This is a genomic window from Martinezella lusitana (genome assembly GCF_010668395.1).
Classification (GTDB): domain Bacteria; phylum Pseudomonadota; class Alphaproteobacteria; order Rhizobiales; family Rhizobiaceae; genus Rhizobium; species Rhizobium lusitanum_A.
Map to the genome: position 1 here is coordinate 1 of NZ_WUEY01000012.1, position 57390 is coordinate 57390.

At 59.1% G+C, this 57390-nt stretch carries 50 protein-coding genes and 11 pseudogenes (1 of these 61 only partly in view); 37 read left to right on the plus strand and 24 right to left on the minus strand.

The window, feature by feature from the left end:
* Positions 1-241 precede the first annotated feature (241 nt).
* From GR212_RS22655 to fhuB (GR212_RS22685), 7 genes and pseudogenes are all read left to right on the plus strand, one after another.
* Positions 242-498 (plus strand): annotated as a pseudogene (locus tag GR212_RS22655) (type II toxin-antitoxin system Phd/YefM family antitoxin).
* Positions 495-883, plus strand: a pseudogene (locus GR212_RS22660) (type II toxin-antitoxin system VapC family toxin). Before GR212_RS22655 ends, GR212_RS22660 begins: the two co-directional pseudogenes overlap by 4 nt.
* A 349-nt stretch (positions 884-1232) precedes the next feature.
* Positions 1233-1742, plus strand: a complete 510-nt coding sequence (locus GR212_RS22665; protein ID WP_163989708.1) for an RNA polymerase sigma factor — start codon at positions 1233-1235, stop codon at positions 1740-1742.
* 100 nt (positions 1743-1842) lie between these two features.
* Positions 1843-2775, plus strand: coding sequence for a FecR family protein (locus tag GR212_RS22670; RefSeq protein WP_246725880.1), 933 nt, complete (start codon positions 1843-1845; stop codon positions 2773-2775).
* Between the two features lie 119 nt (positions 2776-2894).
* Positions 2895-5366 carry a TonB-dependent siderophore receptor gene (locus tag GR212_RS22675; RefSeq protein ID WP_163989714.1) on the plus strand — a complete coding sequence of 824 codons (2472 nt, stop codon included), beginning with the start codon at positions 2895-2897 and terminating at the stop codon, positions 5364-5366.
* Between the two features lie 66 nt (positions 5367-5432).
* Complete coding sequence (locus GR212_RS22680; RefSeq protein WP_163989717.1) at positions 5433-6302, plus strand: ABC transporter substrate-binding protein; 870 nt, start codon at positions 5433-5435, stop codon at positions 6300-6302.
* A 4-nt stretch (positions 6303-6306) separates the two neighbouring features.
* Positions 6307-8292, plus strand: a complete 1986-nt coding sequence (fhuB, locus tag GR212_RS22685) for a Fe(3+)-hydroxamate ABC transporter permease FhuB (protein WP_163989719.1) — start codon at positions 6307-6309, stop codon at positions 8290-8292.
* Between the two features lie 201 nt (positions 8293-8493).
* Here fhuB (GR212_RS22685) and GR212_RS22690 read toward each other — a convergent pair.
* Positions 8494-8674: pseudogene (locus GR212_RS22690) on the minus strand (integrase core domain-containing protein); the annotation flags it as partial.
* Positions 8675-8786: 112 nt separating this feature from the next.
* Between GR212_RS22690 and GR212_RS22695 the strand changes: the two are divergent.
* The 10 genes and pseudogenes from GR212_RS22695 to GR212_RS37190 form a co-directional block, all read left to right on the plus strand.
* The gene (locus GR212_RS22695) at positions 8787-9794 is read left to right on the plus strand and encodes a LacI family DNA-binding transcriptional regulator (protein WP_163989721.1); all 1008 of its coding nucleotides are present in this window, start codon (positions 8787-8789) and stop codon (positions 9792-9794) included.
* A gap of 68 nt (positions 9795-9862) precedes the next feature.
* Positions 9863-11104 carry an ABC transporter substrate-binding protein gene (locus tag GR212_RS22700; protein ID WP_163989724.1) on the plus strand — a complete coding sequence of 414 codons (1242 nt, stop codon included), beginning with the start codon at positions 9863-9865 and terminating at the stop codon, positions 11102-11104.
* Between the two features lie 104 nt (positions 11105-11208).
* Complete coding sequence (locus GR212_RS22705; protein WP_163989727.1) at positions 11209-12132, plus strand: carbohydrate ABC transporter permease; 924 nt, start codon at positions 11209-11211, stop codon at positions 12130-12132.
* On the plus strand, positions 12132-12992 hold the full coding sequence (locus GR212_RS22710) for a carbohydrate ABC transporter permease (RefSeq protein ID WP_163989730.1): 861 nt from the start codon (positions 12132-12134) through the stop codon (positions 12990-12992). Before GR212_RS22705 ends, GR212_RS22710 begins: the two co-directional genes overlap by 1 nt.
* A gap of 32 nt (positions 12993-13024) precedes the next feature.
* Positions 13025-14965: a glycoside hydrolase family 127 protein gene (locus GR212_RS22715; protein WP_163989733.1), complete on the plus strand. Its 1941-nt coding sequence runs from the start codon at positions 13025-13027 to the stop codon at positions 14963-14965.
* Positions 14962-16101: an ABC transporter ATP-binding protein gene (locus tag GR212_RS22720; RefSeq protein ID WP_163989736.1), complete on the plus strand. Its 1140-nt coding sequence runs from the start codon at positions 14962-14964 to the stop codon at positions 16099-16101. The genes GR212_RS22715 and GR212_RS22720 overlap by 4 nt, the downstream gene beginning before the upstream one ends.
* Before the next feature lie 50 nt (positions 16102-16151).
* A complete protein-coding gene (locus GR212_RS22725; protein WP_163989738.1) occupies positions 16152-16538 on the plus strand; it encodes a hypothetical protein in 387 nt (128 codons plus the stop codon).
* Positions 16539-16747: 209 nt separating this feature from the next.
* Positions 16748-16948: a type II toxin-antitoxin system VapB family antitoxin gene (locus GR212_RS22730; RefSeq protein ID WP_163989741.1), complete on the plus strand. Its 201-nt coding sequence runs from the start codon at positions 16748-16750 to the stop codon at positions 16946-16948.
* A pseudogene (locus GR212_RS37765) lies at positions 16945-17025 on the plus strand (type II toxin-antitoxin system VapC family toxin); the annotation flags it as partial. The gene GR212_RS22730 and the pseudogene GR212_RS37765, both read left to right, overlap by 4 nt.
* A 68-nt stretch (positions 17026-17093) precedes the next feature.
* Positions 17094-17210: pseudogene (locus GR212_RS37190) on the plus strand (alpha/beta fold hydrolase); the annotation flags it as partial.
* A gap of 156 nt (positions 17211-17366) precedes the next feature.
* Here GR212_RS37190 and GR212_RS22740 read toward each other — a convergent pair.
* From GR212_RS22740 to GR212_RS22755, 4 genes are all read right to left on the minus strand, one after another.
* A complete protein-coding gene (locus GR212_RS22740) occupies positions 17367-17753 on the minus strand; it encodes a DoxX family membrane protein (protein ID WP_163989744.1) in 387 nt (128 codons plus the stop codon).
* A complete protein-coding gene (locus GR212_RS22745; protein WP_163989747.1) occupies positions 17750-18226 on the minus strand; it encodes a carboxymuconolactone decarboxylase family protein in 477 nt (158 codons plus the stop codon). The genes GR212_RS22740 and GR212_RS22745 overlap by 4 nt, the downstream gene beginning before the upstream one ends.
* Positions 18227-18730: 504 nt before the next feature.
* Positions 18731-19579, minus strand: coding sequence for an EamA family transporter (locus GR212_RS22750; RefSeq protein ID WP_163989750.1), 849 nt, complete (start codon positions 19577-19579; stop codon positions 18731-18733).
* Positions 19576-20193, minus strand: a complete 618-nt coding sequence (locus tag GR212_RS22755; RefSeq protein WP_163989753.1) for a nitroreductase family protein — start codon at positions 20191-20193, stop codon at positions 19576-19578. The genes GR212_RS22750 and GR212_RS22755 overlap by 4 nt, the downstream gene beginning before the upstream one ends.
* A gap of 100 nt (positions 20194-20293) precedes the next feature.
* Here GR212_RS22755 and GR212_RS22760 point away from each other — a divergent pair, with 100 nt between their 5' ends.
* Together GR212_RS22760 and GR212_RS22765 are read left to right on the plus strand one after the other, a co-directional pair.
* Entirely contained in the window at positions 20294-21199 is a 906-nt protein-coding gene (locus GR212_RS22760) for a LysR family transcriptional regulator (protein ID WP_163989755.1), read from the plus strand.
* A 2073-nt stretch (positions 21200-23272) separates the two neighbouring features.
* Positions 23273-23617, plus strand: coding sequence for a hypothetical protein (locus GR212_RS22765; RefSeq protein ID WP_204326715.1), 345 nt, complete (start codon positions 23273-23275; stop codon positions 23615-23617).
* A 30-nt stretch (positions 23618-23647) separates the two neighbouring features.
* On the opposite strand, the pseudogene GR212_RS37195 reads toward GR212_RS22765, so the two are convergent.
* The 10 genes and pseudogenes from GR212_RS37195 to GR212_RS22815 form a co-directional block, all read right to left on the minus strand.
* Positions 23648-24132, minus strand: a pseudogene (locus GR212_RS37195) (Mu transposase domain-containing protein); the annotation flags it as partial.
* Positions 24133-24477: 345 nt separating this feature from the next.
* Complete coding sequence (locus tag GR212_RS22775) at positions 24478-25461, minus strand: amidohydrolase family protein (protein WP_163989758.1); 984 nt, start codon at positions 25459-25461, stop codon at positions 24478-24480.
* Between the two features lie 17 nt (positions 25462-25478).
* On the minus strand, positions 25479-26222 hold the full coding sequence (locus GR212_RS22780; RefSeq protein ID WP_163989761.1) for an alpha/beta fold hydrolase: 744 nt from the start codon (positions 26220-26222) through the stop codon (positions 25479-25481).
* Positions 26219-27133: a dihydrodipicolinate synthase family protein gene (locus GR212_RS22785; protein WP_163989764.1), complete on the minus strand. Its 915-nt coding sequence runs from the start codon at positions 27131-27133 to the stop codon at positions 26219-26221. Before GR212_RS22785 ends, GR212_RS22780 begins: the two co-directional genes overlap by 4 nt.
* Before the next feature lie 85 nt (positions 27134-27218).
* Positions 27219-28199 (minus strand): ABC transporter substrate-binding protein, encoded by a 981-nt coding sequence (locus GR212_RS22790; RefSeq protein ID WP_163989767.1) that lies wholly within the window; start codon positions 28197-28199, stop codon positions 27219-27221.
* 42 nt (positions 28200-28241) lie between these two features.
* Positions 28242-29036, minus strand: a complete 795-nt coding sequence (locus GR212_RS22795; protein ID WP_163989769.1) for an ABC transporter ATP-binding protein — start codon at positions 29034-29036, stop codon at positions 28242-28244.
* Complete coding sequence (locus tag GR212_RS22800; protein WP_163989772.1) at positions 29029-29871, minus strand: ABC transporter permease subunit; 843 nt, start codon at positions 29869-29871, stop codon at positions 29029-29031. The genes GR212_RS22795 and GR212_RS22800 overlap by 8 nt, the downstream gene beginning before the upstream one ends.
* Before the next feature lie 73 nt (positions 29872-29944).
* Positions 29945-30505: a type II 3-dehydroquinate dehydratase gene (locus GR212_RS22805; RefSeq protein ID WP_163989778.1), complete on the minus strand. Its 561-nt coding sequence runs from the start codon at positions 30503-30505 to the stop codon at positions 29945-29947.
* A gap of 2 nt (positions 30506-30507) precedes the next feature.
* Positions 30508-30903: a carboxymuconolactone decarboxylase family protein gene (locus GR212_RS22810; protein WP_163989780.1), complete on the minus strand. Its 396-nt coding sequence runs from the start codon at positions 30901-30903 to the stop codon at positions 30508-30510.
* Between the two features lies 1 nt (position 30904).
* Positions 30905-32371, minus strand: a complete 1467-nt coding sequence (locus GR212_RS22815; protein WP_163989783.1) for an FAD-dependent oxidoreductase — start codon at positions 32369-32371, stop codon at positions 30905-30907.
* A gap of 283 nt (positions 32372-32654) precedes the next feature.
* On the opposite strand from GR212_RS22815, the gene GR212_RS22820 reads away from it, so the two are divergent.
* The 3 genes from GR212_RS22820 to GR212_RS22830 are packed head-to-tail and all read left to right on the plus strand — an operon-like array spanning position 32655 to position 35454.
* Positions 32655-33080 (plus strand): Zn-ribbon domain-containing OB-fold protein, encoded by a 426-nt coding sequence (locus tag GR212_RS22820; protein WP_163989786.1) that lies wholly within the window; start codon positions 32655-32657, stop codon positions 33078-33080.
* On the plus strand, positions 33077-34216 hold the full coding sequence (locus GR212_RS22825; protein WP_163989789.1) for a thiolase family protein: 1140 nt from the start codon (positions 33077-33079) through the stop codon (positions 34214-34216). Before GR212_RS22820 ends, GR212_RS22825 begins: the two co-directional genes overlap by 4 nt.
* 14 nt (positions 34217-34230) lie before the next feature.
* Positions 34231-35454: a CaiB/BaiF CoA transferase family protein gene (locus GR212_RS22830; protein ID WP_163989792.1), complete on the plus strand. Its 1224-nt coding sequence runs from the start codon at positions 34231-34233 to the stop codon at positions 35452-35454.
* Between the two features lie 45 nt (positions 35455-35499).
* Here GR212_RS22830 and GR212_RS22835 read toward each other — a convergent pair whose 3' ends face one another.
* On the minus strand, positions 35500-36282 hold the full coding sequence (locus GR212_RS22835; RefSeq protein WP_163989796.1) for an IclR family transcriptional regulator: 783 nt from the start codon (positions 36280-36282) through the stop codon (positions 35500-35502).
* Between the two features lie 814 nt (positions 36283-37096).
* Here GR212_RS22835 and GR212_RS22840 point away from each other — a divergent pair.
* Positions 37097-37270 (plus strand): annotated as a pseudogene (locus GR212_RS22840) (LysR family transcriptional regulator); the annotation flags it as partial.
* A gap of 25 nt (positions 37271-37295) precedes the next feature.
* Here GR212_RS22840 and GR212_RS37200 read toward each other — a convergent pair.
* Positions 37296-37490: pseudogene (locus tag GR212_RS37200) on the minus strand (hypothetical protein); the annotation flags it as partial.
* Between the two features lie 66 nt (positions 37491-37556).
* Positions 37557-38453 (minus strand): LysR family transcriptional regulator, encoded by an 897-nt coding sequence (locus GR212_RS22845; protein WP_163989799.1) that lies wholly within the window; start codon positions 38451-38453, stop codon positions 37557-37559.
* 307 nt (positions 38454-38760) lie between these two features.
* On the opposite strand from GR212_RS22845, the gene GR212_RS22850 reads away from it, so the two are divergent.
* The 11 genes and pseudogenes from GR212_RS22850 (at position 38761) to GR212_RS22900 (ending at position 50095) form a co-directional block, all read left to right on the plus strand.
* Positions 38761-39345: an SDR family NAD(P)-dependent oxidoreductase gene (locus tag GR212_RS22850; RefSeq protein ID WP_348643511.1), complete on the plus strand. Its 585-nt coding sequence runs from the start codon at positions 38761-38763 to the stop codon at positions 39343-39345.
* Between the two features lie 59 nt (positions 39346-39404).
* The gene (locus tag GR212_RS22855; protein WP_246725883.1) at positions 39405-40130 is read left to right on the plus strand and encodes an SDR family oxidoreductase; all 726 of its coding nucleotides are present in this window, start codon (positions 39405-39407) and stop codon (positions 40128-40130) included.
* 572 nt (positions 40131-40702) lie between these two features.
* Positions 40703-41353 carry an aldehyde dehydrogenase iron-sulfur subunit PaoA gene (gene paoA / locus GR212_RS22860; RefSeq protein WP_163990129.1) on the plus strand — a complete coding sequence of 217 codons (651 nt, stop codon included), beginning with the start codon at positions 40703-40705 and terminating at the stop codon, positions 41351-41353.
* Complete coding sequence (locus GR212_RS22865; protein WP_163989803.1) at positions 41350-42300, plus strand: FAD binding domain-containing protein; 951 nt, start codon at positions 41350-41352, stop codon at positions 42298-42300. The genes paoA and GR212_RS22865 overlap by 4 nt, the downstream gene beginning before the upstream one ends.
* A 4-nt stretch (positions 42301-42304) precedes the next feature.
* A complete protein-coding gene (locus tag GR212_RS22870) occupies positions 42305-43456 on the plus strand; it encodes a molybdopterin cofactor-binding domain-containing protein (RefSeq protein WP_163989804.1) in 1152 nt (383 codons plus the stop codon).
* A 70-nt stretch (positions 43457-43526) separates the two neighbouring features.
* A pseudogene (locus GR212_RS22875) lies at positions 43527-44306 on the plus strand (XdhC family protein); the annotation flags it as partial.
* A 372-nt stretch (positions 44307-44678) separates the two neighbouring features.
* Positions 44679-45239: pseudogene (locus GR212_RS22880) on the plus strand (DUF4142 domain-containing protein).
* 31 nt (positions 45240-45270) lie between these two features.
* Positions 45271-45810, plus strand: a complete 540-nt coding sequence (locus GR212_RS22885; RefSeq protein WP_163989807.1) for a type 1 glutamine amidotransferase domain-containing protein — start codon at positions 45271-45273, stop codon at positions 45808-45810.
* Between the two features lie 419 nt (positions 45811-46229).
* Positions 46230-46934 carry a gluconate 2-dehydrogenase subunit 3 family protein gene (locus GR212_RS22890; RefSeq protein ID WP_163989808.1) on the plus strand — a complete coding sequence of 235 codons (705 nt, stop codon included), beginning with the start codon at positions 46230-46232 and terminating at the stop codon, positions 46932-46934.
* A 16-nt stretch (positions 46935-46950) separates the two neighbouring features.
* Positions 46951-48717 carry a GMC family oxidoreductase gene (locus tag GR212_RS22895; RefSeq protein ID WP_246725884.1) on the plus strand — a complete coding sequence of 589 codons (1767 nt, stop codon included), beginning with the start codon at positions 46951-46953 and terminating at the stop codon, positions 48715-48717.
* Between the two features lie 10 nt (positions 48718-48727).
* On the plus strand, positions 48728-50095 hold the full coding sequence (locus tag GR212_RS22900; protein ID WP_163989814.1) for a cytochrome c: 1368 nt from the start codon (positions 48728-48730) through the stop codon (positions 50093-50095).
* Positions 50096-50098: 3 nt separating this feature from the next.
* Here GR212_RS22900 and GR212_RS22905 read toward each other — a convergent pair whose 3' ends face one another.
* The gene (locus tag GR212_RS22905; RefSeq protein ID WP_246725885.1) at positions 50099-51028 is read right to left on the minus strand and encodes a LysR family transcriptional regulator; all 930 of its coding nucleotides are present in this window, start codon (positions 51026-51028) and stop codon (positions 50099-50101) included.
* 129 nt (positions 51029-51157) lie between these two features.
* Between GR212_RS22905 and GR212_RS22910 the strand changes: the two genes are divergently transcribed.
* Genes GR212_RS22910 through GR212_RS22920 form a run of 3 tightly spaced genes read left to right on the plus strand, consistent with a single transcriptional unit; the run spans position 51158 to position 53304 of the window.
* Positions 51158-52162 carry an NAD(P)-dependent oxidoreductase gene (locus GR212_RS22910; RefSeq protein ID WP_163989819.1) on the plus strand — a complete coding sequence of 335 codons (1005 nt, stop codon included), beginning with the start codon at positions 51158-51160 and terminating at the stop codon, positions 52160-52162.
* A gap of 11 nt (positions 52163-52173) precedes the next feature.
* Positions 52174-52575, plus strand: a complete 402-nt coding sequence (locus tag GR212_RS22915; RefSeq protein ID WP_163989822.1) for a CidA/LrgA family protein — start codon at positions 52174-52176, stop codon at positions 52573-52575.
* A 9-nt stretch (positions 52576-52584) separates the two neighbouring features.
* Positions 52585-53304 (plus strand): LrgB family protein, encoded by a 720-nt coding sequence (locus tag GR212_RS22920; protein ID WP_163989825.1) that lies wholly within the window; start codon positions 52585-52587, stop codon positions 53302-53304.
* 31 nt (positions 53305-53335) lie between these two features.
* On the opposite strand, the pseudogene GR212_RS22925 reads toward GR212_RS22920, so the two are convergent.
* The 5 genes and pseudogenes from GR212_RS22925 to GR212_RS22940 form a co-directional block, all read right to left on the minus strand.
* A pseudogene (locus GR212_RS22925) lies at positions 53336-53704 on the minus strand (diguanylate cyclase domain-containing protein); the annotation flags it as partial.
* Positions 53644-53943: a GGDEF domain-containing protein gene (locus tag GR212_RS37205; RefSeq protein WP_246725886.1), complete on the minus strand. Its 300-nt coding sequence runs from the start codon at positions 53941-53943 to the stop codon at positions 53644-53646. The pseudogene GR212_RS22925 and the gene GR212_RS37205, both read right to left, overlap by 61 nt.
* Before the next feature lie 36 nt (positions 53944-53979).
* The gene (gene fhuB, locus GR212_RS22930; protein ID WP_163989828.1) at positions 53980-55926 is read right to left on the minus strand and encodes a Fe(3+)-hydroxamate ABC transporter permease FhuB; all 1947 of its coding nucleotides are present in this window, start codon (positions 55924-55926) and stop codon (positions 53980-53982) included.
* 50 nt (positions 55927-55976) lie between these two features.
* Positions 55977-56831 carry an ABC transporter substrate-binding protein gene (locus GR212_RS22935; protein WP_163989831.1) on the minus strand — a complete coding sequence of 285 codons (855 nt, stop codon included), beginning with the start codon at positions 56829-56831 and terminating at the stop codon, positions 55977-55979.
* A 54-nt stretch (positions 56832-56885) separates the two neighbouring features.
* A protein-coding gene (locus tag GR212_RS22940) for a TonB-dependent siderophore receptor (RefSeq protein WP_163989833.1) crosses the window boundary here: on the minus strand, positions 56886-57390 show its final stretch. Its footprint extends 1964 nt past the window's final position; the window shows 505 of its 2469 coding nt (coding positions 1965-2469); its start codon lies off the right edge, out of view; its stop codon occupies positions 56886-56888.

The following is a 57390-nucleotide window of genomic DNA, read 5'->3' on the forward strand; positions in this document are numbered from 1 at the left end:
CGTGTCGGACATCGTCGAGGCTGGCGTTCCTGAACAGGTTGGAACCGTCGCGCAACGTAGCGGCATCGATGCGCTGGCCGCGTTCGAGATGCGTAAGGAGGAGTTGCGCAACACTCTCTCGACCCGCACAAGCTCGCCTCTTTCCCGGCCGTACTCTGTCGCTCTCACTCCATCGTTGACTTGGACCATGTCACGGACCATTTTGGGGGGTAAGATATCAGGATTCGAAGGAGTCCGCGCGATGCGCGTATCTGTCAGTGATGCCAAGGGGCACCTCACCGGACTGGTGAAGCGGACCGAAGCCTGAGATGAGGTTATCCTAACCGTCACGGCCATGAGATTGTGGGTCTCGTCGCCGTGGCTGCAGCACCCGGCTCGAAGGGTCGGCGAACGTTGATGGAGAGAGTTCGCGCCGCCGCAGTCGGCAAGGCGCTGCCGGGACCGGACGCGGCACATAGTCAGGACTTTCTCTATGGCGATGACGGTATGCCGGCATGATCGCGGTTGATATGTCGGCGCTTATGGCGATCGTGCTGGGCGAGCTTCAGGGCGAAGCGTGCATGACCGCTATCGAGGAGGCCAAGCAACTGCTGATTTCGGCAGGCACCGTCGCCGAGGCGCTGATTGTCTCCGGTCGGCGCAATGTCGGTGAGGAGGTCGGGGCGTTGATTTCCGGCCTGGGCTTCGAGATCGTGTCGGTAACGGCGGCTTCGGCCCGCCGGATTGCCGATGCTTATGGCAGATGGGGCAAAGGTATTCATCCGGCGTCTCCGAATTATGGCGATTGCTTCGCTTATGCCATTGCCACTGAGCACGATTGCCCATTGCTCTATGTGGGCGCAGATTTGTGCAAACTGACGTCCGCTCTGCATTACAGAGATAGTTCAGCCGAAGCGGCGGTGTGAAACCGCATGAGGTGTCGTAGCCGATCGACACATTAAGTCATTGCTTCGCAGAGACGACCAGCGGTCATTACAGGATGCTTATTCCATGCTCTATGTGGAAGTAATACTGTTACCAGTTCCTCGCTTCCTGATCCGACGAACGGGGATTAGCAGCATCGGCAATGTTCTGGATATTGTAGCCCGCGCCAGCGCTGACCAACCCGATCACCCTCTCAGGCCATGACGGCGCCGCTCGAAACTGGATTATAATAATCCACTATTGCCAGAGGAACTTCTGCGTACTATTGGTGTCGCGACGCGGACGAGGGCGCCGCTCGGGACCCCTTCATGACAGACTACAACGATGAACTGTTGGCGATCTTTTCTAGTCATGAGACCCAACTGCGCCGCTATCTGCGCTCGAAAGCGGAATCCCGCGAAGATGTCGACGATTTGTTTCAGGAAGCGTGGATCAAACTCGCCAGGAACGGCGCGGCAGCCATTGCGGCTCCTATCCCCTATCTCATGCGCATTGCCCGCACCCTTGCGCTCGATCACGGCAGAGCGGAGCGCCGCCGGCTCGGGAAACGCGAAGTAGCCGATCTGCTGGCCGTTGCCGACCAGCAAGCGGGGCCCGAAAAGATCACCCAGGACCGCGATCAGCTTCGTTGCCTGATGGAAATCATCAACGAACTTCCGGCGCGCCAAAGGCGGATGTTGACCGCCAGCCGGCTGCAGCAGCGTCCCCATGCCGAAATCGCCAAGGAATTCGACCTTTCGGTCCGTACCGTCGAGCTGGAAATCCGCAAGGCTTGCGACTATTGCCGTCGGCGGCTGGACGACAAGAACAGAATTTGACCGACCGGGCCGGCGCGGCCTTTCGACTTTTCAATTTTCAAGCGTTAATAGCACGGGATGTGCGCGCATCCATGAATTCATTTTGGCAAGGGATCGGGATTTGGACCAGGATATCGACGCTCTGAAAAAAGAAGCGACGACCTGGATCGTCCGGCTGACATCCGGCGACGCGACGGTTGCGGATGCGAATGCTCTTAAGCGCTGGCGCGCGGAAAGCCCGGCACATGAAAGCGCGTTCCAGGACGCGGCGCAGACCTGGAACAGGCTTGGACCGGCGCTGGAAACGCAGTTAGCCAGGCCTCACACCGCCGTCACGAGACGGCGGTTTCTGGCTGCCGGTAGCCTTGCGGCTGGTTCCGCCGGAGCTGTATTCTGCCTGACGGAGCTTGGCTTCATTCCTTCGATGGGCATGCTGCTCGCCGACTATACGACCGCGATCGGCGAACAACGCACCATCCGCATGCCCGACGGGTCGACCGCGGCGCTCGATGGCGGCACGGCATTGTCTTTGCGCTTCTCGCAAACAGAGCGACAGGCAAGCCTTGTCGCGGGCGCTGCGGTCTTTGACGTCACGCATGATTCTGCGCGGCCGTTCGCCGTCTCGGCGGCAAACGGACGGACGATGGGTACGGATGCATCCTTTGCCGTCAGCCTCGCAACGGACGAGGTCTCCGTGGAGTGTTTGCGCGGCCATGTCGGTGTCGAATGTCGTGGACGTGACGACCTGATCCAGGGAGAAGCCGTTAACTATTCGGTAGACGGCCTGAGTGAAAAGACCAAGGCGGACATCGCAACCTCTGCGGCATGGCGCAATGGATTGCTGGTGTTCAAGAACCGTACGGTTGCGGACGTCGTCTCCGATCTCAACCGGCATCGCCGTGGCAAGATCATTATCGCCAACAGCTCGTTGCAGGCGAGACGCATCTCGGGTGTCTTCCACCTCGATCGGCCGGAAGAGGTCTTGTCGCACCTTGAGGCCACGCTGCGTGCACGGCGCGTCAGCCTGCCCGGCAGTGTTGTCGTGCTCCTTTAACATTATCCGCAAAAAATCCGCGAAAAAACCGAATTGAATTTCGGGTTCGCGATTTGTGATCGTTTTCTTCAATGGGTGCCGCGGGAGATTTGCGCGGCTGATCGCATTGAGGGCGTTACATGTTGCAGTTTACCTATTGGCTCGGTCGGGCGCGACTTTTCAATTGTTTTCATAGCCTTCCGGGCGGCACCGCCCTCGTAGCCGTTCTTGCGTCGACAACCATCGCCTGCGCGCAGACGACGACAAGCTACTCCATCGCCGCAGGCAGCCTCGACAGCGCATTGACCAGTTTCGGCGCCTCCAGCGGTATCCAGGTCCTCTACAATGCGTCGATCACAAGCGGGCTGCGCACGGCCGGTGTCAAAGGCAAGCTCTCACCTCAAGCTGCGCTCACAAGGCTGCTGGCCGGTACGGGGCTGAGCTTCCGATTTACCGGCGCGACTAAAGTGACCATCAGCGCAGGTGCCGCCCCAGATGCGACTGGCACGACCGACGGAGCAACGGCGCTGGCGCCGATCACCGTCCATGGAAGCGGCGACAGCACCGTTGGTTATGTGGCGACGCAGAGCGCCGCAGGAACAAAGACGAATACACCGATCATCGAGACGCCGCAGGCCATTTCCGTCGTCACGCGCAAGCAGATGGATGCCCAGGGCGCTCAAAGTGTTGCTCAGGCGCTCAGCTACAGTTCCGGCGTCGTCGCCGAGCAGCGCGGCGTCAATATGTCCGGTTTCGAATATTTGACCGGCCGGGGCTTCCAGATGGAAAAATATCTCGACGGCCTGCGCCTGCCCAACGTTGCCTACAACCTGCCATCCTATGAGCCCTATGATCTCGACCGCATCGAGATACTGCACGGGCCCGCCTCAGTGCTCTATGGACAGACCTATCCCGGCGGTCTCGTCAATCTCGTCAGCAAGAAGCCGACACAGGATGCTTTCGGCGAGGTGCAGGCGACTGTCGGCAGCCACAAATATGCCGGAACGGCCTTCGATTTCGGCGGCCCCGCGCCATCCACAGATGCATTCCTCTATCGTCTGACCGGCACCTTCCGGAACAGCGACACCCAGGTCGACGACACCAAGGAACGCCGATTTTCCATTGCCCCGGCATTTACCTGGCAACCCGATGCGGACACTACGCTGACAATGCTGTCCAGCTATCAGGATGATCCAGAGGCAGGCTATTATAATTTCGTGCCGGCGCTCGGCACCGTGCTTGCCAATCCAAACGGCAGGATTTCCTCCTCACTCAACCCTGGAGAACCCGGATTTGATCGTCACTCACGCGAGGAATATAATGTCGGTTATCAGTTCGAGCACCGGTTCGATGATACATGGACGATACGCTCCAATCTTCGCTACACTCACCTCAAGGACGATCTTAAGAACGTCTTTGCCAACGGGTTTGCGGCCGATGGCCGGACGCTTAACCGCTACTCCTTCTTCAATGACGAAAGTCTCGGCCAGCTTACGACTGACAATCAGGTCGAAGCCGATTTCGATACAGGAGCACTTTCGCACAAGGCGATCGTCGGCCTTGACTACCAGCGCGTCAATTACCGGGAACTCTACGGTTCGAACTTCTTCACCACTCCGGGCCTGGATGCCTATGACCCGAACTATGGTGCTGATATCGCCAAGCCGGCTGCCACGGGAAGCGACGATGCCGTCATGAACCAGCTCGGCGCCTATGGCCAGGATCAGATCAGTTTCGAGAACTGGCGCTTCATGGTGTCAGGACGCCAGGACTGGACGAACTCCCGTGATTACGACCGGATCAACGATACGGACACCAGGCAATCCGATCGTGCCTTCACCTGGCGGGCGGGTCTCGTCTACCTCTTCGACAACGGCCTGGCGCCTTATGCCAGCTATGCGACCTCCTTCCAGCCGCAGATCGGCCAGAGCTATTCCGGGGCTGCGTTTAAACCGACCAAAGGCGAGCAATACGAAGTCGGCCTGAAATATCAGCCGACGGGCTTCAACAGCTTTGCGACCGTCTCCCTCTTCAACCTGACGCAACAGAACGTCCTGACGGCCGATCCCATCCATGCCAACTTCAGCGTCCAGAGCGGCGAAATCCGCTCGCGCGGAGCCGAAATGGAACTGCATGCGAGCCTCACCGACAATCTCGATCTCGTCGCCGCCTATACCTATCTGGACAATGTCGTGACGAAAGCCAACGAGACGGATTCGGCTTACAACATCGACGTCGGCAAGCATCCGTCCGGAATCCCCAGCAATGCCGCGTCGCTATGGGGGAACTACACCTTCGACAACGGACCTCTCGCCGGCCTCAGCCTCGGCGGCGGCATACGCTATGTCGGTTGGACCTATGGCACCAACAACAACGTCTGGAGATTGAGCGGCTACGAAAACACGCCGTCCAAGGTGCCGAGCTACACCTTGTTCGACGCGTCGGTGAAGTATGATTTCGGCACCAGAAATCCGAAACTGCAGGGGCTTCAGCTGGCGGTGACGGGGCGCAATCTCTTCAACCGAAACTATGTCGCCTATTGCCAGAGCGCCGCCGCCTGCCAATACGGCACCGGCCGGACTGTACTGGCGACCTTGAGTTATCGCTGGTAAGCCGCGTTGCACGCGGCCCCAGACCTGGAATGTGCACAAGCCGGAAAAGAGACCGGGCGTCGCGTCGTGGTAACCAGCCGGCGCAGCGTGCTGAAGCTTGCCGGTGCCGGAGCGCTCGCCTGCCTTTTCAACGGCGCTGGTCTCGCCGCAAGCCAGCGCGTCGTCGCACTCGACTGGGGCGCGGCGGAAACGATGATCGCCATGGCCAGTCCGCCAACGGGTCTGGCCGAGCGCGACGCCTACAACAAGGTTGTTGGCGATGCGCAATGCGCGCGGCCCGAAACAGTCGATGTCGGGCTGCGGCTGGCACCTAATGCCGAGGCGCTATACGCGCTCAAGCCAAGCCTGATCGTGATCAACTCGGCCCAAGCCTATATGCGCTCGTCACTCGAGCGCTTTGCCCCCGTACACACATTTACGATCTACGGGACCGAGGACGAGCCCCTTGCCATGGCGGAAGAGGCGACGTCGCTGCTGGGTAAGGCGATAGCCGCGCAGGAGCAGGCGGCCGAGCTCCGCAGAGCGACCGCAACCGTTCTCCAGCAGCTGCGCCTGTCCCTGGTAGGCAAGACAAAGCGGCCGGTCTTCGTCGTTCAACTGCAGGACGAACACCATGCGGCGGTCTTCGGCAAGGGTAGTCTTGTCCAGGGAGTTCTGGATCGGATCGGCATCAGCAACGCCTGGACGGGCAAGGCTGATTTCTGGGGACTGTCGGTCGTAGGGCTGGAAGCCTTCGCCGCCGTCCCCGAGGCAATCCTGGTTTATTTCGCCCTCCCCCAAGTCGATGTGGCCTCCATCAGATCTGGATTCTTCTGGCAAAACCTGCCGCAAGTCCGCGGCAAGCGAGCCATGTCGCTGCCGTCGCTATGGGCTTATGGCGGCCTACCCTCGGCAACGAGAATTGCCGCGGCGATCGCCGCGGCCGTCGACAGGTAAACGGATGAAACAAACCCTTGCTCTGAAACGTCATATTCCAGCCCTTGGCCTCATCATGCTGGCGGCGGCGCTGTCGCTACGCGGGCTCGAACGGGAGCTGCCGCTTCCGCTGTGGCAGCGCGCGCTCACGCATCCCGACTTCACCGATCCTCGACAGCTCGTTGCCCTTTACAGCCAATTGCCGCGCGCGATCACGGCCATTCTTGCCGGCATGGCCCTCGCTCTTGCGGGCGCCGTATTTCAGCAGATCGCACGCAATCCATTGGCCGAACCAGCAACGCTCGGCACATCGGCGGGCGCTTATCTGGCGCTTGCGACCGGCACGGTCCTGTTTCCGGGCCTTTTCGGCGGCAGCCGTGAACTAACCGCTTTTGCCGGAGGCGCGGTTGCGACTTTGCTGGTCTTTGCCCTATCCTGGCGGCGCGCCCTCGCACCAGGGGCGTTGATCCTTGCCGGTCTCATCGTCAGCTTCATCTGCGGGTCTGTGAGCTCCGTGCTGCTGCTTTATGCCAATCCCTATGACCTTTCCCTTTATCTGTGGGGAGGCGGCTCGCTCAGCCAGAACGACTGGAGCACGGTCGTAACGCTTCTACCGCGTCTCGCCTGCTGCGCTGCAGCCCTAGGCGTGCTCGCTCGCCCGTTGACCCTGCTCGGGCTCGATGACGCGGCGGCACGCAGCATCGGCCTGCCCGTGGTCTGGACTCGGCTGGCGGGACTCGTGATCGCGGTCTATCTCTCCGTTTCCGTGGTCTGCACGGTCGGCGTCATAGGCTTCATCGGCCTGATCGCCCCTGCGATGGCACGTTTCGCCGGCGCGAGGACACTGCGCCAACAGATCGTTTATGCACCCATGATCGGCGCCGGTCTGCTATGGTCGACGGATCAATGTCTTCTACTCGGTGCCGGCGGCGGACGCGAATGGCTCCCGACCGGAGCCGCGACCGCGCTGATCGGCGCGCCGGTTCTGCTTGCCATGCTTTTGCGCGGCTCGCTTCCGGCCGATCCACCAAGTTCAGGCATCAACATGACGGCGCGCAACAGGCGCCCTTGGGTAATCGTCCTCGGCGCGGTGGGCCTGCTGACGATAATGGCGATGATCACGCTGAACCTGGGGAAAGGCATCGGCGGCTGGTACTGGGCAAGTCCAGAGCAGTTGGATGGCCTTGTTGCCTGGCGCGGTCCCCGTGCAACCGGCGCGGCGGCGGCGGGTGCGATGCTCGCACTTTCAGGCGCCATCCTCCAGCGCATCACGGGTAACGACCTAGCCAGTCCGGAAATCCTCGGTCTTGGCGGAGGGGCGACCTTGGCGCTTGTCATCCTTGCGCTTCTTGTTCCAGCTGCCGGAGCCGGCTGGCAGTTTGCCGCGATGTGCGGCGGCGCCGTCACGGTCACCGTGGCCCTTCTGGCGCTTGGACGCAGCACAAGCTTCAACTCGGATCGGTTTCTTATCAGCGGTGTCGCGATCGCGGCGCTAACAAACGCCATCGTGGTGGCCGCGCTTGCCACGGGGGCGCCGCCGTTACAGAACCTGAAACTATGGATGGCCGGTTCGACTGATCAGGTCAATGCCGGCCAGGCGCTGACAGGCCTTGCTCTGGCGCTTGCCTTCTTCGCCGTCGTGCCGCTGTTGCGGCGTTGGCTGGACCTCCTGCCGCTAGGGCATATGGCGGCACGGGCTGCGGGACTTCATGCGCAGCGGGCGCTGTTCACGCTGGTTCTCCTCGCTGCCGCACTGGCCGCAGCAGCCACGCTCATCGTCGGGCCGTTTGCTTTCGTCGGCCTCATGGCACCCCGGCTCGTCGTGCATTGGGGCATTCGGCAACCGACGGCGCAGCTCTTCGGCGCAGCAGCCATCGGTGCCGTCATCATGCTCGCCGCAGATTGGCTGAGCCGAACGTTGCTCTTCCCTTACGAGATGCCTGCCGGATTGACGGCTTCCCTGATCGGTGCGCCGTTTTTCATCTGGATATTGTGGGCACGAAAAAGCTGACGCTTCGAGTTAGATACTTCATGGAATATCGTTGCCGGCAGTGCATCAGTTCCCCTGCCAATATGGAAATAAAGTCGTGCGCGCCAATAAACGCGATGTGAACACTATCAGAGTGTCGCAATACTGATAGCTTCAAGAACAGATTTTTAAGGCGACTGACGCCTTAATCCTCCCCGTTTTAACCGGGTTTGGCTGGAGAAATCACGCAGCCATTTTCAGTTTCTGGGCGAATGTGACGCCGCCAATGCCCTTGTTGGGACGCTCATGGTTGCATGTCCAAAGCCACGCTGTGGCGATCTCCTGCACCTTCGTTATGCTGTCAAAAATATAAAGATGAAGCCGTTCATGCAACGTTTGGATTGGAGCGTTCGACATAGGCGTTGGGTGCTATCTAGCCAAATGTAACTTAGCGCAAAAATTCTTTGAGAAACCCTTTTCTCATTCGGAAAACCTGCTATAAAAGCATGAGAAACCGTTTTCCCAATGGGCGATTGATGTCGAGCACAAACGTTGGACGTATTACCATTCATGATGTTGCGGCGGCGGCTAGCGTCAGCATCGCGACCGCGTCCAAGGCGTTGAACGATACCGGCCGCATGTCGGTTGAGACCCGGGCGAGAATTCGGAGAGTTGCCCAAGAGCTCGGCTTTCGTCCGAATGCCCTTGCTCGAAGCCTTTTGAGCAAGCGTAGCTTCACGGTTGGGCTGCTGACAAATGACACTTATGGTCGTTTCACCTTGCCGGTCATGGCAGGCATTTCCGAGGGTCTCATCGATCACGGCGTCTCGGTGTTCCTCTGTGCGATAGAAGACAACCCCGATCTAGCAAAACTCCATGTCGATGCGATGCTCGATAAACAGGTTGACGGCATTATTGCGACCGGACGGCGCATTGATAAGCCGCTGCCCGTGGATCTGTCACATCTTCCCATCCCCATCGTTTACGCCTTGATGACAGGTCCCGCGGATGCCGTGGCCTTGGTTCCGGATGACCGGCAAGGTGCCCGTGACGCGGTCAATCATCTGTTTGACAAGGGTCGCCGGAGGCTCGTCCATGTAACGGGGCCGGCCAGTTTCAAGGTCGTCGAGGAGCGAACCCACGCATTCAGGGATGCGCTTGCAACTGCGGGCATGACGCCTTCCGAGGCGCAGATATTGACGGGCGCCTGGTCGGAGCAATGGGGCCGTGAGGCGGTGGAAAAGCTCTGGTCTCAAGAGAACCCGCCGGATGGTATCTTCTGCGGCAATGATCAGATCGCGCGCGGCGTCATCGATGCGCTTCGCGAAAAGGATGTGGGAGTGCCCAACGACGTCTCAGTTGTCGGGTTCGACAACTGGGAAATAGTCGCCGAGCAGACGCGCCCTCCTCTTACAACGGTCGACATGAACCTCAAGGAGCTCGGCCGACAGGCTGGTCGAGCCCTTGTCCGCCTCGTCAATGGGGAGATCGTCGAACCAGGAGTTTCGAAGTTGCCCTGCACACTGGTTATCCGTGGCTCGTGAGGATTTAGCGGAGACCTGGCAGACGAAGATCATGCGTTAAAACAAGCTTTCAAGGGAGGAGACCCATTATGAAGCTGCTTAAGATCGCGGCGCTCGCCGCAACGGCGCTGAGCATTCTGTCGACAACGGTTTCTGCACAGGAGAAACTGACCATGTGGGCGCGCAATACGAGCGAAGCCTTCATGCCGGCACTGATCAAGGCGTTCAACGACTCGCATAAGACGCAGATCGAGCTGCAGATCGTCCCATCTGAGCAGATGGTCCAGAAATACGCCACAGCTGCAGCCGGCGGCTCCGCGCCGGATTTCGTTTCCCTTGATCTCGTCTATTCGCCGTCCTTTGCCAAGGCGGGCGTACTCGAAGACCTGACGGATCTGGCCAAGAGCCTACCGTATTTCGACCAACTCTCAAAGGCACATGTTGGCGCCGGTACCTATGACGGCCGCATCTATGCACTGCCGATGTCGGCAGATGCCTCCGTGCTTTTGTGGAATAAGAATCTCTTCAAACAGGCAGGACTCAATCCTGACAAAGGACCGGCCAACTGGGCCGAAATCGAAGATGCAGCCGGGAAGGTCAACGCACTCGGTGGCGACATCCACGGCTTCTACTTTTCCGGCGCCTGCGGTGGATGCAATGCCTTCACTTTCATGCCACTGATCTGGGCATCCGGGGGAGACATCCTCGTTGACGATGGCAAGAAGGCCACCCTGGATTCCCCGCAGATGCACGACGCCATCAATTTCTACCGCGACATGGTGGCCAAGGGATACGTTCCCGAAAGCGCCAAGACGGATTCCGGAAAGAACTTCTTTGGCGGCTTTGCGACGGACAAGATCGGCATATCGCCGATTGGCGCCTTTGCCATCGGCAACCTGGTGAAGAACTATCCATCCGTCGACTTCGGTGTCACCTTCATTCCCGGCAAGACCGGCGGCAAGGCATCCTTTGGCGGCGGCGACAACTTTGTCGTCACGGCCGGGCGCGACAACCTGAAGGCCGCCAAGGAATTCCTGGAGTTCGTCTATTCGATCGACGGCCAGACGCTACTCGCCAAGGGCGGCAGCCTGCCGACCCGTGCGGATGTTGCCGCCGAAGCGGTCAAGTCGCTCGATCAGCGCTACCAGGTCGCGACCGAAGCCATGAAAATCGGCCGAACCCCGTCGTCGCCGGTCTACAACGACATCATCAATAGCAACACTGGCCCCTGGAAGCAGATGTTGAACGAGGCCTTCTTCGGGCCCGACGCCAATGCTCCGATTGCGAAGGCGCAGGAGAACATGCAGTCGATCCTGGACTCGGCGAACTAGCACTCTGAAGCATCTGAGTTCCCTCCTGACTCTGATGCTCGCCCGGGCGGGTAGTTGCGCGCCCGGGCTTCCCCCGATGTCGGCTCTCCACATGGAATATCCCAATGACATATCCCAAGCCGCTTCCTTCAAGCACAGCGCGACGCAAAAGCACCAGACTGCGGCGACAGCAGCTGGCCGGGCTTCTGTTCATCGTTCCCGCCCTCATTTTGGTTGCGATATTCTTCGTCATCCCGCTTGGAATGTCCTTCTGGATGTCACTGCATAACTGGCCATTGCTCGGGAAACCGAAGTTCATCTGGTTCGACAACTACGCGCATCTTCTCAAGGACGCACAGTTCTGGGCGTCGCTGCGGTTCACAGTCTATTATACCGTGATCGTCACAATCGCGATTTTTGCGGTCGCCTTTCCGCTGGCGATCTACGCTGAGAAACCGCGCCCGCTTATCAAGCTTTATCGAACCGCCTTCTTTCTGCCCGTCGTTGTCGGGTTCGGCTCGGCGAGCTTGCTCTGGGCCTGGCTTCTCGATGTCGACGCAGGACTGTTTTCGCCAGCCGCACAGTATCTCGGGTTAACCGCCAAGCGAGTCAATCTGCTAGCCGATTTCGACACCACCTTCTGGTCGATCCTGATCATGGTCGTCTGGAAGACTGCCGGCTTCAATATGATTATCCTGCTGACCGGGCTTCAGGGCATCTCCAGCGAGGTGCAGGAGGCAGCCCGCATGGACGGTGCATCGACCTGGCAGCGGTTCCGCCGCATCACGCTGCCGCTGATGCGGCGCACAATCGCACTCGCGCTGATCCTCTCGGTCTCCGGATCGATGCTGGCCTTCGACCAATTCTATATCATCGCCGATGGCGGCCCACAGACCAGCACCGTGACAGCGGTCTACTGGATATTCAGCCAATCCTTCGTGTCCTTCCATCTCGGGTATGGCGCGGCTCTGTCGATGGTGTTGCTCGCCATACTCGTCGTCATCAGCGTCGTTCAGCTCAGACTACTGCGAAACCCGGAGGGCATGTGATGGCCGCAAGCTACGCGTCTTCCAAACGCCACCTGGTTAGCAAGATTCGCTATCATGCCTTCGGTGCGATCACTGCCTTGCTGTTCCTGGCACCGCTCGCGTGGAGCATCCTGGTCAGTTTCAAGCCGTCGATCGAGGCCAGGCAGCCGCCTTTGCCGCCGTGGCCAGTCGCAGGCCCGAGCCTGCAGAACTATGAGAACCTCGCTCAATATGGCTCGGGTATATGGACCTATGCCGGAAACAGCCTCATCGTCTCGGCGGCCACTGTCGTGGTCTCGGTCATCGTCAGTCTGCTTGCCGGCTATGGTTTCTCGCGCTTCAGGTTCCCGTTCAAGAACGCATTGTTCGTGCTGATCATCTCGACAGTCATGATCCCGTTTCAGTCGATCCTGACCCCGCTCTTCCTGATCCTGACCAAGCTCGGGCTGCAAAATACGCTGACCGGCATCGTCCTCGTCTATGTAACGCTGCAGCTGCCGTTTTCGATCTTCATGATGCGCAACGCCTTCGATGCCGTTCCAAAGGAAATCGAGGATGCCGCCCGCGTCGATGGAGCTTCGATCTTCTCGGTTCTGCGCCGCATCATGCTGCCGCTGGTGCTGCCGGGCGTGGCGACCGTCGCGATCTTCGCGTTTCTCGCATCATGGAACGAATTCCTCGCCGCATTGATCCTGCTGACGGATCAGAAAAAATACACGCTTCCGGTCCTGATGGCCGCTGTCCGCTCCGGGCAGTTCGGCACCATCGACTGGGGTGCCGTACAATCGGGCGTGACGCTGATGATGGCGCCGTGTCTCGCGCTGTTTCTCCTTCTTCAACGCTACTACATCCGCGGCCTGACCGCCGGCGCCGTGAAATAACTCAACTCGCAAGCTGAATGGACAAGTTAATCATGACATCTCTCGCCAACCACGCCGCAAGCGGCTTTCGCCCACCAGCAGTTCCTGACGTCGACGTGCACGGCTTCTGGGGTGAACGGATCGATGCCGTCGCCGACAAGACCGTGATGATCCTTTACGATCGCTGCGTTGCTGCCGGCATGTTCGACCAGATCGATCCCGAAAGGCCGGTGCCGGAAGTCCGGATGCCCTTCCACACCAGGCCCGATGGCTCGCCCGACACGACGAATGTGCAGATGTTCTGGGATTCCGACGTCGCCAAGGTGATCGAGGCCGCTGCCTATGCCCTTTACCGGAAGTCCAATCCGGATCTTGAGGCGAAGATGGATTCCGTCATCGCCATGTTTGAGAAACTGCAGCAAGCGGATGGGTACATGAATTCATGGTTCATCCGCATACAGCCCGGCGAGCGCTGGAAGAACCTTCGCGATTGTCACGAGCTTTATTGCGCCGGTCATCTGATGGAGGCTGCTGTCGCCTACTTCCATGCAACAGGAAAGCGCACACTCCTCGACGTCATGTGCCGCTATGCCGACCATATCGACAGCGTCTTTGGTCCCCGCCCAGGACAGAAACCTGGCTATTGCGGCCATGAGGAAATCGAGCTTGCGCTGATCAAGCTTGGCCGCACGACCGGCGAGCAGCGCTACCTCGATCTTGCCCGCTATTTCGTGGAGCAGCGTGGAAAGCAACCACACTATTTCGACATCGAGGCCGTGGAGAGGGACGACCGCAAGCAGTTCCGGCATAAGAACTACGAATACAACCAGTCGCATCTGCCAGTCCGCGAACAGACCAAGGTCATCGGTCATGCCGTGCGGGCAATGTACCTGTATTCTGGCATGGCTGATGTTGCGACGGAATTCGGCGACGACAGCCTGACGGATGCGCTGAAAATCCTCTGGAAGGATCTCACCGCCAAGCAAATGTACGTCACCGGCGGCATCGGGCCCGCGGCGAGCAACGAAGGCTTCACGGACTATTACGACTTGCCGAATGAGACCGCCTATGCCGAGACCTGCGCCTCCGTCGGCCTTGCCATGTGGGCCAGCCGCATGCTCGGGCGCGGGCCGAACCGGCTTTACGCAGACATCATGGAGCAGGCACTTTATAACGGCGCGCTCTCCGGGCTTGCGACCGATGGGACCACCTTCTTCTACGATAATCCGCTTGAAAGCCGCGGCGCGCACCATCGCTGGACATGGCATCGTTGCCCCTGCTGCCCACCGAATATCGCCCGCACCGTCGCTTCGATCGGCACCTATATGTACGCCGTCTCAGCCGATGGGGTCGCCATCCACCTTTACGGTAAAAGCACGGCACGGCTGACGGTCGGTTCGGGCATCGTTACATTGGCGCAGAAGACCGAATATCCCTGGGACGGCAAGGTCGAGATTACCGTCTCCGTCGATGCTCCGGCATTTTTCAAGCTCGCGTTGCGTGTTCCGTCATGGTGCGACGGCGCAAAGCTCACCGTCGATGGCGAGGTGATCGATGCAGCCTCCATAGAGAGCGAAGGCTATCTGCAGCTCAGCCGTCGGTGGCGCGGCGGGGAGACGATCGTCCTGGACCTGCCGATGGCGGTTCGCGCCTTGCGCGCCAATCCGGCGGTCAAGGCCGATCTCGGTCGTGCGGCGCTCGCCCGTGGACCACTGATCTATTGCGTCGAGGAAACCGACAACGCCGCAGGCCTCAATGGCCTTGTACTGCCCGCCGATATCGCGGATGCCGGCGTCGCGCCGGCAAAGGATCTTGGCAAGGCCGTGGGGATCGAGATCCCGGTCAAGCGGGAACGCTGGCCGGATATGGACGGCAGCCTCTACGACACGGCAAAGCCGGTGCTGGAAGACGCAAAGGCGCGCTTTATACCCTATCACCTCTGGGACAACAGAGAACCCGGTGAGATGCTCGTCTGGGTCAGGACACAGCCATGACAGTCACATCGCCCGAAAAAGCCCAGATCGAGCTTCGCCGCGTCCGCAAGGATTTCGGCTCGCTCACCGTGATCCACGACATCGACCTTCACATCGAAGGCGGCGAGTTCGTCGTTTTCGTCGGCCCCTCCGGCTGCGGCAAGTCAACCCTGCTGCGCATGATCGCCGGCCTCGAAGAGGTGTCCGCCGGCGATATCCTGATCGCCGACAAGGACGTGACCGACCTCGATCCGTCCAAACGCGGGATTGCCATGGTCTTCCAGTCTTACGCGCTCTATCCGCACATGAGCGTGCGCGAGAACCTCGCATTCGGCTTGGAGATGGCGAAGACACCGAAGGACGAGATCGACCGTCAGATCAAGTCGGCGACGCAAATTCTCAAGATCGACGCATTGCTTGACCGCCGCCCCGGCCAACTGTCCGGTGGCCAGCGGCAGCGCGTGGCGATCGGACGGGCGATCGTGCGCAAGCCGCTCGCCTTCCTGTTCGACGAACCGCTGAGCAACCTCGACGCGGAGCTGCGCGTCTCGATGCGCATCGAGATCGCCCGGCTGCATCGCGAGCTCGGCAACACGATGATCTACGTGACGCACGACCAGACCGAGGCGATGACGCTCGCCGACCGCATCGTCGTGCTGCGGGATGGCCGCATCGAGCAGGTCGGGACGCCGAGGGAGGTTTACGAGGATCCGAACAACCTCTTCGTCGCCGGCTTCATCGGTTCGCCACGGATGAACATCGTGGAGGCCAGATATCTCGCCGGGGATCGCGTCGCTGTGGCGGAAGCGATCATTCCTCTGGCTGCTCCGCTGGCCGGCGTGGCGGAGGGAGATCCCATCAAATTCGGCATCCGCCCGGAGCATTTGGAGACTGGCAATGCCACACCGACATCGCTGCGCGCCACGGTCGATTTCGCCGAATATCTTGGCAGCACGCGCTATCTTTACTGCTATCTGCCGAACGGCGAGAACATAACGGTCGAACAACGCGGCGGTCGCGATCTCGCAGCAGGCGAGGAAATCTGGCTTAACTGCGATCCGCAGCGTATCCGGCTGTTTTCTGCAAACGGCGACCGGCTGCGCGCGGCGACCGAGCTCGCGTCCCGGATTAGCGCCTTTGAGACAAAATTGACGTAATTGAGAAGAGAGGATTTTCGGCTCATCGTGGCTCATTCAAGGAAGCAAAGATGAGACAGCAATCCGGCCCGCAGACATCTGCGGCCAAGAAGACGATCGAGCACATCCGCCGCGCCGCGCGCAAGCATCATTCAGCCGAGGGCAAAATTCGTATGGTGCTTGAGGGGCTGCGCGGCAAGGACGGCATTACTGCGATCTGCCGCCGTGAGGTATTGCCGGGAGCCTGTACTATAGCTAGCCGAAGGAATTCCTCGAAGCGGCTTGCAGGCGACACCGCCCGTTCGGCGACCAGCGATAAGGTGAAGGCGCCTTGCCTTGAAAGCCGCGACCTGAAGAAGGCTCTGGCCGACCTCACCCTGGAAAACCGCCTGACCAAAAACGTATACCCCGCCCCGCTTGCAAGACGATTTTGCGATTTTCTGATCAGTCTGCGTTAACGTATACGGTCTCATGAGCATACTCATGGCCGAGTTGGACATCCGCGCATTTGGAGCCCCAATAAAGCACTTCGGCACCCAATGCCATTGTTTAACCGGGCTTTCCAAACGCCGTTCGACTGTAAGGCCATCTTCACGATCCTTCCTGCGGCCCCCTGATCTCATCACCAACCGGTCCTGTTTTATCCGATGCGTAAGGGATTCGACTAATGCGATCGACTATCGATCTCGACGACACACTCATGGATAGGGCGAAATCATTGACAGGGACTAAGGAAACCGCGGCGCTCGTTCGCCAGGCATTGGAGACGCTTGTTCATGTAGAGTCCGGGAAACGCCTCATCGCGCTCGGAGGAACTATGCTGGAGGCCGAGGCACCTCCCCGGCGCCAGAGCGCACCAGTCAAGTGATATTAGCAGACACTTCGATCTGTATTGATCATTTTCGATCAGCCGACGCGAAACTGCGCAGGATTACCAATGCTGATGTTATAGGTCTGATGCTTCAGATAGGTTTTACGACCTCCGCTCTTGAAGGGATCAGAACCGGCGCGCCCCATCAAAGCTGCTGAAGAATAGCAGGCTGAAGACTTATAAAGGTTTCCCGCACGGCACGCTCACGACCCACGTTGACGTGCTCAATCAGGACATTCTCGCTTTCATAAAGAGCTGATATCGCGGGAATCGTCGCGTGTTTCGATTGCATTGAAGGCTTTGAATGCTGCCCGGCCCAGCCTTTCATGACTTACGAGTTCGATAGGCCTGGATTTCGGCTTTTCTGCACAAAGCCGAAATCATCAACAGACCATCGCGATCCGGCTTAAGCCCGCTAAGGTCTTTCCATCGCCCCAGCAATCAGGACGATGAGCCCACCGGTGATTGCGACATTGCCAACCAAGCTGTTGATCCGTGACGCGCGATCCTGCCCCTGATAGTCCCAGAAATTATGGAACATCACCGTTGCCGCGATGACGAACAAAAGCAGGACGGCGGCCATTTCCGCAGTGCGAATGCCGGCGGCAAGCGACAGGCCTGCCGCAGCTTGCACGCCGACGCCCAATAAAAAGACGGCACCCGCTCGACGTACCCCGCGCGCCTTCATAATTTCAGTGACGACCGCCCGGTTCTGAATATTGCGCAGTCCGGCAAATACAAAGGCACCGCCCAAGAGCAGTCGGCCGGCAACCACAAGCTCGTTGCTAAAACTTATAATCATTGATTGCCATTTTCAGATGTGGTCGCGCGAGCGATTGCGGGCGAACGGCGAAAGCCAATGGCGATGCGGTTGAACGCATTCATGATGCCAATGGCAATCGTCAGATCGACAATCTCCTTTTCACTGAAGACCATCGATACGGCTCGAAATTCATCATCGGGAATAGCCGTTTCGGCGACGCGGGTGACAGTTTCCGCCCAAGCCAAGGCGGCAAGCTCGCGTTTGTCGAAGGCCGCACCGGCTTCGCGCCACGCCTGCAACACCGCGAGCTTGCCGACACTGACGTCCTTTTTGACCAGGTCGCGGGTATGAAGATCGAGACAATAGGCGCAGCCGTTTATCTGCGAGATGCGAAGATAAACCAACAACAGAAGCGTCTCATCCAAGCCGGATTGGCTAACATAGCTGTAGACGCTCCCGAGCGCCTTGATGCCTGCGGGTGAGACGTTGGGATAGTCGATGCGAATGCTCATAACGATTAGCTCCAATTTTCGGTATATCATTCGGAAGACGATCGGCCGCTGCTGACCATTGATTGGGAATGGCCCAGCCGCGTGGAACGGGTTTCGTGCCGATCCGAGGTTAATAGGTTTCCACTGTCGTGCGGCGAGGATGAGCGTGGTGTTCATTCCGGCCGGCCGTTGCATCTCGGCTATCAGCCGCTTCCCGATCCCACCGCGCTGACAAGCAATGTCGATCGCTACATCGGAGGGATAGCAACGTAGGAGAAGCCGGTGATCGCACGTGACATGCCGGCGAGGCGGCCCTGATCACGAACCTCACAATGAGAGCTGCCCGACACAGCATCGTTTCGAGCCGCTGCAGATCTTCGGCGGGGCGCTGCTCGGAAAGCTTCCAGGCAGCCAGAGTTACCTGAAATTCTTCAGCGGGTAGCGCTGGTTCCAGGGCAAACAAAACCGGCATTTTTGATGACATGGATATTTCCTTCGCAAGATTCCCGCTGTCAGAGCAAACGATCAATCGTTCGTACGCTGACTGAGCCAGATACTGCCGATAACAAGGGCGATACCGGTAATTTGTAGAGCGTTTAGAGACTGTCCAAGGAAAACCCAGCCGAGCAAAACCGCCGTCAACGGACTTAGGAACAGGAGCGACGACACGACCGAAGGCGCCAATCGTCCAATCCCCCTGAACCAGAGAGCATAGGTCAAAGCCGCGCCGATCAGGCCAAGCCATGTAAGGCCTATCAGGTTGAGAACCGTCGGGGTGGGAACGGAGCCATCAACGAAAAAAACTGCGGGAACCAACGACAAGCCGCCGGTTGTCAACTGCCATGCGGTGAAGACAAGAGGCGATACAGGAGGCTGCCACTTGCGTGCCAACGTAACGCCTGCGGCCATGGACGTCGCGCCGGCCAATCCGGCTGCGATGCCCACCGGGTCAAGCGCAGCGCTTGGGGTCAGCACTAGCAAAGCCACGCCTACCATACCAATCAAAACTGCAGCGACCGCCAATGGCCGCAATCGGTCATATAGCAGAAGTCGAGCCAGGAACACGATGATCAGAGGTTGGGATGAAAGCACTGTTCCAGCGACGCCGCCGGGAAGCCTGTAAGCGGCAACGAACAACATACTCAAAAAGATCGAGATGTTGAGTGCACCAAGAATGAAGGAGCGGAGCCACCAGATGCCGGTCGGTAGTTGGCGTACAATCGCCAGCAACAGGAGGCCAGCGGGCAGCGCGCGCAGCATGGCGACGGACATTGGCGAAAAGCCCGCCAGAAACTCGGTTGACACGATATAGGTGCTGCCCCACACGATGGGCGCGATCGCTGTCAAAGACAGGTCTGATAAGTCCTGTTTCATGATATGCGGAGAACCTCCGAGAGCGGACGACGCGGCTTTTGGGACCAATTGCCGGGCGCGGCACGGCCGACAGCAACAAGCATGACGGGAATCTCGCTTGGCGCGAGACCGAATTCATGCGAAACGGCGTCTGCGTCGAAGCCCCCCATCGATCCCGATTTGAGATCCGTCGCTTCGGCCGCATAGATCAGCGTTGCTGTACCGAGCGCTGCCGACCGAATGGCTTCATCACGCGCCGCTTTGGGATTGTCGTCGTATTTTGCACGCGCCTCTTCCTGCCACTCCGAAGCCATTGCTTCGGTCATAAGGCCACTTTCGACAGCTGGACGCAGTCGTTCACTGACGGTCGCGTAGTCGGGTGACTGACCACAAATGATAAACGTCATAGCGGCGTCAGAAATCTTGAGCTGGTCATAGGCAAAATGACGCAGCTTCATTTTCGCTTCCGGTGTCAGGACGGCAATAAACCGCCAGTTCTGAAGGTTGAAGGCCGTCGGTGCACGCGTTGCGAGACGGACAAGTTCCTCGATCTCGATACGCGTCAGGACGTGAGATGGGTCAAAGCGCCTGGCGGAAACACGTTGCTCGATAAGAGCGACTGTCGGATGGGGCATGGTTCTCTCCTGCTGCGTTCGTCGAAGAGATAGAGAATTTACCGAGCAGTGATAATGATGTAATTTTAGAAGAGATTCTCTTCCAGCAGGAAATAATTCAATGGATCACTTCACGGCTTTGCGGGTGTTTCGACATGTCGCCGAGTTGAGCAGTTTTGCTGAAGCCGGGCGCAAAATGGGCCTTTCTCCTCCGGCCGTCAGCAAGAACGTTGCCGAATTGGAGACGTATTTAGGCGTGCGCCTGATCAACAGAACCACTCGGCGCATGGCGCTGACAGAAGAGGGTAAAATGTACCTTGAACACGTCACCCGCGGTCTCGATGCTCTGACCGAAGCTGAAGCGGCGCTTTCTCCCGCCAAATCGTCGCCCGTTGGCACGTTGCGGGTGAGTGCTCCCATGACCGTCGCGCTGGTCCGTCTTTCCGAACGTGTTCCCGAGTTCCTCGCTCGCTATCCCGATCTGAGCCTTGAGCTGCATCTCGACGACCGTCGTGTGGATATCATCCGGGAAGGATTCGATCTCGCCATTCGCGGCTACAGCCACCTCGAAGATTCAAGCCTCATTGCCAGGAAGCTGGGAATGATGTCGCACGTGCTCTGTGCGGCTCCGTCCTATTTCGAGATTCACGGAAAGCCGCACGCACCCTCCGATCTGAATATGCTGCACCACGTGCGCTTCCCTTACGGCGGGAATGCTGATGTCTGGGAGTTCACCCGGGATGGACAGATTGAACGTATCGCGGTGAGAGCACGCTACTCTGTGTCCTCAAGCCTTGCGGTTCGCGACGCGCTACGCGCAGGCATGGGCATTAGTCTCATTCCGCTTCCCTACGTTGCGAAGGACCTGCAGCAGGGACGGCTAGAAGCAGCGTTGGAAGATTGGGGCACAACAGAGATCACGCATTACGCGGTCTATCCCTCACGCCAGCACCTGGCTCCGAAAATACGGGCCTTTCTCGATTTTCTTGTTTTCCAGTTCGGACGCCATCAGATTGCACGCGATTAATCGGTCAGGAAGAGTCTCGATACCGACACTCGGTGATAAGGCGAAGATCAGGTTGGGGAGTCAGGAGATCCAGGCAACGCGAGGAGACTTGTGAGAATGCCAATGGCGGCCAGATAGAAAGCGCGTTTAACCGCCTCTCTTCGAGAAGTCGCCGCTCTCGCCAACGTGGTCGATAACCTCGCTGGGCGGCTCGCCGCTGCGCAGAATCAGCTGCAACTCCACGGGCAGCCGATCGGGGTCGATATCTTGCAGATGGTGCCTGCCAACGAGGCGGAAAAGAAAGAGGCATACAGAAGCCCGATCACGCGAACGATGCAGCCGCCTTTAACAAGCGCTCGCTGCGTTGAAACCGCAGTAGCGATTGATTCAACCAAGTGATCGCAAGAGATTTTGGGGGCATGCGACGATGGGCAAAGCTTGGTACTGTCGCCCACCAGACAGCGCAAAGTTAGGGACTGTCGCACCTGTCCCCGTAGCCGACGGTTCAATGCCTTGAATGCGCTTGTGCCGCCGTCACTGACGGATCGCGCCGTGGGGCAAATTCTCTCGCTTAGCATTTAGTTTGCAGCGGCAAACGGCACCCGGCGGCGCAGCCGTCGGGCCGAGAACTCGAAGAAAAGAAAGGCCCTGTCTTACGACTGGGCCAAAGTAGTGGGAGACGTCGGAAAGGAGGAGGGCTATCCTCCTGTGCGTAAAAACTAGCAAATCCAAGAAATGTTCCCGCTACGCTTACAAATCGGGCGGCCGGAGCAATGCCCTCGCTCCGGCGACAGGTCGATAGGGAATGACCCGCCAGACAGCCCTTCTCGATAGCTGCCCGCCCGTGCCGTATAGGCTCAACGATCATGCCACTCTGAAAAAGTAGCTTCAATCCCACGAGGTCATTTTGAAATGAGGCTATGCACCTCATGGGAAGGGTGGCCGCTGACGATATAGGCGACGTCGCGGCGATGAGCAGGGTGTGGCGAAGCTCATCCGACAGAGAACAGGATATCCTATCGCACCCTTGCCTTGCAGGCATGCAAATACTTACATGCCACATGCGTGCGTTCAAAGGATCATGGCGCCGGGTTGCGCATCGTCAAAATCGTCAAAAAAGAGGCCCGCGCTAACGGGCCGTTAGAGAAGTGCTGCGGGTTGAAGGGTGAAAATACCCTTCAAGAGATAAACGGTTATCCCCATCCGAAGTTCCTCATCCCAACGTGAAAGTCAAGGGAAAGGCGGGTGCCCGGCGCTCTGAGGATTGCACCGGCAGTAGGAGGGGGCTTGGCCAACGTCCCGCTGGATAAATGTCGCAACATTTTATCGCACCTGCGCCTTGCACAGGCGACAGACCATGGCACGCCGGACGGACGCGCTCAATCTCTCCCGATGGGAAATTTATGAGACCGAAGCTGATCATATCCAGTCAGTGACGGACTCGTTAGGGTGCGGCAAAAGCCTCCGCGCCCTACCTCCTCTCCATACGGCAGATGAAGATCGCCCAGCCGCGCTGGTCGCATCGGCGCCCCCTCAGCACCTTTTCGAGAGGCATTGTATGGGCGTCGGGGCCAAACCTACGGAGGAGGTTCTGTCGATTTGATCCAGCGGAGACGCCCGCAACGGCACTTCGCACGTAGAATCCGCCATTCGGAGATCGCGCCCACTGTCATATCACCAAGTTCCAAATAACCGCGCAAAATTAGCACCTCAGGAGACCATTCGATCTTTCGAAACGCATCGTAGTCCTTGCAGCCGACTGCCTTGGAGCGACGTCCGGCAGGCTCTTGACGCTGACAGCGCCAGAACATCGAGCAGCGAGTTGATGCTATAGTCTTGTCTATCCGGCAGCGTGGGCACCAGAAACAGGCGGTCTCGTCTTGTGATAGGACAGCCACGGTATGCTGTCGGTCCATTTGTAGGTCACTTCCATGCGGGCACGCCCTAGACAGGTTTTCACTCGCCGCGTGCCACGCTCCGCCGCCCGCCAAGCCATTTCAAAATGATGTGATTGAAACGGCGTTTCAAGGCAAGCTCTTGCCTAAATATCGAGGAGGATGAAAAATAGGATGAGCTAAAATAGGGAGGAGGAAAATGAAGCGCTACCACCACCTAATCGAAGGAGTGCTCCAGCCGGACGAGATCGCCAATCTCCAGAAAATTTTTGACGCTGTGATTGGCCAGCCATGGTTTCATCTGACGGAAATGAACCGCGAGGCGTTTGCGGCGGAACTGATCAGGCTTTATCGAAAGGGCGTGACGGATTTTGACAAGCTTCACGACCTCGCCAGCTTGACCGCCGCTGCTCACTTCAGTCGCGATCAGCCGCAAGAGAAGCGCTTATCGATACGGAGGCTACACGATGCTCAGAAATATTACGGGGGCGGCGATACGCGACAAGCGCCAAATCTTCCGCCTGGGGGGGCCAGCAAGCAGTAAAACAATCCGAACCTCGCGTCCCGCATTGGTGGAACGAGAGCGATCGGGAGAAAGCGCTCGGACGGGTACTTGATGATCCGATCTCCCTCCATAGGGAGATCATAGACAGTGTCGCCGCGGCCGAAGCTGCGCCGGTGTTCGGCAACCGTTACTCCATCCTGCTTGATGACAATCCGATCAGCATAGGCGCGAACCTCGGCGTGGCAGCCGTCGACAGGACCGGGTATTTGTTATTGTCGAAGCGGACGGTGCAAGTCTTTGACACGAGGCTGGCACGCAATGGAAACCGTCGAACCGGCCAAACTAATGCACGAGGCAGCCGCGTTCCGCCTCGAACATCGGCGCCGTCCGTTCGGGATGGCCATGGGCATTGGCATAAGCAACGCATTTGTCGAGCAGGCAGACATTCAGTTCCTCCAGACTTTTGACCCTGAGGGGTGGTGTGAAGAACCGCTCCCGCACAGGCCGACCTGGTTCTCAACTTGCCCTTTCTCCTAGCCGGACGCACGCGTGCATCGAGCGCGCGGGAGCCGTGTCCGAAACTGCTCGACGGTCATTCGGTCGAGAACATAATCCTTTCAGGGGTCTTGGGTTGGATTTGAAGCCTCCCGAATTGTTGCTGTATTCGGCGAGCACGCGCACCGTTGGCGCCGCATTTCTTCGCGTGCTATCTACTCCTAAGCAATCCAAGATCACAAATTCCCGGTCAGAACAGGACTGTTTCCAGGATATTTAAATCGTGGGACACCATCTCAAAAGCCACAAGGAATGGTCACAAATGGAAATTTGACTGTCACTGTTGACCGGCGTGCAGAAAAGTCGACCCGGTCCCTCAGTCCGGCAGGACCGCTAGTATTGCCTCAAAACATGAGCCCGTAAGCGCGGCGTGCGGTCCGACTAAACAGCTGTTCCTTCTCCTCCGCGCTTGCCGCCGTAACAATGCGTTTGAGGCCGTTCCAGAGTACAGGATAGGACGCTACCATCCGGTCGACCGGATAGTTGCTTTCAAACATGCAGCGCTCCGGTCCGTACATGCCAATCAGCCAGCGAATGTCGTCTCCCCAAACGCGATCGATCCATTCGGACGAACGGGACCCATATGGCGCAGGCGTCCCCCGCATCATAAAAGGATTGCCGATGCCGCCGAGCTTGAGAAACACGTTTGGGCATCGAGCCAGCTCAACCATGTCGGCACGCCAGCGCTTGAGGACCTCGTTCTGTTCGAGGCCATAGTGCCCGAAGGTGACGGGTGCGCCGAAATGATTGACAACAATGCGGACGTCAGCAGCAAGCGAGCGCGCCAAGTCAACGAGTTCACCCAGTTGCGGATGCAAGACCATCGCATCGAACACAAGGCCGCGACGTCCGACCTCGCATAGGCCGGCCCGCCAGATCGGATCGGACATCAGGCCGGGTCGATCGCAAGTGCGGCTTTTCGGTGCCGCGGGATCGTCATCGAAGACCGTTCCGTGGCGGATGCCGACCAACAGGGAACCAGCGACCGCCTTCATGGCGTCGAGGACTTCGCCAACGGCCGTTCCCTGTCGCAAGTCGACATGGGCAACCGTCGCAACGCCAGGGAACCCTGCCTTTCGGGCTTCGCCGTCACTAGCCACGGCAGCTTTCACCTCCGACAATGGCGCCCAGAGCAGCCCCTTGTCGCGTTCCCACCGCCATGAACACTCGACGAACACCGAGCCGACGACGTGGTGACCACTGTTGGCCGCGGTAAGCAGATCCGGAACGAGAAACTGCTGGTGGATACCGTGGTGCAGGCCTGGATCGTAGAAATGATGGTGCGCATCGATGATCTCGATGCCAGGCTCAAGGATTTCCTCGGCCACTGCGTTTGCAATATCGCTCATTCCGCCTCCAGAAATTCCGCTACCAGCTTTACGAAACCGTTCTCGTCCTCAAGCGGCGCCATATGCCCAAGACCTTCCAGCAGCACCATGCGACTCCCGGGCAATAGGTCAGCTATCTCGTTCGAAAACGCCGGTGGCGTAGCGGTGTCAAGCGCTCCGCAAACGACCAGGGACGGTACATCCCGAAGCTTCGCCAGAGCCGGACGCGCGTCGAACCCTGCGATCGCCTCCCAGCTGCGCGCGTTCGCTTCGGTGTCCGCTTCCGCCAGCCAGCCGCGAACGATTCCAACTATCGGCGCGCCCGTATCGAGCGTTGCCGGACCAAACCAGCGTGCGACGGTTTCCTCGATCATGCCGACGGCACCGACGCTGCGGGTCCGTTCAGCGCGTGCGCGAAGCGCATTGGACAGTTCTTCGCGGGGTCCGCACATCGTGTCACACAACACCAGTTTGCCGATGTGAGCCTGCATCGTCCCAGCCACCAGCTGTGCGACCATGCCCCCAAGCGATAAGCCGACCAGGTTCAATGGCCGCGGCAGACCGATAATCTCATCTGCAACATGGGCGGCGATGGCTTCCATGTCATTGACAGCAATTGTCCGCTTGCCGCCATGCCCGGGCAAGTCCAGTGTGTGCACGACATGGCCGCGCGCCAGCAGCGAAGCGGCAATGCCGTTCCACATGCGTCGATCCAGCCCCGCCGCATGCAGCAGGACCACGGCACCGGCATGGGTACTCACGTTCCCTCCGGCCGGCCAATGCTGTCGAGGATGCCACGTATCTCTGCGATGTCGCCGAACGGATAAACGTATGGCGGCCTGACCACGCCGTTGCCTCCGGGCAGGCCGAGCGCCTGCAAGGCAAGCTTCGACCAACGCACCGCAGTCCCCCACCGCTCGACACGGCCGAGGAAGCTCATCACCTTGCGGAACGATTGCGCCGCTTCTTCTATATCCCCCCCTGCCCCGGCAGCAGCCACTTTGGCAACCAGTTCGGGATACACGTTACCTTCCGCCGATTGGAAGCCGTCGAGACCGACCAGCATATCCTGGAGGGCGGCCGGCGCGGGACCATAGATAGCGACGGTGCCATCTAATGCGTCACGCAGATTGACGCGGAACTGCGTCGTCATTGCCTGTACGTGGACACCGACAATGTTGTCATACCGGGCCTTGAGCGCGACAATGTCGTCGATAGAAAGCTGCCAGTTGGCAACCACCGGCCGCTGTATCGATAACGTCACGGGGTGGTCGATCTTTCCGAGCAGGCCATCATAGTAAACGTCGCGTTCGGACCGAGTCATCGCCATCCCATGGCCTGGATCAAGCGTGTAGATCTCAACCGCGTGAATGCCTGCTTTGATTGCAATTTGAGCCAGTTCGAACGCCCGATCAGGCGTTCGTGCTTCGGGAGGGTTGGCGTTGACGGGCACCCGGCTTCCCGCAGTCTCGACCGAGATGCGGTAGATGCGGTCGAGTTCGGCAGCGCTCAACGCGTGCGCCTCGCCAGTGCCGGGACTGCCGATATAGAAGCCGCAGCCGGTAGCCGCGATGCGGTCGACATGCGCCGCCATCGCCTTGTCATCAAGGGAGCCGTCTTCCTTGAACGGGGTGATTGACATCACGAAGCAGCGCGGGATGGATCTGTCCATCTGGATTCTGTCCTTTCAGAAATCTGCGGCAAGGAGGTAGGGTCAGGAGGTCGCTCCTCGCTCCGAGGTATCAATCTTGCGGCGCCTACGAGGGGAAGGCCGCTTTCTGCAGAGATTCATCAATATAGGTCGGCGCATCGAGGTTCGGGTTCTCAAGCTTTACGACGTCCGCCCATTGCGCCTGGTTGATCGCAAATTTGCTATCCTTGATCCCGGCCCAGTGGTTTTCATCCAGGTAGGATTTGTAGATCTGCTTCAGCACGTCCGGATCAACCTTGACCCATTTTGACCACGCCGCTTCGATGTCGGCCTCGTTGGCCGGATTGATCATGTAATCGGTTTCGGCCAGCGTGACCTGCATGAAGCGCTGCAAGCCCTCAAGTACCTTCGGATCAGTACCCGGCTTGGCAAGCAGAACTTGATAGGTCGGCGTCGATTGCCCGGTGTCACCAAGGATGACGGAATCTTTAACGGTAAGCTGAAAGGGATTGACCACCATCGCGGCCGCCACCTGGCGGTTTGCAAAGGATTGGATGATCGCCACGGTCGCGCCAATGCTGACCCAGGTCGAATCATCCGGATTGCCGCCAAGTGCCTTCACAAGCTGCTTGCCGGAAAGCGTCTGGACGCTGCTCGGCTCACCGGTGCCGATCTTCTGGTTGGCAAGGTCTTTAATGCTTTTGATCGACGGATTGGCAACCAGATAGTGCCTATCCTTGGTGGTCAGCTGTCCGACCACCTTGAGGCCGGGTACGGCGCGCACCGCATTGACGGCACCGAAGGCCTCGACAGTGCAGGCATCCAGCGATCCCCCAGCAATGGCACGCGCGCAGTCTGCGACCGTGCCGGTCTTGGTCCACTGCACGTCGAGACCAGCCTTTTCATAAGACCCATGGTCAGTGGCGAAAGCATAGCCCGATTGCGCCGGCAGATAGAGCGAGCCTTGCACACCGATCCGCAGCGTCTGCTTCTCCTGAGCGCTCGCAGTACGTTCATCAGCGATCATGGTCGCAGCCGAAAGAGCGGCGACCGCAACGAAAATCCATAATCTGTTTTTGCTTTTCATAGTCATTCTCCTCCCATTGTCTCCATCAAACGCTTTTAATCTTCACGCATTCAGGGGGCCTCTCGCTTCGGCTTTCGCCAGAAGACCGGCGAGTTCGTCAACCTGCCGGTGATAGTGTACCGACTTCTTTGTTTCGGCCGTACGCGGGCGCGGAAGGTTGACAGTGACATCAGCGAGCACGCCCGCCGGTGCCGGCCCAAGCAGGATCACGCGATCCGAAAGGAAAACAGCCTCCTCTAGCTGATGCGTGACGAAGACGACGGTCTTGCGGTCACGCTCCCACACGTTGATCAGGTGTTCCTGCATGCGCTCGCGCGTCAGCATATCAAGGGCCGCGAACGGCTCGTCCATCAGCACCACTTCTGGTGACAGGGCGAGCGCCCGCGCCAGGTTGACGCGCTGTCGCATGCCGCCGCTGAGCTGGTGCGGATAGGCGTCGGCGAATTTCGCCAGCCCCACCTGTTCAAGCGCGGCATGAGCACGCCGCACGGCTTCGTCGCGCGGAAGATCCCGCTCTAGCCCAAGGCAGACGTTTTTCAGCGCTGTACGCCAAGGCAGCAAGGCGTCCTGTTGGAAAACCATACCGATCTTGGTGCTTGGCCCGTTTACCACCGTGCCGGCAACGCGGATCGTGCCGGAGACAGGAAGCTGCAATCCCATGATCAGGCGCAGCATGGTTGATTTCCCACAACCGCTCGGCCCGATGAGGCTGACGAATTCACCTTCGCCTACGGTAAGTGAAAGCTGTCGAAAGATTGTCAGCGTTGCCCGCTTTTTCGACCGATAGCTATAGTCGACCTTATCGACAGTGAGTTGGATGGGGGCTGCGTTATTCATTGTTTTCCTCGTGCCAAGGAGACAGCCATCGATTGAGCTTTTTAAACAAGGACGAAATGAGCATGCCGGTGATCAGGAAGCAGAGGATCCCAACATACATGCCCGCCGTATCGAATTGTTGCGCGGCATTGACGAGCAGGAAACCCACGCCCGCCGTCGCACCGAACAACTCGCCGCCCAGCACACCGACCAGTCCGCGTGCCGCTCCAAGCCTGAGGCCCACCATCGTATAAGGCAACGTGCTCGGCAGGATGATCTTGCGGATGATGGCGAAGCGCCCGATGCTGAGAGAGTGCCCCATTTCCAGGAAAGCGGCCGGCGTCTCCTGTACGCCCGCAGTCACATTGATGATGATCGGAAAGATCGCGGAGAGGAAGACGACTGCAACTTTGGAGCCAATACCCAGCCCGAAGGCGATGATGAACACAGGTCCGAAGGCAATGATCGGCACCGAATAGAAGCCCGCCATCAGCGGTTGGACTGCCGTTTCCAGGCCTCGCGAGATGCCGAGGATCACGCCTATCGGGATGCCGCAGATGATCGCCAACAGCATGCCGAACAGGAATTCCTGGCCACTGACCACCAGATCCTGCGTCAGCGTGCCGTCTTGGTAGAGCTCTACTGCCCGTTTCCAGACATCGAGAGGCGGCACAATGAGCAGGTTGGAGATATGAGGCGCCGCAAGCTGCCAGACGATAACTAGAATCGCGGTCGCCATCCAGGCCGACCAGTTGCGACGCACGATCCCGTGCAACATACCTCCTGAGCGAAGCGGCTTGATTTCGTCGTCTTCGACCACATCGCGAACCCTTGGGATGGCCCCCACCTTGGTCACGCTGTGGACTCCTGCCTTCGGCGGCGGATCGGGAGGGATTGTTTGAGCATCGGACATACAACCTCACTCCGGGCTACGCGCGTTGATGACGGCGCGATTTCAGCATGGCAGCCGACGGATCGTAATCGCCGGAATCGAGCATGCCGACGAGCGCTACGATCGCTGCGTCGTAGCCATGGCGACGCATGCCCATGCAGGTACCGACCACGGCGCGCGTGAAAATGGATTCCAGCCCATCCCACTTATTGGACGTCTGGTAGTGCACCTCGATTACCGGAAGGCCGGTCTCGCCCACTGCTGCCCGGGTCGCATAGCCCCCGAAGGTCAGACCTGCCGGATTGATGATAAGCCCGTCGAGTTCCTCGTTGTGGGTCTCCTCATGTAGCCAGGTGAGGATATCGCCCTCGTAGTCAGAGCAGATCCTTTTTGCGAGCACGACGCCGAGCGCGTTGCACAGTGTCTCTACTTGATTTTCCAGGTCTTCGATACTGTGCGGCGTGCCTTTCGAGCGCACCGGCCTGTCGATCAGGTTCGTCATGTTCGGCCCGTTGATCATGCCGATCCGCCAGACCTTATCGCTCGAACGCAGCAGGCGTTTCAGCTCCGATTCGTGCCCGTTTTTCTCTTTCTCCACTATCATTTCCTCCCGCTCTGTTCTGCGACCTCACGCAAGGACTTGTCCGCGGCCTTGAACGCGTTGATCCCGGCTGGAATGCCACAATACACCATGGCCTGCAGCAGCGTTTCCTGTATTTCTGATACCGAGCAGCCGTTGCGAACGGCACCTTTAACATGGGCGCTGATTTCGTTCTCCTGCTGCAGAGCGGCCAGCATCGCTAGAGTAACGAGGCTTCTTGTGCGCTTGTCCAGCCCCTCCCGTGTCCACACTGTGCCCCAGCAATGTTCCGTGACATAGTCGACCATGAGACGGGTGAAGTCGCTCGCCGCACTGTACGAACGATCGACATAATCGTCGCCAAGCACCTCGCGACGGATGGAATTTCCTGCCTTCCAGGCTTCGCTCTCGCTCATGTCAGGCAGCCTTCGTCGCAGCGATGTGCTCAGCGCAGATCAGCCCGAAAACGGTGGCGCAGGCCAAGCCGCCGAGATAGCCGCCCCGAGGCCCGCCTCCGAGACCTCCCGCCGTACCACCGGCTGCATAGAGGCCCGGAATCGCATGGCCGTTTTCATGCTGGACCTGGCCGTTGCGGTTGATGCGAACGCCGCCCAGTGTGAAGGTGATGCCAGCGACACTCGGTACGGCGTAGAAAGGCGCGATCGTAAGTGGATCCGGCTTACCCGAGCGCGGCACCGGCAGACCGGCTGCCTTGCCAACAGTTGCCGCCGCGTTGAATGCCTCGACCGTTGCGACCAGACCGTGCGGATCGATGTCGGCCTGACGCGCAAGTTCGACAAGCGAGTCTGCCTTATAGACCGTTCCGCCGGCCTCCAAGATCGTATCGTTTGCAGGCTTGGTGCCGCGGAACTCGCCGCGATCCTTGTCCCAGCCCTGCCGCTTCCAGGATTCGGCATCGAGGATGACGAAGGCGCCCCTCGGGTCATCTCCCTGGCCGACGGCATTGGTTACGCCAACCCCCGACAAGGCAAGCCGGCTCATGCCCTCGCCGGTGATCTGCTCATTGACAAAGCGCCGGCCCTGCCGGTTGACGAGAATGCCATCCGAGATGATGCCGTCGAGGATCGGATATGGCCACAACCCGTCATTCGTCAGTGAATCGAGATGCAGCATATGGCCGTAGAAATAGTTCATGTTGTCGACCGCGGCACCCAGTTTCAGCGCCATTGCAAGGCCATCACCGGTCTGGCTACTCATCGAGCGCAGCTTCATCTTGTCGGCCTGCGGGCCGACATATTTGCGCAGCAATTCCGGGTTCGCCTGGAAGCCGCCGTCGGACAGAACGACGTTGCGGGCGCGGATTTCAGAAATACCATCGGGAGTCTCAATTTTTGCACCGCTGACGCGCCCGTCACTATCAACCAGAAGATCGATGACGCGACTGTTCGGCATATAAAGCCCGCCTTGCTCGACGAAGCGAGCGGCATGGCTAGTCATCGCCTTGTCGGGCCCACGCTCGCGGTCGTATTCGGCCAGACCCTGTGGCGTCAATCGGAACGGCAGAATATAAAGGCGATCGCGGCGTTCCGGCAGAAGACCGGCGATGATGTCCTCGCCTGCTAGCCAGTCGATCGTACGGGAGCAGTTCTCGGCCCATACCTCGACCAACTCCTTACGAGCCAGACCCGAAGTGACCTCTTCGGCATAAGCTTTCAAGACATCGGGTTTCTCCCGGATGCCGACATAGGCTGCGTTCATGAAGCCGCCGGACATACGGGCATTGGAGGAACCCGGCCCATCACCCTTATCGGCAGCCACCACACGCAGGCCGAGCTGCTGGGCACGCCGGGCGGCAGTCCAGCCCGCCATGCCGGTGCCTGCGACCAGAACATCATAAATTGTGGTTGAATCAAAGTCGGACATTCGGCTCCTCCCAGAGCGATAACGTTCTTTTCAACAGAACACTTGTTTTGTTATATTAAATTATCGGCTGGAGAGCAGTTGTCAAGCGCGTTGAGACTTCTTTTACCGAGCAACGGCTAAATCCCGATTTTTCGCTGCCGAACAATCATTTTTCAGAAAAAAACGCTGCATTGCGAACGAGACGCGATTGTCGGGTGGAGCCGAATGCTTATTGACTTAAGCCTCGGATCGCAACATTATAGAACGCATGTTCTCTTGAAAGGAACGGATGGTGTCACAGACAATGGCAGACAATGCAGTTGAAAATCGATCAGAAGAAGACGCAGAACTGCTTTCGCCGGCGGTGATGAGCTTTGACGATGACGGGCGACCCCACCTGCGCGGCGGGCGTTGTCAGACATGCGGAGCGCGGACGTTTCCGCGCGTAGAAGTCTGCCCTGCCTGCATGGGCGAGGAAATGGTCGAGGAGATCATGCCCGACCACGGCACCCTCTATTCCTATACAGTCGTGCATGTCGGGCCGGCGTGTTGGGAAAAGCCGATGACGCTCGGCTATGTCGATTTCGACAACGGGGTCCGCGTCTTTACCCATTTGAAAGGCAAGGTTGCCATCGGGCAGGAAGTCGCGCTTTCGCTCGATACGGTCGGACATCAGCCCGATGGACGGGAACTACACAGTTTCGTTTTTTCTGCAGATGGTGTGTCATGAGAGACGTTGCAGTCATCGGCACGGGCCTGATCCCGTTCGGCAAATATCCCGATAAGACCCTCGCCGACCTTGGCTGGCCTGCCGTCAAGATGGCCGTCAAGGACGCTGATATCGCGCCAGCCAAGATCGAGGCGGCATATTGCGGTACAGCGCTGGGGGGGATGATGGCGGGCCAGCGCATTCTCGGCCGGGTCGGATTGACCGGCATTCCGATCGTCAATGTCGAGAATGCTTGCTCTTCGAGTTCATCCGCGTTGCGGCAAGCCGTGATGGCCATCCGGTCCGGAGAATATGATGTCGTTCTAGTGATCGGTGTCGAAAAGCTGACCAAATTCGGCGGCGGCACGCTGCCGCTTGAGAAAGAGGATTGGGAGGTCAGCCAAGGCCTTGTCATGCCAGCGCTCTACGCTATGCGCGCGCAGCGCTACATGCACGAATATGACCTAACCCCAGCGCAACTGGCCCTGGTGTCGGTAAAGAATCGCCGCAATGGCGCGCTCAATCCTGATGCGCAGATGCGCAAGCCGGTAACAGTCGAGGAAGTGCTCGCCTCGCGTCCTATTGCCGATCCCTTCACGCTGCTGCAGTGCTGCCCGACGGGCGACGGCGCCGCTGCGCTGATTCTGTGTGAGGCGAAGCTTGCGCGCCAGTACCGCTCCGATCCAGTCCGCATCGCGGCATCCGATCTCACTTCCGGCAAATACACCCCGGGGTTTCGCGACATGACGATCCCTGAGATCACCGTGCGCGGCGCCAAGGAGGCCTACGAGGAGGCCGGTCTCGGTCCGCAAGAGATCGACGTGGCCGAAGTCCACGATGCATTTAGCATCGCAGAGTTACTTTATTATGAGGCTTTCGGGTTCTGCGAAAGGGGTAGCGCTGGCGCCTTCATCGAAAGCGGCGCCAGCGCGATCGATGGTAAGATCGCGGTCAATCCTTCCGGAGGTCTGCTGGCCAAGGGCCACCCGATCGGTGCCACCGGTGCCGCCCAGGCGGTCGAGATCGTGCGCCAGCTTCGCGGCGAATGCGGCGCCCGTCAGGTCCCTGATGCCAAGGTAGGCCTGTCCCATGCAACTGGCGGCGGCATTTCTGGCTTCGACCACGGCGTCTGCTGCATCCATATTTTTACGCGATAGGCGGACACAATCCGATGGTTACCGCAAAGAAGCTTCCGCTCGAAGGCGTTCGCGTCCTCGATCTCACTCAGTTCCTGTCGGGTCCATTCGGCTCGCAGGTTCTCGCCGACCTCGGTGCCGAGGTAATCAAGTTAGAAGGGCCACAGGGAGATTCCTCGCGGCAGATCCCACCGCACTTTGTGGCGGGCGACAGCGTCTACTACCACTCCGTAAACCGCAACAAACGTAGCGTTGTCGTGGATCTGAAGGCGAAGGAAGGCTTGGAGATTGCCCGGGAACTGGCGCTTTCCTGCGATGTCGTGCTGGAGAATTTCCGACCCTCCGTCCTGCCCAGGCTCGGCCTCAGTGCTGAAGCGCTGCGTGCCCAGAAGCCTTCGCTCATCTGGTGCTCGATCTCGGGTTTTGGCCAGGACGGGCCATATCGCGAGAAGCCGGCTTACGACATGATTGTCCAAGCGCTTTCCGGCGGGATGAGCCTCACCGGCGAGCCGGGCGGCCCGAGCGTGCGCTCCGGCGTGCCGATCGGCGATCTCACGGCCGGCCTCTATGCCGCGGTCGCGGTGCTTGCGGCGCTGGCACGTCGCAGCGCGACCGGCGAAGGCGACACTATCGACATTTCCATGCTCGACTGCCAGGCCGCTATGCTCTCCTATCAGGCGGCCTACTATCTTTTCACCGGCAAAGTACCCGGATTGCAGGGTACTGGCCATGATTCTTTTGCCACCTATCGCCGCTTCCTGTGCGCGGAGGATACCGAGATCGTCATCACCGCCAACACAGACCGCATGTGGCAGGGCATGTGCCGTACGCTCGGGCTGGAACGGTTGATCTCCGATCCGCGCTTTCTCGATAGTCACCAGCGCCATGTCAACCGTCTCGCGCTTTGGCAGGAATTGGAACCATGCTTTTTGATCCGGACGGCGCAGGCATGGTGCCCGATGCTTGAAGCCGAAGGCGTTCCGGTGGGCGTGGTCAATACGCTCGATCAAGTTGTTACCGACCCGCAGATCGTACATCGGCAAATGGTCTCGACCATTGCCGCCACCGATGGGCGCCAGGTTCGCGTCATGGGCAACCCCATCGTCATGGACGGCACGCGGGAGGCCAGGAACCGCATGCCGCCGCGCTTGGGCGAAGATACGGATGAGGTTCTACGCGAGGTGCTGGGGTATTCGAGTGACCTGATCAAAAATCTAGCCAGCCGCGGTTCGATCCAACTCGACAAGGCCGAGACTTGAGATCATGTCTCGCGATACTACTCTGTCGGCTGTCTTAAATCTCACTCACGGCGACAACAGCTTCGAGCCGATCTTCTCCTCGATATCCCGCACGCAACGGCGCATTGCTTGGAGGAGAGGGTCTATCTGGCTTGAGTCAAAGCGTTGTTCGGGTATCGTGACGCAGATATCTCCAACCACTTGATGCATACTATCAAAAATGGGGACGGCAAGGCCGACAGCACCCGGAATTCGCTGGCCGCGCGACAGTGCGTAGCCCTGGCGCCGCACCTTGGCGAGTTCCAGCCTGACCTCAGCAGCATTGGTAATCGAATTCGCCGTTAGCGGCGAAAGATGCGTTTGATTGATGATCGTCTCAACTTCCTCGTCGCTTAGGAAAGCCAGGATGGCGAAGCCGGACGCGCTGGCGTGGATCGCCATCCACTTGTTCATCTCAATCACGTAGCGCAAAGGATGCGTCGACTCCACGCTCGCCGAGAAAAACATCCCGCGGCGGGCAGGATCATAGACAGCAAGCAGGACCGTTTCGTTAAACTCCTTGGCGATGCGCTGCATCGCCGGCAGGCTGATGTCACGCAACGAAAGCTTGCGCGAGCTGAGCTGGGCTATACGGAAGAACTCGACGCCGAGGCTGTAGCGTTGACTGTCGCGCTCTTGGGCGACAAAGCCCGTATCCACCAGCTTAAGTAGAATCCGATGCGCGCTGCTCGGCGAGATCTGCATGGATGCGGCCAATTCACGCACGCCGACCTGCTGCTTGCTGGATTCGACAAGTTGGACAATGGCCTCGAGGGCCTTGGCGATCGGATCGCGGGTAGCGCGACTCATTGCGTCTCCTCAAACGAATAATTCTCGTATGCCTTTCATAGCATTTTCATGCACCGTGCAAAGCACCATGCGGCGGCACCAAGGAACACAAAAAAGAATCGCACTGTTGATTGCCAGAGTTGATCCAGAGCAGCCCGATATTTGCTCCTAGAGTAGACTCTGAGGCGGATTTGCTGAAGGAGCGTCGTTTCGCATTTAATCGTAAGATTCTGCCCACAATATTTTTATCTTGCGTTGCTAAATGAAGTCCGCTGCAGGTACCTGGATTCGATAGATCTTATTGCGGGCGCTTCGGCGCGCTCCGACAGGCGCAAATCATTAAACCGTAGCGTCCTCAGCGGTGAATAGATGGCGTCATCGGTCCTGCGGTCTTCATGAAGGACATTGTGGTTCTAAGCAACCGGCGCATCAAACAGGACGACTTCGATGAGCTTTCCGAAATACCTTGGAAGATTTGGTACTTTACCGAGCAGGGTGTCGCCAGCACCCCTTACCTCCCGGTCAATGAATGACACGGTTGCTCAGCACTATCACCTTTCCGGAAGACCGGCCTTGACGCCCTGGATCAGCGAGATTCGTTCCGTTATTATCCCCAGATTCGACGACGTTAGCGTGACTTTTTAAATGAAACCAATCCGGCAAGGGCGATTAAAAAGTTCAACAAGACCGTCAATGCCCAATGCAATCCATAGCGCGAACATAGCCCAACCAAATACGTCATAGCTGATCTATAGCGTTACATCCCATCGAATATTACGCTGTAGACGCTTGTCCGTTTTCGCAATGCCAAGCCTGACATCGAAAACCCTACCGGATGCTGATCCGCCAAACCTCGTTCTTCGTCACGCTCGCCCAGGAGAAGCATTTTGCGCGAGCAGCTGAGGTCTGCAACATTGCTCAGCGTACGCTCTCGGCTGCGATTCGCAAACTAGAGGAGGATCTCAACAAGACGCTGATCGTTCGCGGTCCCCGCTTCATGGGACTGACATCGGAGGGTAAGAGAGCGCTGGTCTGTCCCAGCGCTCGCGTCCATCCTTCTTCGCCATCACCAGATCGGCCTCCTCCCTCGCCTTCAGATGCTGTATCACTGTGCGGCGATCCCTGTGCGAGAAACACTCGCAGAGCATTCCCATCGTGCACGGCCCGTCCTTCAAAAGGCCGAGAATTTCGCGGCGGCGGCAAGGACCTTCTACTTGCCAATAGCCAATGCCGCTCCTGAACTGATGCGCCGCCCTAGATGCCGCTTTAGCAACTGGGGATCGACACGGCGCTCATCACTTCGACGAATTTCGAAGCACCTCGATGAAGGCTCTGAGCTTGGGCATCTGCGATGCATATCGTGGAAAATAAAGAAACAGGCCAGGCTCCTCGATACAGGCGGTTGGGAGTACCTGCCTAAGGCGACCGGTCCGGAGATCTTCGCGAACAAGAGGCTCGAACAGATACGCGATGCCTACCCCTTCAAGGGCTAGATCACGCGCATACAAGGAGTCGGTGACACGCACCGTACCGCTGACCTCAACCGAGACATTCTGTCCTTTCTCCTGCAAGTCCCAATCGTAGGCGGCAGCTGACGATATCAGCCGATAGCCGATGCAGTTGTGACGGGAGAGATCCGCGATGGAGTGCGGCAAGCCGCGCTCCTCGATATAGGCAGGCGACGCGACCATGATCGCCCTAAAAGGCTGCGTCAAGCGGACCGCCACCATGTCCTGTGCGATCATTTCTCCCAACCGCACGCCGGCATCGTAGCCGGCTGCGACAATGTCGATCAATCCCTCATCGGAGGTTACCTCGATCGTCAGGTCCGGATAGAGCCGGCCCATTTCGATAATCGCAGACGTAATTGCGAGAGGCAGGGCGAGCCGTGGAACGTTGATACGCAGCAGACCCGCTACTTGCCCCCTGGCGGACCGGACCCGTTCAATGCTTTCCTCGACCGTGGCCAGCGCCGGGCCCACAGCGGCAACGAAAGCAGCACCTGCCTCCGTCAATGACACGCTGCGGGTCGTGCGCGCAAAAAGTGGCTGGCCAAGCCGTTCTTCGACGACTTTTACCGCATGGCTCACCGCAGATGGACTCATGTTGAGCGAAGCGGCGGCCGCGGCAAAGCCGCCGCGTCGGGCAACGGTCAGGACGACGGGGAAATGGGCTAACAGTTCACGATCCATTCATGCATTATATCGAACAACGCAGTCAATTTGAACCAGCTAGTCGCATGATCACTTGAAGTGCATATTAAGACCAGTCTCCAACTGATCGCAATTGAGTTCTCCTATGACCCAAACCTGGTTTATCATCGGCGCTTCCTCCGGTTTCGGCCGAGCATTTGCCTTCCATGCCCCGAGGCAGGATCAGAATGTCGTCGCCACCACGCGGTGCGCTCCCTCCCTGGACGACATCGTGGCCAAAGCGCCCGAAGGAGCATTGCCCTTACACCGGATGTAACATCGATGCGGCAGTCGCCCGTTTCGGTCGATCGACGTCCCGATCAACAATACCGGATACAACATTCTCGATGCGTTTGAGGAGACTCCGGACGACGAATTGCGGATGCTAATGGAAGCAAACTTCTCCGGGGCGTCGAACGTCATTCGCACAGCGCCACGAACATTGCGGACCCCGCTCAGCGGCGCCATCGCCAATATATCCGGTCTAGGTGAACAACTCTCCTTTGCTGGCTTCAGCGCTTATTCGGCGGCGAAGTTCGCACTGGAAGGTGTGGGCGAGACCCTCGCACAGGAGATGAAGCCTTTCGGCATTAAAGTCTTGATCGTCGAGCTTGGACAGTTCCGGACTAATCTGGTCAGGCCGAGCATGCGCCATATGTGCCAGATGGAGGTCTATCACGATGTCGTCGGCAACACGCGGCGGTTCGCACACGATATGCGTGGCACCCAGCCCGGCGATCCGCTGAAGGCCGCGGCTGCTGTCGAAACGGCGTTCCAAGCTTCCGAGACGCCCCTGCGTCTGCAACTGAATGCCGACGCGATCGATGCCGTTCGAGACCATTCCATCATCGTGCTTAGGGAACTCGCAACCAAGCAAGGGCTGACGCAATAACGTCTTCGACGCGCCGTGACCACGAGCAAGCAGAAGAGGATCCAAACATGCAGAGATTGATGGGAAAAGTTGCCCTGGTGACCGGAGCGTCCTCGGGCATCGGTGCAGCGACCGCGATTGCGCTCGCAGCCGATGGCGCGCGCGTGGCAATCGCGGCACGCCGTGCGGAGCGTCTCGGCGAGCTTGCCGACCGCATCCGTCATTGTGGTGGCGAGGCTTTGCCGATCGAGGCCGACGTCACTGACGAGACGCAGGCAACCGCCATGGTGCAGCACGCCATCCAGGAATTCGGTCAGCTCGACATGTTGCTCGGAATTGCCGGAGTAGGCGTCGCCGCTCCATTCCAGAATACCACGACGGCCGAATACCGACAGATGATCGACGTCAACTTCCTCGGCCTTCTCTACCCGATCCACGCCGCCTTGCCGACTATGAAGCGACAGGGTTCCGGCCACATCGTCATCGTCTCCTCAGGCACCGGCCGCTACATTCATCCATCAACGGTCTATTCCGGCACGAAGCATGCGGCCAGCGCCATGGCCGAGTCTTTGCGCCGAGAAATTGGCAGGGAGGGCGTTCGCGTCACCTCAATCGAGCCGGGGGCTGTCAGAACAGAGTTCACCTCGCGTATGCGGGACGACGTCAGGCTGACGGTGGAACTACGGCTGGGCGACATGGAACAGCTCGAGGCTGAGGACATCGCCACGGCCATTCTTTATGCAGTCACGCAGCCGCCGCGGGTCAACGTCAACATCCTCACGATCTATCCCACACAGCAAGCGTGACGTCCTGAAAGTGCGGCTAAGCTGGCTATGCCAGCGCTACCTGTGACAATCAGGAATATATTCTTATGCGCATTATCGTTGCTGGTGCATGGGACACGAGGACCAGGCATGAGATTATTCTGCCTGCCGTCCGCTCGAACGACGAGCTTACAGATCGCCTCTCATTCAGAGCAAAGGGTGAGCGAGAAAAGTATCAATCGCTTGAAAGGACTCAAACCGTAACGTGTGAATTCGCCGCCAAACATGCATATCTGTATGTGAGCTAGAGGGTTGATGCGGTAAATCATGTTGCAGTTATACCCATCCATCCGCCGCAGCCAGACCGATCATCATCAGCACGAAGAACAAGTTCAAACACGCCGCAGCCGGTTTGAGACCTGCAGAAACGCGAGGCCTTATGTTTGCCGAGACGAGGCTCAGCGAGCGAGAGATTGACGCACCCAGATCGAAAAAGCTGCAAGCTTTCATCCGCAATTTCTACCAAGCCGGGCATGTCACATGTAACTCTTGCGCGTTTCATGCGTTCTGATCTGAGGGGAACCCTCTGGTTCGCCTTATCTCAAATCAGCAACATGGAGCCGGACATGCAAAATTCCGCCGTCAATCTCGACATTTCTCGCCGTGACCTTCTGGTATCCTCCGCTGCGACGATGACTGTCACCAGCGCCGCACGAAAGGCCGCCGCCCAGTCCCCTGCAGCATCGACAGGCCTGAGCAGCAAGCTCTCGTTGACCGTCAACGGCGAGCGCCGCGAACTCGAGGTCGACAACCGCACGACGCTGCTCGACGCGCTGCGCGAGCACCTGCATCTCACCGGAACCAAAAAAGGCTGCGACCACGGCCAATGCGGCGCCTGTACCGTCATGGTTGATAGGCGCCGGATCAACTCCTGCCTGACGCTAGCCGTGATGCACGACGGTGACGAGGTCACGACGATCGAAGGACTTGGCAAGTCCGGCAATCTGCATCCGATGCAGGCCGCGTTTGTCAAACACGACGGCTTTCAGTGTGGCTACTGCACGCCGGGCCAAATCTGTTCCTCCGTCGCGGTGCTTGAAGAGATCAACGCGAACATCCCAAGCCATGTCACCGGCGATCTGACCGCGCCGGTCCAACTCAGCCAGGCGGAAGTGCGTGAGCGCATGAGCGGCAATATCTGTCGGTGCGGCGCCTACTCCAACATTCTCGACGCTATCTCGGAAGTCGGAAGGATCAAGGCATGAGAGCCTTTACTTATGAACGTGCCTCGTCAATCGCGGCCGCGGCCAAGGCGGCCGCATCCAACGCTCAGGCAAAATTCATCGCTGGCGGTACCAATCTGCTCGATCTGATGAAGCTCGAGATCGAGACGCCGACACATCTGATCGATGTCAACGGGCTTGGTCTGGACACGATCGAGGCAACGCCGGAAGGTGGCCTGCGCATCGGCGCACTGGTTCGCAATACCGACCTTGCAGCCCACCCGACGGTTCGCCGCGACTACGCGCTGCTATCGCGAGCGCTGGTCGCGGGCGCTTCCGGACAGTTACGCAATAAGGCTACAACCGCCGGAAACCTACTCCAGCGGACCCGCTGTCCGTATTTCTACGACACAAACCAACCTTGCAACAAGCGCCAGCCGGGCACTTGCTGCTCCGCCATCGGCGGCGTGACCCGCCAGCTTGGGATCGTAGGCGTTTCCGATGCCTGCATCGCCACGCATCCGAGCGATATGGCGATTGCCATGCGCGCGCTCGACGCCGTCGTTCAAACCATCAAGCCCGACGGTACTCATCGCTCGATCCCGATTGCCGATTTCCACCGGCTTCCTGGTGATACGCCTGATATCGAGACCACGCTAGAGCGGGGCGAGTTCATTATGGCGGTAGTGCTGCCCGCGCCGATCGGCGGCAAGCACATCTATCGCAAGGTTCGCGACCGCGCCTCTTACGCATTTGCGCTCGTCTCTGTCGGCGCCGTCATTCAGCGCGATGGCACAGGGCGGGTCGCGGTAGGCGGAATTGCGCACAAGCCGTGGCGGATCGAGGCGGCGGAAGCCGAGCTCCCAAAGGGAGCCAAAGCGGCAGCGAAAGTCCTTCTCGCCGATGCCCGTCCAACGGAGCAGAACCGATTCAAGGTCGATCTGGTCGAGCGCATGCTCGGCGCGGTGATCGCCGAAGCAAGGGGCTGAGACCATGCAGTTCGACAAACCAGCAACTACAAATCCGATCGACCAGTTGAAGGTCATCGGCCAGCCGATCCGGCGTATCGACGGTCAGCTCAAGGCGACCGGGCGGGCGATGTATGCCTATGAATGGCACGATCCGAACCTTGCCTATCTCTACGGCTATCCCGTTGGATCGGCCATCGCCAAGGGTCGCGTCAAATCGATCGACACATCGGCTGCCAAGAAAGCCGACGGGGTGCTTGCGGTTGTGACCACGCTGGACGTCGGCAAGTTCAAGAAGGGAAAATACAATACCGCCAATCTCTTCGGCGGGGACGAGATCCAGCATTACCATCAGGCCGTCGCGGTGGTGATCGCGAAGACCTTTGAGCAGGCCCGCGCTGCAGCCTCTCTGGTGAAGGTGGGCTACGCCGAGGACAAGGGCACCTTCGACTTAGCCGATGCAAAGGATGCCGCGGCGAAGCCGAAGGACGCGAACGGTTCGCCGCCGGACACGGCCGTTGGAGATTTCCAAGGCGCGTTCAGGTCCGCTCCGGTGAAACTTGACGAGACCTACACGACCCCGGACCAGTCCCACTCAATGATGGAACCGCACGCATCGATCGCCGTCTGGGATGGTGACGAGTTGACGGTCTGGACGTCCAGCCAAATGATCGACTGGTGGCGTACCGATCTCGCGACAACGCTCGGCATCGAAAAGGACAAGGTCCACCTGATGTCGCCGTTCGTCGTTGAGGTCGGCGTCGATGTCGTGACCGGGGAAACCCGTATCCGACGTATGCTCGCTGTTTGTGCCGCAGGCAGAATCCTCAACCCGATCACGGCCCGCAGCCAGGTGATCGGGGCGATGACAATGGGCGCAGGTGGCGCTCTGTCGGAGGAACTCGCTGTCGATACCCGCCACGGGTTCTTCGTCAACCATGATCTCGCAGGTTACGAAGTGCCTGTCCATGCCGACATTCCGCATCAGGAAGTGATCTTCATGGAGGAGACGGATCCGATGTCGTCGCCAATGAAGGCCAAGGGTGTCGGCGAACTCGGTTTATGCGGCGTGTCGGCGGCGATCGCTAACGCCATCCATAACGCCACCGGCATGCGAGTCCGGCACTATCCGATCACGCTGGACAAGTTGATCGGCGGTTTGCCGGAGGTCGCCTGATCCGTATTGCGCTGGCGGTTGTTCCGTGGCCGCCGGCGCGATCTCTCAGAGAGATCGGTGGTGCAAATGCTTGCGATTTTGGAAGCCAACACGAGCATTTACCAGTGACAGCGCTCTCGACCTTCTTCGCTTCGCGATCGAGGCGTTAATCGCGGTCCTGTCGTTTTGGCGACCCTTGTCGAGACACGCGATGGTGCCGCGCGGGCCTTGGGATCGCACGTTTCCATTATGTCCGACGGCCGCTTTGGCGGTTATGTGTCCGGCGATTGCGTGGAGGCAGCCGTGGCGGAAGAAGCGCTTCTGGCCGTGTCTGAAGGACGCGACCGCACGGTCAAGTTCGGAAAGCTCACTTTTTTCGATGTCGTTCTTCCCTGCGACGGCGGCATCTCGGTTGCAATGCATCTGCTTAGAACCGCGGACGTTTTGCAGCACTCCCTTGATCGCCTCTGGCAGAGGCAGCCGGCGGCGCTGCGCTATTCACCGCAAACTCAAACGCTCTCCGTGGCTGAGGCATCGGGATACGATATGACGAACTGGCGGGCAAGCACCAGTGATCAAGACGCCGCCCATTCATTGATCCCTATACTGCAGTCGTCCTCTCCATCATGACCTTGACGCGGAAGCAGGAATCCTTACCAAGGCTCTCCATTGGGACGCGTTCTATATCGGCGCGCTCGGGAGCACGCGGACGCATCATCGCCGGGTTCAGCGCCTTCGGAGCCGATTCTTCAATCAACTCGATATCGATCGGATCAAAGCGCCGATCGGCACGTTTGGCCACACCCGCGACGCCGTCTCCCTGGCACTGTCGATGCTGGCCGACATTGCGGCGGCGCGTCACATTTCGTTCGGACAATCCGCCGTTGGCCGCCAGCAATGTTCATCGAGCATCAAGATCACTGTCGTGATCATCGCATCAGGGCAATCAAGCCGCAGCGGCAACCGGCCGTCCTAAACGAGATACAGCGGAATGCCGCTTATATATCGATTGACGCTGGCCGTAATTGCCAGTCAACCTTTATCCGCCTTTTCCTAACCGGACAAAGAAACCGCGAAGTTCGGTTCGGTTGGGAAAACGAGGCTGTCTGTTTGACGAGGAAAGCATTCACTGCGTTCGAGCAGCGGATGATGGCATGTCATCGATCGCCGCGGTCTTCCCATCTCGGGAACTTTAAGTCCGAGCAAGAGCTCTAGGAGGGAATTCGCAACCGGCGCCATCCCCATGACCAAGACACTTGGCCTCACAGGCCTCGCCCTTCTCATCGCTTTCCCGGTATTCGCCCAATCCGCGGCGGAGAAGACGGGCGTTAACTCGGTCCTCGGCATGGCGCCGAAGACCGAAGACTTTGTCGGCGAGGCGGCCACCAGCGATATGTTCGAGATCGAGTCCAGCAAGCTCGCGCTGGAACGATCAGACGCCGCCACCAAGGCGTTCGCTCAGCAGATGCTTACCGACCACAAGAAAACAACCGGCGAGCTCAAGGGTCTACCTTGAGCGGCAAGGTCCAGGCCACCATTCCGACGGCGATGACCTCATCGCAGCAAGACACGCTTAAAAAGCTGAAGGGGCTGCAAGGTGACGACTTCACCAAGCAATACCACTCCGATCAGCAGGACGCCCATGAGGACGCGGTTGATCTCTTCAAGCGTTACGGCGACGGTGGCGACAGCCCCGACCTCAAGGCGGGGGCGGCAAGCACCCTGCCCTGCCCTGCCCTGCCCTGCCCTGCCCTGCCCTGCCCTGGAGCATCACCTGCAGATGGCAACCGACCTCAACAAGTAATCGCCGCAGACATAAAATGAAAGGAAACCCGATGACCCTCGAAGGAAAGAAGATTGCCATCCTCCTCGCTCCCCGCGGAACCGAAAAGCCAGAATTTGTCCAGCCGAAGGAGGCTGTCGAAAAGGCCGGCGCGACCGTGGTGGTCGTCGGACTGGAGGCGGGTGAAGCCCACGTGGTCAACAACGACCTCGATCCGGGCGCGACGTATGCGGTCGACAAGGCGATTGGTGAGGTCTCGGCTGCCGAGTTCGACGGCTTGGTCGTCCCCGGTGGAAGCGTTGGCGCCGACAAACTGCGCGGAGACGAAAAGGTCATCGGTTTCGTCTACGACTTCTTTGTGCAGGAAAAGCCCGTTGGGGTCATCTGTCACGGGCCGTGGCTTCTCGTCGAGGCCGACGTCGTTAAGGGCCGGATGCTGACGTCTTTCCCTACCGTGTCAACCGACATTCGCAACGCTGGTGGCAGGTGGGTCGACCAGGAAGTCGTCACCGACAAAGGCTTGGTCACCAGCCGCAATCCGAAGGATTTGCCGGGCGTTGCGCCCGATCTGCTGTTGCGACGTCCGGCCTGAGACTAGCGTAGGCTCCTCCTGAAGCGCGGCGTAGACGACATGGGTAAACGATTCGAGCATAATTTTGTTTGACCGCATGCAAACGCGATGGCGGATCCGACTTGATCTACGGTGAGAAGAAGTGGCGAGGTCGGTTTTCCGAAAACCGGTGAGGTCCCCAGATCCCAAGTAAACAGGGAACCATTTGCCCGATACCGCAAAAATCTTTTGCGATGAGGGCCATTCCGACCGGCCGAGAGATTCCGTACCTTTCTCAAGCAGACACCAGACCCCTTAACCCATTGATTGCATCCAGTCGGGGTGCCATCCAGGCTTCGAGTTTCGCTCTTCCGCTGCGCCACAGCCGTTTGCCAAACGGTGTGGCCGAAAGTGCTGTTGCGTGACGGACGGCTTCCCGATGCAAAACGGAGGCGAGCCGAATGTCCGGTTCAGAGAGCTTTACCAATCGCCGCGGTTTTCTGCTCGGCGCGATGAAGGTGGTCCCTGCCGCCGCGCTGCTCAGCGGCAGCCAGGCTGTTATCGCCGAAGCGGCGACCACCCCCGAAGGCTACAAGCCAACCTATTTCAACGACGAAGAGTGGCGCTTTATCATCGCCGCTGTCGATCGCCTCATTCCTTCGAACGAGGACGGTCCGGGTGCGCTCGACCTGCATGTGCCTGAGTTCATTGACCGGCAGATGGAAACCGACTACGGCCATGGTGCCCGGTGGTACCTGCAAGGCCCGTACTATCCGGACTCGGATTTTACGCTGGGCTATCAGATGCGCTACTCGCCGCGCGAACTCTACCGCGCTGCCATCCCGGAGGTCGACGACTACTGTCGCAAGACACACGGTAAGGCTTTTGCCGATCTCGACGGCGTCGCACAGGGCGAGATGCTCGCCGCTCTGCAAAAAGGCGTCGCGCCGCTCAACAGCGTCAAACCGAACGAGTTCTTCCTGCACCTGCTCGCCAATACGAAGGAGGGCTACTTCTCCGACCCGATGTATGGCGGCAACTACAAGATGGGTGCCTGGAAGATGATCGGATTCCCGGGCGCTCGCGCCGATTTCACCGATTGGATGAAGACACCCGGCACGCCCTATCCGCTTGGGCCCGTCTCCATTCTCGGCGAGAAGGCGTGAGCAGATGGCAAACGTTATGAAATCCGTAGACGCAGTCGTCATCGGGCTCGGTTGGACTGGCTCGATCCTCAGCATGGAGCTGGCGCGTGAGGGCTTGAACGTCGTCGCGCTCGAACGTGGCGAGAACCGTAACACCTCGCCGGACTACACCTATCCAAAGGCGGCTGACGAACTGAAATATGGCATCCGGGGCGAGCTTTTCCGGAAGCTCTCGCTCGAAACGGTGACGGTCCGCCACAAGATGGGTGATACCGCTGTCCCCTACCGTCAGTACAACGCGTTTCTGCTGCCCGACCACGTCGGCGGAGCGGGGACGCATTGGAACGGTCAACTCTACCGCCCTTCCCCGGAAGACCTCAAATTTCACAGCCGGAATGTCGAGCGATACGGCAAGAACTTTCTGCCGGAGAATATGACGATCCAGGACTACGACGTCACCTTCGACGAACTCGAACCATATTTCGACAGGTTCGAGCACCTGAATGGAGCGTCAGGCAAGGCAGGGAATATTGCGGGAGTGCCGACCGACGGTGGCAATCCCTTTGAGGGAAAGCGGTCGAAAGAGTACCCGACGCCGCCGGTCGCTGACACTTATGGCGCCATCCTGTTTGCGAATGCAGCTCGCGAGCTAGGCTACAAACCCTTTCCGCAGCCCTGCGCCAATTGCTCGGAACCCTATACCAATTTCTATGGTGTTCGCCTCGGCCCTTGCAATCTGTGCGGCTTCTGCGAGCGCTTCGGATGTTATCTTTATTCGAAGGGATCGCCGCAGACGACCATCCTGCCAGCGCTGTTTCAGCTTCCCAATTTCGAGTTGAGGACGCGCAGTCACGTTACCCGCATCAATCTCGATTCGACCGGCAAGCGCGCGACCGGCGTAACCTACGTGAACGCGGCTGGGGCGGAAATATTCCAGCCGGCCGATCTCGTCATCCTGTCCTCATACCAGACCAACAACGTCCGCATGATGCTGCTGTCTGGGATTGGCGAGCGCTATGATCCGGTCACCGGCAAGGGTGTGATCGGGAAGAACTATGCCTATCAGATGATGAGCTCGACCTCACTGTTCTTCGACAAGGACGTGCCGATCAACCCTTTCATCGGCGGCGGAGCAGGTGGCTCGCAGATCGTCGACGAATTCAATTCCGACCATTTCGATCATGAACCGCATGGCTTCGTTGGTGGCGCCTATATCATTGGCGGCCAGACCGGTGGCCGACCGATCCAGCAGCTGGCCGTTCCGCCCGGCACGCCAAGCTGGGGCGCTGCCTGGAAGAAGGCCGCCAAGGAGAACTATCTCCACACGACCAATGTTGTGACGCACGGTTCGGTCATGTCCTATCGGGACGCCTATCTTGATCTTGATCCGACCTACCGCGATTCCCTCGGCCAGCCGCTGCTGCGAATGACGTTCGACTGGCATGACAATGAGTACCGGATGTCGCGGTACGTCACCGACCGCGCGCTCGAGATTGTTGACAAGATGAACCCGATGTCTCGCTCGACACTCATTCGTCAGGTGGGCGATCACTTCAATGTCCGCGAATATCAGACCACCCACACGACGGGAGGTGTCATCACTGGCGCTGATCCGAAATCGAGTGCGTTGAATCGGTATCTGCAAAGCTGGGACGTTCCGAACCTGTTTGTAACGGGCGCGTCGGCCTTCCCGCAGAACTTCGGCTACAACCCGACCGGCCTCGTCGGTGCCCTTGCCTTCTATGCCGCCGACGCTATCCGAACGCAGTACCTCAAGCAGCCCGGCCCGCTGGTTCATGCGTGAGGGGCGCGCCATGAGGATCAGGATAACCCGGCTTTTAGGAGCTGTTATCGCGCTGGGCGCGGTTGGTGCCCTCGGCGCTTGGGTCACGACGATCGCCTTCGGCAATATCGGCGGCGATAAGACCGCCAGCCTCGGCGTCGCGGTGACGCCCGAATTGATCCAGCGCGGCGCCTATGTCGCAAAGCTGGGTGACTGCGCGGCGTGCCACACCGCTCCCGGAGGAAAGGATTTTGCCGGCGGCCTGCCGCTGCAGACACCCATCGGCGCGGTCTTTTCCACCAACATCACCCCGGATAAGACAAACGGCATTGGCGGCTATACTTACGGGGAGTTTGAGCGTGCTGTACGTCGCGGCATGCTTCCGGACGGCACCTCGCTCTATCCGGCAATGCCGTTCCCCTCTTACGCCAAGATCTCGGATGACGACATGAAGGCGCTCTATGCCTTCTTCACAAAGGGTGTGGCGCCAGTTGCGCAGAAAAACCGCTCGGCCGACATTCCCTGGCCGCTGTCGATGCGCTGGCCGCTGACTTACTGGCGATGGGTTTTCGGGCCGCGGGTCGAGACGCAGACCGTTGCACAAACAAGCGCGGCGGATCCGCTGCTTGCCCGTGGCGCCTATCTTGTCGAGGGGCTCGGTCATTGCGGAAGCTGTCATACGCCACGCGGCATTGGCCTTGAAGAAAAGGCGCTCTCGGCCTCGGACGGGCCGAACTATCTCTCTGACGGCTTCGTCGACAACCATGTCGCCAACAATTTGAGGGGCGATCCCGTTACGGGCCTTGGAACCTGGAGCGAAGACGACATCGTGCAGTTCCTGCAGACGGGGCGCAATTCGAAGTCGGCCGCCTTCGGGGGGATGGCAGATGTCGTCTCGCATAGCACGCAGTTCATGAGGGATGACGATCTTCGAGCTATCGCCCGGTACCTGAAATCACTTCCGCCGGATGGGTCGCCCCGCGAGGCGACTGACAGCGATAGGGCTGGGAAAGATAAGACCCAGGCCATGTTGGCAGCCGCCGACGTCTCAAAACCGGGAGCGCTGGACTATCTCAACAATTGCGCGGCCTGCCACCTCTCGTCGGGCCGGGGCTATCGCGACACCTTCCCGGCCCTTGCCGCAAATCCGGTGGTGAATGCCACGGACCCCACCTCGGTCATCCACATCATCATGCAAGGCGCGACCATTCCCCGAACGTTGAAGGCGCCCACGGACTTCACCATGCCAGGGTTCGCCGACCGGCTGACTGACAAGGAAATTGCGGATCTCGCTACTTTCGTCCGATCGAGCTGGGGCAACAACGCGCCGGCAGTCAGTCCCGACCAGGTCGCGAAATTACGCGCCACCATCGATGCGGCGCGTCCGCCGGAGCGATAAGGATCAGGGCGCCCGTTGGGCGTCCCAATAGGGCAGTGGAGACCCGAACCGTTCGGACATGAAGGTGAGGAATGCCCTCACTTTTGGGGAGACAACCTTCTTGGGCGGGTAAACCGCCCAGATCGCTCGCTGCGGCCCTGATGCGATCGACCATTCCCAATCAGCAAGAAGAGTAACCAGCCGTCCCGACTGAAGGTCGCCGGAGACAAGCCATGTCGGCAGAAGGGCGATGCCAAGCCCGGAAAGTGCGGCATCCAGCAAGGCCTCTGAATCATTGGTGCGGAGATTACCTTTGATCGGCATCTCGACGGGATCCGCTTGCGGCTCTGCCGTAGGCCGATAGAACCATGCGTTCCCCACCTGGAGCGCGAAGGCGAGGCACTGGTGCTGCATGAGATCCGCAGGCTCTGCCAAAGCCGAAGCCAAAGCCGTTTGGAGATAGTGCGGACTGGCGACAAGCACGCGACGTTGCGGGGCAAGTCTCTTGGCGATAAGCGACGAGTCCGCAAGTGCGCCTATCCTGATGGCAATATCCGTGCCGGTTTCGATCAGGTCCACAGTTGCGTCGGTTAGCGTCGCATCGAGGCGGATATCCGGATAGGCGGCAAGAAAATCCTTCATATGCGGCATGACATGGCGACGTCCGAAGGCGCTCGGGATATTGATCCGCAGTAGCCCCTGAGGGTGAGCATTGAGGGAGCGCGTGGCGTTTCGGGCATCGTCGACGTCAGCAAGTATCTGCGCGGCACGCTCATAAAATGATTGGCCGGCCTCGGTCAGATGCAGCCGGCGCGTCGAGCGGTTCAGGAGCGCCGCTCCAAGGTCGTCCTCCAGCGCGCTGATGTAGCGGGACACCGTCGACACCTTCATCTCGGCCTCGCCGGCCGCCTTCGAAAAGCTTCCCAATTCCACCGAGCGAACGAACGCGCTCATTGCAGCAAAGTAATCCATACCTCAGTCCCTGCCCCATCCTGCAACAATGATTTGCCGCCGGAGCCATTCCGCGTGCAAGGGCAGATCGCTAAATTTCTGACTGCGACCCGCAAAAAAAGGAAAATGGCGATGAATACCCAAACTCAGGCGACACGCCAGGCACATGAGCCCCAAGGCAACCTCCCGGCATCTTTGCAGGAAGGGCAACTCAAGCGGTCAGATCGCACCATAGGTATTGTCGGCCTTGGTCATATGGGCAGTGCCCTGGCGCGCAGTCTCGCCGCAGATGGCCATCAGGTCCTTGCGTTCGATCGTGATTTCTCTCGCGCTTCTGTCCTCAAGGGCGTCGGGGTCGGACCGGTGCAATCGCTTGCTGCCCTGTCAGACTGCGAGGCCATCGTGACATCGCTTCCGGACGATGACGCCCTGAGCGCGGTCGTTCGCGATGGCGATGGTCTCCTGGACTGCATGCAGGCGGGCGCCGTCCATATCTCAATGAGTACGATCAGCCCGGGCTTGTCGCAGGAGCTCGCCAACGATCATGCCACCCGGGCGCAGCATTATGTCGCCGCCCCGGTGCTCGGAAATCCTGATCTCGCACGCGATCGCAAGCTTTTCGTTCTCGCCGCCGGCGATCCGGAGAGCATGGCGAAGGCCCGGCCGCTGCTCGATCGCTTCGGACAGCGTCTTTTTCTGTTGGGCGAGAAGGCCTCGCAGGCGAATTTGATGAAGCTCGCTGGAAACGTGCTAACCGCAATCACGCTTGAGAGCATGGGCGAGGTCCTCGCGCTCCTGCGAAAGAGCGGCATGGACCAGCATCTGGCTTTCGAGGTCCTTACGAATTCGCTGTTCGATTCCAAGGTTCACCGCACGTATGGTGGCAAGATCGTCGATGAGCGTTACAGCCCGGCAGGCATGGCCGTGCCGCTTGCGGTGAAGGATGTGCGCCTTGCACTGGCCGAAGCCGAACGCCAGGCGGTGCCCATGCCGGCAGCAAGCCTTGTCCATGATCGGCTCGTCGGTCTCGTCGCCGCAGGACATGCCGCACTCGACTGGTCGGCACTCGGGCTGCTCGCTGCCCGCGATGCCGGCTTGCCATTTGAGGCCGGTCGCAGCACGACCGCCGATCGCTGAGGATGACGCCCATGCCCGCCGCCTTTTTGATCCTCATTGCCTGTCAACTCATCGGCGAGGGCCTGCGAGCAGCGCTCTCCCTTCCGATCCCCGGACCGGTGATCGGCATGTTCCTGCTCGCTGCCATCCTTGCCCTCACCGACCAGAAAAAGCCGCACATCAAGGACCGGGCGACCGAACAGGAGCTCCATCGCACCGCGGATGGGCTCATTTCTCATATGGGCCTCCTGTTCGTCCCCGCCGGCGTCGGCATCATCGCGGAGGCGGGATTGCTCCAGCAGGAGTGGCTGCCCATCATTGCTGCGCTCATTGGCTCGACGGTGCTGAGTATCGCGGTGACGGGTCTCGTCATGCATTGGCTCGTTCGTCATTCCGAACGTCGGCACGCCGCCGTCGAGCCGAAGAGCGCTTAGGAGGTCAGAATGACCAAGGTTATCACCCATTTGTGGACACCGCTTTCAGCGACGCCGCTCCTCTGGCTGGCAGTCACGCTGCTCGCCTATGTCATCGGTCGAACCGTCCAGCGAGCGTGTCGCGGGTCGGCCTTCGCCAGCCCGGTCCTGATCGCCATTGCCCTTGTCGGCGTCGTTGTCCTGGCGACGCACACCTCGTATGAGACCTATTTCGCGGGCGCCCAGTTCATCAATTTCTTGCTTGGCCCTGCCACCATTGCACTGGCGGTGCCCCTTGCTCGCAACCTCGTCTACGTCAGACGCAATCTGAACGGAATTGGGGTGGCGCTGCTGGCCGGGTCGATCACGTCGATCGTCAGCGGTGTCGCTATCGTCTGGGCTCTCGGGGGCTCACGCGCGGTTGCCCTGTCGATGGCGCCCAAGGCCGTCACGACGCCGATTGCCATGGCGGTTTCTCAGGAGATCGGCGGGATTCCGGCGCTGACCGCGGCTCTTGCCATCATGGGCGGCATTGTCGCCGCTGTCGTCGGCCAGGAGATGCTGAAGCAACTGCGGATCGACGACTGGCGTGCTCACGGTCTTGCGGCTGGCGTCGCAGGAAGCGGTGTCGCAGCCGCTCAGGTGGCCTCTCGCAATGAACTCGGCGCTGCTTTTGCTGCACTGGGGATCGCGTTGAACGGTCTCCTGACCGCTCTTCTGGTGCCGATCCTGATGATGATCTGGAAATAGCCGCGGAGCGGATGCTCCTCCTCGAACGCTGTCAGGCTTCCGCGATCCGGCCGATCGAAACTGCAGCGCGCTGTGGATGCGGGGCGTTATGGGACAGGTGTTTGTGCGGGATCGCGGTCGCAATCACGGCCTGGTTTTTGCCGTTGTGCTTCGCGCCATCCATCAGCCGATCCGCCAATCGCATCAGTTCATCGCAGGTGTGGCGATTACGGGCCGGAACGATTAGAGCGCCCATGCTGCAGGTCACCGCATAGGGGGATTTTGCAAGCACCGATGAAAATCGTCTGTGCAGGCTCGCGGCAAGCTCCTGGGCTTCGTCGCTCGATGAAACGAACATCGCTATCGCAAATTCGTCGCCGCCGACACGGCCGAAGCAGTCCTCCCGACGCAGTTCCCGGGCGGCGCCTGTCGAAAAGACCTGAAGAACTTCACCACCGGCGTGATGACCATGCTCGTCGTTCCCGCCTTAAAGCCATCGAGATCAAGGTACGACAACAGCACAATCCGCTGTTGTCGTTGCGCCAGGTCGAGCATTGCGCCGGCGCGGGCGCAAAAGGCCTGACGGTTCAGTGCGCCGGTCATTCGGTCATACGTCGCGGCGAGCCGGACATGACGATAGCTTTTCCGGAACGCGAGCATGATGACCGGCAGGAGACTAACGGCGATGAAACGCCATTAACCTAAACTCCTTCGTCCGCGATACATCATGATGATGAGATATGGGCCACCAACCATACTGGACAATAGCCCTGCTGGAACTTGCGATGGGAACAGCAAATTTCTTCCAAGCCAATCGGAGATAATCAGGATGATCGCACCGATGAAGGCTGCGCCGATAATCTGGTGCCCTGCCCTCGCCAATCCGAACTGGCGTGCCAAATGGGGGGCCAACAGGCCAGCAAAACTGAGAGGACCGACCACCAGGGTGGCAACACCCGTCAAGACCGCAGTAAGTGCGACCAGGCTAATGCGTACCCTATGCATAGGTAGACCCAGTTCGACGCTCACCGCATCGCCGAGAGGAAGGATCCTCAACCAGTGAGTGGCTTTCGCCAAGAGTATCCCCGACAGCACCAGCGCCCCAAGGGCCACCATTGCGTCGATAGATGAGGTCCGGTATGTAGAACCCGACAACCATGCGAGGGCTTGGCTCGTCCGGGAATTGCCGCTTGCGAGCAAAAATACGGATCCAGCGCTTGCCCAGGTCCCGATGGCCAGGCCGAGCATCAGTAGTCTGTCAGGAGTTCCCCCTCCCCGAAGCGTCAGTAAGATGATCAATCCGAATGCAAGCGTCGCGGTGATCGAGGCGGCAACCAAGATCTCGAAACGCGAGGGATCGGGAACGAGCAAAAGAACAACCATTGCTCCGAGCGTCGCAGCCGACGAGATGCCCAGAATTTCAGGGCTGGCAATCGGGTTGGCCGTCAGGCGTTGAATTAATACGCCCGCGATTGCCAGCATCGCTCCCGTTGTGCCGGCGCCAACGACTCGAGGCCAGCGAAGGTCGAAGATCGGACCAATTGTAAGGGGACTTTCGAGCAGCCATCCCTGGTCAGCTTTTGCAACGATCATTGCCCCGATCGCTGAAAGACAAACCGCTGTGAGCATGGCGAGGAGGATGGATCTTGGGAAACCCGCGCGTTGTTCGGCAGCCCATGGCGCAGAGACAAAACCGGTTCTGCTCGAGACAAGCAGCCATACAAGAATAGGCGCACCAAGCAGAACCGTCGCTGTCCCGGTTGGAATGATCCAGCCGAAACGCGAGAGGATTTGCACGCCTTGATCGGTGCACCAAAGCAGCATCGCGCCGATGATGGGAGCGACCAGGAGATGGTTTTGAAAACGCCTAGCACCGAGCGCCCGTGCAAGAGCGGGTGCCGCAAGCCCCACGAAACCGATCACGCCAACCGCGCTGGTAACGAACGCGCCGAGGGCAACGGCAGGAATGAGCGCCAGCAATCGAATAATTCCGATCGGCACCCCCAGCGAGCGCGCAGCTTCGTCGCCGAGATGTGTGACCGAAAGCGGCCGGGCGATCATCAACAACGCAAACCAGCATATGGCCAGTCGCGGCAGGAGAGACCGAACGCCGTTCCAGTCATTTTGATTAAGGGTGCCAGTACTCCAGATGAAGATCCCGCCGAGATCATCGCTATGGAAGATCGACATCAACGTTATCAGCGTTCCCGCGTATAAAGTGATAATCAGACCGCTGAGGATCAGTCGCCTGGGTGAGAAATGTCTGTCGAAGGCGAAGAATGCGACGGCCAACGATGCCAGCGCCGCGCCAGCCAGGGCAACGGTATCCAGACCGAACGCGAGCAAGCCCGGATACCAAAGTGCTACGCCCATGAGCGCAAGCTGGGCCCCGGCGCTCGCGCCCAATGTGGTCGGTTCGGCAAGAGGGTTGCGCATCACCTGTTGCAATGCCGCCCCCGATGTTGCGAGCGCTGCGCCGCATATCAAGGAGATTACCAGACGCGGCAAAAGAGCATAGAGAAAGACGATCCGATCCAGATCTGGTACGTCTTTGATAGGTGAAGAGAGCCAGTCTTCGACCGGGAGTTGGTGGACCAGATTAAGGTAAGTCATCGTAAGGGCGGCCACGACAATGGTTGTCATGATGGCCTTGTTTCGCAGTCCAAGACCGGCAATGGGCTCTATTTCAAGGCTCATTGCGAAACCGACAAAAGGGTGTCGACGATAAGCGGGGCAAACTGAGCAGCAGCGGGCAACGCTCCGAAAACTTCGAAACGCGGGATCGTAAAAACGCGTTCGGTTTTTACGGCGGGGAGGTTTAGCCAGAAAACGCTGCGAGAAAGGGCTTGCATCGCCGTGTTGGTGAGGTCGCCATAGTCAATGCTCACGATCATTGCGTCGGGACAACCCGCCAGGAGCTCCACTCCTGTATTAGTGAAACCATATATGCTCGTGGGACCTCGCCAGGCGTTCTCGATGCCGAGTGTATCCATGACATCCCACATAAGGCTGTTGCGGCCATAGACGGTCATATTCCGTCCGTCGGGCGCAAGACCAACAAGGTAAACGGGACGGCGCGGCCAAATGGCGAGCCTCGAGCGCAGTGCGACGATGGTGTCGTCAAAGCGCTCAAGGTAGACAGTGCATGCGACGGTCGCATCCAGTTCCGTGGCAAGGCCGAGCGCCTCTCTTTTTGCTCTGCCCAGTGCGTCTGGTCGACCAGTGTAAATGTCTAGTGCGCGGACTGGCGCCACCCGTGACAGGACTTCACGAATGTCGGAGGAAATCGTCGACGTAACAATGAGGTCGACATTCATCCTCGCGATGACTTCGAGATTGGGCTCCGAGGGATCACCACAATCGACGACACCATCGGGTATGGCCGGTCTGGTTCCCATCGCGTCAAAGAAATCGCGCGAGACTGCGACAACAGGGACGACACCGAGCGCCAGAAGCGTCTGCGCCGCCCCACGGTCAGGGGCGGCCAAACGTAGAGCGCGTTTGCTGTCGCCGCCCAAGACGTGCCTGGGAAAGGCAATTGCCGCCAATGATCCGCTCAGCAGCCCCCGACGTGTAAATATGTCGATCGCGCCACGCAATGATCAGTACTTTGCACGCAGCGTCAGCATAACCTTAGCCGGCTCGCCCCATTCGACGCTGTGGTTGGCGGGCTGGAAATATTGCCGGTCGAAGATGTTGGTTCCGTTCAGATTGAGCGAGACCTTGTCGTTGAAGTTGTACGCGACTCGCGCGTCAATAGTGACATAGCCAGGCTGCGTAATCTTTCCGGTCGGTCGCTCGTAATAGAGTTCGCTGGTCGCGCTTAGCCCTGCGCCGACCTCCCATTTGTCGAATTGGCCAGGAAGCCGGTAGTTGCCCCAGATCTTGAAGAGGTGGGTCGGTGCGATCTGTGAGAAATTTGAGGCGATCGAGTCACTGCTGTCTTCGTCGAGGTATTTGCTGTTATTGTAGGTGTACCCTGCGGTAACCGTCAGTCCGTCTGCGACCTCTCCGGACACTCTTAGATCGATGCCGCGGGTGCGGGCTTTGCCTTGGGCGAGGTAAAAGGCATCGAGCGGGAAGGATGGATCCAGGACCGCCCGGTTC

What these genes read in the sequence shown, in the direction of transcription:
- GR212_RS22825 (WP_163989789.1), top strand. Translation starts at nt 33,077, where the DNA reads ATGAGAGACGTTGCAGTCATCGGCACGGGCCTGATCCCGTTCGGCAAA.
- GR212_RS22885 (WP_163989807.1), top strand. Translation starts at nt 45,271, where the DNA reads ATGACCCTCGAAGGAAAGAAGATTGCCATCCTCCTCGCTCCCCGCGGA.
- GR212_RS22895 (WP_246725884.1), top strand. Translation starts at nt 46,951, where the DNA reads ATGAAATCCGTAGACGCAGTCGTCATCGGGCTCGGTTGGACTGGCTCG.
- GR212_RS22795 (WP_163989769.1), bottom strand. Translation starts at nt 29,036, where the DNA reads ATGAATAACGCAGCCCCCATCCAACTCACTGTCGATAAGGTCGACTAT.
- GR212_RS37205 (WP_246725886.1), bottom strand. Translation starts at nt 53,943, where the DNA reads ATGCTCGCGTTCCGGAAAAGCTATCGTCATGTCCGGCTCGCCGCGACG.
- GR212_RS22710 (WP_163989730.1), top strand. Translation starts at nt 12,132, where the DNA reads ATGGCCGCAAGCTACGCGTCTTCCAAACGCCACCTGGTTAGCAAGATT.
- GR212_RS22900 (WP_163989814.1), top strand. Translation starts at nt 48,728, where the DNA reads ATGAGGATCAGGATAACCCGGCTTTTAGGAGCTGTTATCGCGCTGGGC.
- GR212_RS22835 (WP_163989796.1), bottom strand. Translation starts at nt 36,282, where the DNA reads ATGAGTCGCGCTACCCGCGATCCGATCGCCAAGGCCCTCGAGGCCATT.
- GR212_RS22760 (WP_163989755.1), top strand. Translation starts at nt 20,294, where the DNA reads ATGGATCACTTCACGGCTTTGCGGGTGTTTCGACATGTCGCCGAGTTG.
- GR212_RS22720 (WP_163989736.1), top strand. Translation starts at nt 14,962, where the DNA reads ATGACAGTCACATCGCCCGAAAAAGCCCAGATCGAGCTTCGCCGCGTC.
- GR212_RS22715 (WP_163989733.1), top strand. Translation starts at nt 13,025, where the DNA reads ATGACATCTCTCGCCAACCACGCCGCAAGCGGCTTTCGCCCACCAGCA.
- GR212_RS22765 (WP_204326715.1), top strand. Translation starts at nt 23,273, where the DNA reads ATGAAGCGCTACCACCACCTAATCGAAGGAGTGCTCCAGCCGGACGAG.
- GR212_RS22820 (WP_163989786.1), top strand. Translation starts at nt 32,655, where the DNA reads ATGGCAGACAATGCAGTTGAAAATCGATCAGAAGAAGACGCAGAACTG.
- GR212_RS22865 (WP_163989803.1), top strand. Translation starts at nt 41,350, where the DNA reads ATGAGAGCCTTTACTTATGAACGTGCCTCGTCAATCGCGGCCGCGGCC.
- GR212_RS22830 (WP_163989792.1), top strand. Translation starts at nt 34,231, where the DNA reads ATGGTTACCGCAAAGAAGCTTCCGCTCGAAGGCGTTCGCGTCCTCGAT.
- GR212_RS22910 (WP_163989819.1), top strand. Translation starts at nt 51,158, where the DNA reads ATGAATACCCAAACTCAGGCGACACGCCAGGCACATGAGCCCCAAGGC.
- GR212_RS22755 (WP_163989753.1), bottom strand. Translation starts at nt 20,193, where the DNA reads ATGCCCCATCCGACAGTCGCTCTTATCGAGCAACGTGTTTCCGCCAGG.
- GR212_RS22745 (WP_163989747.1), bottom strand. Translation starts at nt 18,226, where the DNA reads ATGAGCATTCGCATCGACTATCCCAACGTCTCACCCGCAGGCATCAAG.
- GR212_RS22855 (WP_246725883.1), top strand. Translation starts at nt 39,405, where the DNA reads ATGGGAAAAGTTGCCCTGGTGACCGGAGCGTCCTCGGGCATCGGTGCA.
- GR212_RS22870 (WP_163989804.1), top strand. Translation starts at nt 42,305, where the DNA reads ATGCAGTTCGACAAACCAGCAACTACAAATCCGATCGACCAGTTGAAG.
- GR212_RS22700 (WP_163989724.1), top strand. Translation starts at nt 9,863, where the DNA reads ATGAAGCTGCTTAAGATCGCGGCGCTCGCCGCAACGGCGCTGAGCATT.
- GR212_RS22785 (WP_163989764.1), bottom strand. Translation starts at nt 27,133, where the DNA reads ATGGACAGATCCATCCCGCGCTGCTTCGTGATGTCAATCACCCCGTTC.
- GR212_RS22695 (WP_163989721.1), top strand. Translation starts at nt 8,787, where the DNA reads ATGTCGAGCACAAACGTTGGACGTATTACCATTCATGATGTTGCGGCG.
- GR212_RS22740 (WP_163989744.1), bottom strand. Translation starts at nt 17,753, where the DNA reads ATGATTATAAGTTTTAGCAACGAGCTTGTGGTTGCCGGCCGACTGCTC.
- GR212_RS22750 (WP_163989750.1), bottom strand. Translation starts at nt 19,579, where the DNA reads ATGAAACAGGACTTATCAGACCTGTCTTTGACAGCGATCGCGCCCATC.
- GR212_RS22890 (WP_163989808.1), top strand. Translation starts at nt 46,230, where the DNA reads ATGTCCGGTTCAGAGAGCTTTACCAATCGCCGCGGTTTTCTGCTCGGC.
- GR212_RS22905 (WP_246725885.1), bottom strand. Translation starts at nt 51,028, where the DNA reads ATGAGCGCGTTCGTTCGCTCGGTGGAATTGGGAAGCTTTTCGAAGGCG.
- fhuB (WP_163989828.1), bottom strand. Translation starts at nt 55,926, where the DNA reads ATGACAACCATTGTCGTGGCCGCCCTTACGATGACTTACCTTAATCTG.
- GR212_RS22815 (WP_163989783.1), bottom strand. Translation starts at nt 32,371, where the DNA reads ATGTCCGACTTTGATTCAACCACAATTTATGATGTTCTGGTCGCAGGC.
- GR212_RS22665 (WP_163989708.1), top strand. Translation starts at nt 1,233, where the DNA reads ATGACAGACTACAACGATGAACTGTTGGCGATCTTTTCTAGTCATGAG.
- GR212_RS22675 (WP_163989714.1), top strand. Translation starts at nt 2,895, where the DNA reads ATGTTGCAGTTTACCTATTGGCTCGGTCGGGCGCGACTTTTCAATTGT.
- GR212_RS22845 (WP_163989799.1), bottom strand. Translation starts at nt 38,453, where the DNA reads ATGGATCGTGAACTGTTAGCCCATTTCCCCGTCGTCCTGACCGTTGCC.
- GR212_RS22730 (WP_163989741.1), top strand. Translation starts at nt 16,748, where the DNA reads ATGCGATCGACTATCGATCTCGACGACACACTCATGGATAGGGCGAAA.
- GR212_RS22810 (WP_163989780.1), bottom strand. Translation starts at nt 30,903, where the DNA reads ATGAGCGAGAGCGAAGCCTGGAAGGCAGGAAATTCCATCCGTCGCGAG.
- GR212_RS22790 (WP_163989767.1), bottom strand. Translation starts at nt 28,199, where the DNA reads ATGAAAAGCAAAAACAGATTATGGATTTTCGTTGCGGTCGCCGCTCTT.
- GR212_RS22705 (WP_163989727.1), top strand. Translation starts at nt 11,209, where the DNA reads ATGACATATCCCAAGCCGCTTCCTTCAAGCACAGCGCGACGCAAAAGC.
- GR212_RS22915 (WP_163989822.1), top strand. Translation starts at nt 52,174, where the DNA reads ATGCCCGCCGCCTTTTTGATCCTCATTGCCTGTCAACTCATCGGCGAG.
- fhuB (WP_163989719.1), top strand. Translation starts at nt 6,307, where the DNA reads ATGAAACAAACCCTTGCTCTGAAACGTCATATTCCAGCCCTTGGCCTC.
- GR212_RS22725 (WP_163989738.1), top strand. Translation starts at nt 16,152, where the DNA reads ATGAGACAGCAATCCGGCCCGCAGACATCTGCGGCCAAGAAGACGATC.
- paoA (WP_163990129.1), top strand. Translation starts at nt 40,703, where the DNA reads ATGGAGCCGGACATGCAAAATTCCGCCGTCAATCTCGACATTTCTCGC.
- GR212_RS22920 (WP_163989825.1), top strand. Translation starts at nt 52,585, where the DNA reads ATGACCAAGGTTATCACCCATTTGTGGACACCGCTTTCAGCGACGCCG.